The sequence below is a fragment of the Tardiphaga robiniae genome (genome assembly GCF_013359755.1).
In the GTDB taxonomy this organism is placed as follows: domain Bacteria; phylum Pseudomonadota; class Alphaproteobacteria; order Rhizobiales; family Xanthobacteraceae; genus Tardiphaga; species Tardiphaga robiniae.
This window is the reverse complement of the sequence record NZ_JABMCJ010000094.1, coordinates 741,588-798,763: the sequence shown is the minus strand read 5'-3', so window position 1 is coordinate 798,763 and position 57,176 is coordinate 741,588. Positions and strand designations below refer to the sequence as shown.

General features: G+C 62.6%; 48 protein-coding genes (1 of these 48 only partly in view). 23 read left to right on the top strand and 25 right to left on the bottom strand.

What is annotated here, in order from left to right:
- Nucleotides 1–405: 405 nt before the first annotated feature.
- The 3 genes from HP556_RS30025 to HP556_RS30015 form a co-directional block, all read right to left on the bottom strand.
- Entirely contained in the window at nucleotides 406–1,404 is a 999-nt protein-coding gene (locus tag HP556_RS30025) for an Hsp33 family molecular chaperone (RefSeq protein WP_120287920.1), read from the bottom strand.
- A 274-nt stretch (nucleotides 1,405–1,678) separates the two neighbouring features.
- Nucleotides 1,679–2,617, bottom strand: coding sequence for an ornithine carbamoyltransferase (gene argF / locus HP556_RS30020; RefSeq protein WP_068737593.1), 939 nt, complete (start codon nucleotides 2,615–2,617; stop codon nucleotides 1,679–1,681).
- A complete protein-coding gene (locus HP556_RS30015; protein ID WP_175369590.1) occupies nucleotides 2,617–3,855 on the bottom strand; it encodes an aspartate aminotransferase family protein in 1,239 nt (412 codons plus the stop codon). The genes argF and HP556_RS30015 overlap by 1 nt, the downstream gene beginning before the upstream one ends.
- A gap of 446 nt (nucleotides 3,856–4,301) precedes the next feature.
- On the opposite strand from HP556_RS30015, the gene HP556_RS30010 reads away from it, so the two are divergent.
- Nucleotides 4,302–4,811: a GcrA family cell cycle regulator gene (locus HP556_RS30010; protein WP_068737968.1), complete on the top strand. Its 510-nt coding sequence runs from the start codon at nucleotides 4,302–4,304 to the stop codon at nucleotides 4,809–4,811.
- A gap of 102 nt (nucleotides 4,812–4,913) precedes the next feature.
- Here the strand turns inward: HP556_RS30010 and phoB are convergent, their stop codons facing one another.
- The 10 genes from phoB to HP556_RS29960 all read right to left on the bottom strand — a co-directional run bounded on the left by phoB (nucleotide 4,914) and on the right by HP556_RS29960 (nucleotide 15,148).
- Nucleotides 4,914–5,618, bottom strand: a complete 705-nt coding sequence (gene phoB / locus HP556_RS30005) for a phosphate regulon transcriptional regulator PhoB (RefSeq protein ID WP_068737970.1) — start codon at nucleotides 5,616–5,618, stop codon at nucleotides 4,914–4,916.
- A gap of 91 nt (nucleotides 5,619–5,709) precedes the next feature.
- On the bottom strand, nucleotides 5,710–6,423 hold the full coding sequence (phoU, locus tag HP556_RS30000) for a phosphate signaling complex protein PhoU (RefSeq protein WP_089266763.1): 714 nt from the start codon (nucleotides 6,421–6,423) through the stop codon (nucleotides 5,710–5,712).
- 28 nt (nucleotides 6,424–6,451) lie between these two features.
- Nucleotides 6,452–7,279, bottom strand: coding sequence for a phosphate ABC transporter ATP-binding protein PstB (gene pstB, locus HP556_RS29995; protein WP_068737599.1), 828 nt, complete (start codon nucleotides 7,277–7,279; stop codon nucleotides 6,452–6,454).
- A complete protein-coding gene (gene pstA / locus HP556_RS29990) occupies nucleotides 7,276–8,121 on the bottom strand; it encodes a phosphate ABC transporter permease PstA (RefSeq protein WP_120287916.1) in 846 nt (281 codons plus the stop codon). Before pstA ends, pstB begins: the two co-directional genes overlap by 4 nt.
- A 1-nt stretch (nucleotide 8,122) precedes the next feature.
- On the bottom strand, nucleotides 8,123–9,112 hold the full coding sequence (gene pstC / locus HP556_RS29985; RefSeq protein WP_175369635.1) for a phosphate ABC transporter permease subunit PstC: 990 nt from the start codon (nucleotides 9,110–9,112) through the stop codon (nucleotides 8,123–8,125).
- A gap of 153 nt (nucleotides 9,113–9,265) precedes the next feature.
- A complete protein-coding gene (gene pstS / locus HP556_RS29980; RefSeq protein WP_120287914.1) occupies nucleotides 9,266–10,276 on the bottom strand; it encodes a phosphate ABC transporter substrate-binding protein PstS in 1,011 nt (336 codons plus the stop codon).
- Between the two features lie 440 nt (nucleotides 10,277–10,716).
- Nucleotides 10,717–12,033: an ATP-binding protein gene (locus tag HP556_RS29975; protein WP_175369589.1), complete on the bottom strand. Its 1,317-nt coding sequence runs from the start codon at nucleotides 12,031–12,033 to the stop codon at nucleotides 10,717–10,719.
- Nucleotides 12,034–12,072: 39 nt separating this feature from the next.
- On the bottom strand, nucleotides 12,073–13,119 hold the full coding sequence (locus HP556_RS29970; protein ID WP_089266758.1) for a lysylphosphatidylglycerol synthase domain-containing protein: 1,047 nt from the start codon (nucleotides 13,117–13,119) through the stop codon (nucleotides 12,073–12,075).
- Between the two features lie 329 nt (nucleotides 13,120–13,448).
- Entirely contained in the window at nucleotides 13,449–13,748 is a 300-nt protein-coding gene (locus HP556_RS29965) for a hypothetical protein (RefSeq protein WP_175369588.1), read from the bottom strand.
- Complete coding sequence (locus HP556_RS29960) at nucleotides 13,745–15,148, bottom strand: OmpA family protein (protein ID WP_089266757.1); 1,404 nt, start codon at nucleotides 15,146–15,148, stop codon at nucleotides 13,745–13,747. Before HP556_RS29960 ends, HP556_RS29965 begins: the two co-directional genes overlap by 4 nt.
- 162 nt (nucleotides 15,149–15,310) lie before the next feature.
- Here HP556_RS29960 and HP556_RS29955 point away from each other — a divergent pair, with 162 nt between their 5' ends.
- Complete coding sequence (locus HP556_RS29955) at nucleotides 15,311–16,369, top strand: polysaccharide deacetylase family protein (protein WP_175369587.1); 1,059 nt, start codon at nucleotides 15,311–15,313, stop codon at nucleotides 16,367–16,369.
- A 56-nt stretch (nucleotides 16,370–16,425) separates the two neighbouring features.
- Here the strand turns inward: HP556_RS29955 and HP556_RS29950 are convergent, their stop codons facing one another.
- Entirely contained in the window at nucleotides 16,426–17,151 is a 726-nt protein-coding gene (locus HP556_RS29950) for a CBS domain-containing protein (RefSeq protein WP_175369586.1), read from the bottom strand.
- A gap of 182 nt (nucleotides 17,152–17,333) precedes the next feature.
- On the opposite strand from HP556_RS29950, the gene HP556_RS29945 reads away from it, so the two are divergent.
- The 4 genes from HP556_RS29945 (at nucleotide 17,334) to atzF (ending at nucleotide 22,637) form a co-directional block, all read left to right on the top strand.
- Nucleotides 17,334–18,140 (top strand): SDR family oxidoreductase, encoded by an 807-nt coding sequence (locus HP556_RS29945; protein WP_175369585.1) that lies wholly within the window; start codon nucleotides 17,334–17,336, stop codon nucleotides 18,138–18,140.
- Between the two features lie 262 nt (nucleotides 18,141–18,402).
- A complete protein-coding gene (locus HP556_RS29940; protein ID WP_175369584.1) occupies nucleotides 18,403–19,137 on the top strand; it encodes a cysteine hydrolase family protein in 735 nt (244 codons plus the stop codon).
- Nucleotides 19,134–20,777, top strand: a complete 1,644-nt coding sequence (locus HP556_RS29935; protein WP_175369583.1) for a regulator — start codon at nucleotides 19,134–19,136, stop codon at nucleotides 20,775–20,777. Before HP556_RS29940 ends, HP556_RS29935 begins: the two co-directional genes overlap by 4 nt.
- 54 nt (nucleotides 20,778–20,831) lie before the next feature.
- A complete protein-coding gene (atzF, locus tag HP556_RS29930) occupies nucleotides 20,832–22,637 on the top strand; it encodes an allophanate hydrolase (protein ID WP_175369582.1) in 1,806 nt (601 codons plus the stop codon).
- Between the two features lie 139 nt (nucleotides 22,638–22,776).
- On the opposite strand, the gene HP556_RS29925 is transcribed toward atzF, so the two are convergent.
- From HP556_RS29925 to HP556_RS29915, 3 genes are all read right to left on the bottom strand, one after another.
- On the bottom strand, nucleotides 22,777–24,822 hold the full coding sequence (locus HP556_RS29925) for a methyl-accepting chemotaxis protein (protein WP_244628369.1): 2,046 nt from the start codon (nucleotides 24,820–24,822) through the stop codon (nucleotides 22,777–22,779).
- 282 nt (nucleotides 24,823–25,104) lie between these two features.
- Nucleotides 25,105–25,809 carry a 3-oxoacid CoA-transferase subunit B gene (locus HP556_RS29920; protein ID WP_210269364.1) on the bottom strand — a complete coding sequence of 235 codons (705 nt, stop codon included), beginning with the start codon at nucleotides 25,807–25,809 and terminating at the stop codon, nucleotides 25,105–25,107.
- The gene (locus HP556_RS29915) at nucleotides 25,806–26,477 is read right to left on the bottom strand and encodes a 3-oxoacid CoA-transferase subunit A (protein WP_093758046.1); all 672 of its coding nucleotides are present in this window, start codon (nucleotides 26,475–26,477) and stop codon (nucleotides 25,806–25,808) included. The genes HP556_RS29920 and HP556_RS29915 overlap by 4 nt, the downstream gene beginning before the upstream one ends.
- Nucleotides 26,478–26,857: 380 nt before the next feature.
- Here HP556_RS29915 and HP556_RS29910 point away from each other — a divergent pair, with 380 nt between their 5' ends.
- From HP556_RS29910 to HP556_RS29895, 4 genes are all read left to right on the top strand, one after another.
- Nucleotides 26,858–27,343 carry a (2Fe-2S)-binding protein gene (locus HP556_RS29910; RefSeq protein ID WP_068737631.1) on the top strand — a complete coding sequence of 162 codons (486 nt, stop codon included), beginning with the start codon at nucleotides 26,858–26,860 and terminating at the stop codon, nucleotides 27,341–27,343.
- A gap of 88 nt (nucleotides 27,344–27,431) precedes the next feature.
- Nucleotides 27,432–29,786: a xanthine dehydrogenase family protein molybdopterin-binding subunit gene (locus HP556_RS29905; RefSeq protein WP_175369581.1), complete on the top strand. Its 2,355-nt coding sequence runs from the start codon at nucleotides 27,432–27,434 to the stop codon at nucleotides 29,784–29,786.
- A 74-nt stretch (nucleotides 29,787–29,860) separates the two neighbouring features.
- A complete protein-coding gene (locus tag HP556_RS29900) occupies nucleotides 29,861–30,661 on the top strand; it encodes an FAD binding domain-containing protein (RefSeq protein ID WP_175369580.1) in 801 nt (266 codons plus the stop codon).
- Between the two features lie 293 nt (nucleotides 30,662–30,954).
- Nucleotides 30,955–32,064: a CoA transferase gene (locus HP556_RS29895; protein WP_175369579.1), complete on the top strand. Its 1,110-nt coding sequence runs from the start codon at nucleotides 30,955–30,957 to the stop codon at nucleotides 32,062–32,064.
- Nucleotides 32,065–32,241: 177 nt separating this feature from the next.
- Here the strand turns inward: HP556_RS29895 and hppD are convergent, their stop codons facing one another.
- Nucleotides 32,242–33,366, bottom strand: coding sequence for a 4-hydroxyphenylpyruvate dioxygenase (hppD, locus tag HP556_RS29890; RefSeq protein WP_175369578.1), 1,125 nt, complete (start codon nucleotides 33,364–33,366; stop codon nucleotides 32,242–32,244).
- Between the two features lie 133 nt (nucleotides 33,367–33,499).
- On the opposite strand from hppD, the gene HP556_RS29885 reads away from it, so the two are divergent.
- From HP556_RS29885 to HP556_RS29875, 3 genes are all read left to right on the top strand, one after another.
- On the top strand, nucleotides 33,500–33,976 hold the full coding sequence (locus HP556_RS29885) for an Lrp/AsnC family transcriptional regulator (RefSeq protein ID WP_175369577.1): 477 nt from the start codon (nucleotides 33,500–33,502) through the stop codon (nucleotides 33,974–33,976).
- A 142-nt stretch (nucleotides 33,977–34,118) separates the two neighbouring features.
- Nucleotides 34,119–36,551: a spermine/spermidine synthase domain-containing protein gene (locus tag HP556_RS29880; RefSeq protein WP_175369576.1), complete on the top strand. Its 2,433-nt coding sequence runs from the start codon at nucleotides 34,119–34,121 to the stop codon at nucleotides 36,549–36,551.
- A gap of 90 nt (nucleotides 36,552–36,641) precedes the next feature.
- Entirely contained in the window at nucleotides 36,642–36,953 is a 312-nt protein-coding gene (locus HP556_RS29875) for a DUF1272 domain-containing protein (RefSeq protein ID WP_175369575.1), read from the top strand.
- A gap of 9 nt (nucleotides 36,954–36,962) precedes the next feature.
- Here the strand turns inward: HP556_RS29875 and hmgA are convergent, their stop codons facing one another.
- The 4 genes from hmgA to HP556_RS29855 all read right to left on the bottom strand — a co-directional run bounded on the left by hmgA (nucleotide 36,963) and on the right by HP556_RS29855 (nucleotide 41,258).
- On the bottom strand, nucleotides 36,963–38,309 hold the full coding sequence (gene hmgA / locus HP556_RS29870) for a homogentisate 1,2-dioxygenase (protein WP_175369574.1): 1,347 nt from the start codon (nucleotides 38,307–38,309) through the stop codon (nucleotides 36,963–36,965).
- 1 nt (nucleotide 38,310) lies between these two features.
- A complete protein-coding gene (locus tag HP556_RS29865) occupies nucleotides 38,311–39,264 on the bottom strand; it encodes an MBL fold metallo-hydrolase (RefSeq protein ID WP_175369573.1) in 954 nt (317 codons plus the stop codon).
- Between the two features lie 168 nt (nucleotides 39,265–39,432).
- Nucleotides 39,433–39,648, bottom strand: a complete 216-nt coding sequence (locus HP556_RS29860; RefSeq protein WP_089266733.1) for a DUF2783 domain-containing protein — start codon at nucleotides 39,646–39,648, stop codon at nucleotides 39,433–39,435.
- Nucleotides 39,645–41,258: an FAD-dependent oxidoreductase gene (locus tag HP556_RS29855; protein WP_175369572.1), complete on the bottom strand. Its 1,614-nt coding sequence runs from the start codon at nucleotides 41,256–41,258 to the stop codon at nucleotides 39,645–39,647. The genes HP556_RS29860 and HP556_RS29855 overlap by 4 nt, the downstream gene beginning before the upstream one ends.
- 144 nt (nucleotides 41,259–41,402) lie before the next feature.
- On the opposite strand from HP556_RS29855, the gene HP556_RS29850 reads away from it, so the two are divergent.
- Nucleotides 41,403–41,876, top strand: coding sequence for a MarR family winged helix-turn-helix transcriptional regulator (locus HP556_RS29850; protein WP_089266730.1), 474 nt, complete (start codon nucleotides 41,403–41,405; stop codon nucleotides 41,874–41,876).
- A gap of 4 nt (nucleotides 41,877–41,880) precedes the next feature.
- Here HP556_RS29850 and HP556_RS29845 read toward each other — a convergent pair whose 3' ends face one another.
- Entirely contained in the window at nucleotides 41,881–42,693 is an 813-nt protein-coding gene (locus HP556_RS29845; protein ID WP_089266728.1) for an N-acyl homoserine lactonase family protein, read from the bottom strand.
- A gap of 266 nt (nucleotides 42,694–42,959) precedes the next feature.
- On the opposite strand from HP556_RS29845, the gene HP556_RS29840 reads away from it, so the two are divergent.
- From HP556_RS29840 to HP556_RS29820, 5 genes are all read left to right on the top strand, one after another.
- Entirely contained in the window at nucleotides 42,960–44,462 is a 1,503-nt protein-coding gene (locus HP556_RS29840; protein WP_175369571.1) for a caspase family protein, read from the top strand.
- 237 nt (nucleotides 44,463–44,699) lie between these two features.
- Nucleotides 44,700–45,356: an OmpA family protein gene (locus HP556_RS29835; protein WP_089266920.1), complete on the top strand. Its 657-nt coding sequence runs from the start codon at nucleotides 44,700–44,702 to the stop codon at nucleotides 45,354–45,356.
- A gap of 229 nt (nucleotides 45,357–45,585) precedes the next feature.
- Complete coding sequence (locus HP556_RS29830) at nucleotides 45,586–46,449, top strand: efflux RND transporter periplasmic adaptor subunit (protein WP_175369633.1); 864 nt, start codon at nucleotides 45,586–45,588, stop codon at nucleotides 46,447–46,449.
- Nucleotides 46,449–49,559 carry an efflux RND transporter permease subunit gene (locus HP556_RS29825; RefSeq protein WP_089266725.1) on the top strand — a complete coding sequence of 1,037 codons (3,111 nt, stop codon included), beginning with the start codon at nucleotides 46,449–46,451 and terminating at the stop codon, nucleotides 49,557–49,559. Before HP556_RS29830 ends, HP556_RS29825 begins: the two co-directional genes overlap by 1 nt.
- Nucleotides 49,560–49,568: 9 nt before the next feature.
- On the top strand, nucleotides 49,569–50,474 hold the full coding sequence (locus HP556_RS29820) for an efflux RND transporter periplasmic adaptor subunit (RefSeq protein WP_175369570.1): 906 nt from the start codon (nucleotides 49,569–49,571) through the stop codon (nucleotides 50,472–50,474).
- Between the two features lie 15 nt (nucleotides 50,475–50,489).
- On the opposite strand, the gene HP556_RS29815 is transcribed toward HP556_RS29820, so the two are convergent.
- On the bottom strand, nucleotides 50,490–51,356 hold the full coding sequence (locus HP556_RS29815; RefSeq protein ID WP_089266722.1) for a caspase family protein: 867 nt from the start codon (nucleotides 51,354–51,356) through the stop codon (nucleotides 50,490–50,492).
- A 351-nt stretch (nucleotides 51,357–51,707) separates the two neighbouring features.
- Between HP556_RS29815 and HP556_RS29810 the strand changes: the two genes are divergently transcribed.
- From HP556_RS29810 to HP556_RS29795, 4 genes are all read left to right on the top strand, one after another.
- The gene (locus tag HP556_RS29810; RefSeq protein WP_175369569.1) at nucleotides 51,708–53,444 is read left to right on the top strand and encodes a hypothetical protein; all 1,737 of its coding nucleotides are present in this window, start codon (nucleotides 51,708–51,710) and stop codon (nucleotides 53,442–53,444) included.
- 114 nt (nucleotides 53,445–53,558) lie between these two features.
- Nucleotides 53,559–54,284, top strand: a complete 726-nt coding sequence (locus HP556_RS29805) for a thermonuclease family protein (RefSeq protein ID WP_089266918.1) — start codon at nucleotides 53,559–53,561, stop codon at nucleotides 54,282–54,284.
- Between the two features lie 53 nt (nucleotides 54,285–54,337).
- Nucleotides 54,338–55,189, top strand: a complete 852-nt coding sequence (locus tag HP556_RS29800) for an LssY C-terminal domain-containing protein (RefSeq protein WP_089266719.1) — start codon at nucleotides 54,338–54,340, stop codon at nucleotides 55,187–55,189.
- An 86-nt stretch (nucleotides 55,190–55,275) separates the two neighbouring features.
- Nucleotides 55,276–56,454: a pyridoxal-phosphate-dependent aminotransferase family protein gene (locus HP556_RS29795; RefSeq protein ID WP_175369568.1), complete on the top strand. Its 1,179-nt coding sequence runs from the start codon at nucleotides 55,276–55,278 to the stop codon at nucleotides 56,452–56,454.
- Here the strand turns inward: HP556_RS29795 and HP556_RS29790 are convergent.
- A protein-coding gene (locus tag HP556_RS29790) for an MFS transporter (protein WP_338117639.1) crosses the window boundary here: on the bottom strand, nucleotides 56,451–57,176 show its 3' portion. The gene runs 540 nt beyond the window's last position; 726 of the gene's 1,266 nt are visible here — the last part of the coding sequence; the start codon falls outside the window, past its right edge; the stop codon is at nucleotides 56,451–56,453. The two genes, HP556_RS29795 and HP556_RS29790, sit on opposite strands and share 4 nt — an antisense overlap.

The following is a 57,176-nucleotide window of genomic DNA, read 5'->3' as shown; positions in this document are numbered from 1 at the left end:
CAGATCCGTCCTGCCCGAAGACAGACGTCACCCCCAAACCGCGTGACGCCGCATCTCCGGCGTCCACCGCATCCCACCCCGCGAACGTGACGATCGCGATCGCCCCTCTCGGTGGGGCAGGACGGAGGGGAATATAAACCTGATGGAGATGCTGTCAACCGAGGATAGGAAAAAATGTTTGGTGCGGGCTTGTCCCACGTTCGTCATTCCGGGGCGGCTGCGCGCCTTCGCGCAGGCGAACCCGGAATCCCGACCTGTTCACCGCAAAACACTTCGAGATTCCGGGCTCAGTCCGGTCCGCTTCGCGGTCCGTCCTGCCCCGGAATGACGAGTGTGGATTGAGTTTCCTCGCCGCACCAATTGGTGTGCCGGGGAATGACAGCGGGGTGCGACGCGGGCGAATGCCTATTCCACGCCCGCTTCCTGCGGTGTGAACTCGTACACTGACGAACAGAACTCACAGGTCACGACGACCTTGTCGTCCTTGACCATGTCGGCGCGGTCCTGCGGCTCGAAGCTCTTGAGCATGCCGGACACGGCATCGCGCGAGCAGGAACACTCCGCGCGCAGCGGCGATGAGGCGAAGACGCGGACGCCGCGCTCGTGGAACAGGCGATACAGCAGCCGCTCGCCGGACAGATCGGGATCGATCAGCTCCACATCCTCGACGGTGCCAATCAGCGACTGGCCCTCGACCCAGGCGTCATCTTCCGGCACAGCATCCACCTTCGCGCCCTCCGGCGCATCGCCGGCATGGAGGTCGCGCTGCACGCGCTCCGGCGCCTTCGGCAGGAACTGCAGCAGCATGCCACCGGCGCGCCAGCGATGTGTCGGGCCGCCTTCCTCGCCGCTGCGCCATTCCTCGCCGACGGCGAGGCGCACCTTGGTCGGAATCTGTTCGGAGCGCAGGAAGTATTCATGTGCGGCATCTTCCAGCGTACCGCCGTCAAGCGCGACGAGCCCCTGATAGCGGCTCATATCCGCCCCCTGGTCGACGGTCATCGCCAGATGGCCCTTGCCGAGCAGCGCCGCGGTGCCGAGACCGGGCAAAAGGCGCTCGGCATCGAACCGCGCATAGGCGCGCATTTTATCCGGCGCGCGGAAGTCGACGATCATCAGCGACACCGGACCATCGGTCTGGGTCTGCAGGATGAAGCGGCCGTCGAATTTCAGCGAGGAGCCGAGCAGCGTGGTCAGCACGATGGCCTCGCCGAGCAGCTTGGCCACCGGCGCGGGATAATCATGTTTGGCGAGCAGTTCATCGAGTGCCGGGCCAAGTCGCGTCAGCCGCCCGCGTAGGTCGAGCGGCGCCACCTCGAAGGGCAGCACCGCGTCATCGACCGGAACGGAGGACGGCGCGCGGATGGGGGCGTCGGGCTGGAGATTTGGATTTGATGGGGTCATGGCGCTCTATTTGGGGGCGGAGGGCCGCAAGTGAAAGGGGGCGATGGAACCGGGAAAATGGAGCGTAAGCAGCTGCGCTTTTCTTCCCTCTCCCCCGCGCGAAGCGAAGCTTCGCCAGGTGGGAGAGGGTGGATCGAACATGCGAAGCATGTTCGAGACGGGAGAGGGGGCGCCACAAACACCGCGCTTTGCCGCTACCCCTCTCCCGCCCTCGCTTTGCTCAGGCACCCTCTCCCGCAAGGGGAGAGGGGAAGAAAGAAAGCTCCGTGCTGTCTCACGCCACCGCGTTGAGGCACCAGGCCAGAATGCCCTTCTGCGCATGCAGACGGTTTTCGGCCTCGTCGAACACCACCGACTGCGGACCGTCGATGACCTCGTCGGTGACCTCCTCGCCGCGATGCGCCGGCAGGCAGTGCATGAAGAGTGCGTCCGGCTTGGCCAGTGACATCAGGCGCGCATTGACCTGATAGGGTTTGAGCAGGTTGTGGCGGGTCTCGCCGTCCTTGTCGCCCATCGACACCCAGGTGTCGGTGACGACGCAATCGACGCCCTTCACCATCGCATCGGGATCGTCGCTGAAGGTGATCGGCGCGTTTGCCGCCTTGACCCAGTCCTTGAACGGCTTCTTCGGCGACAGCTGCGGCGGCGTCGCGATATTCAGTTTGAACTGGAAGCGTTCGGCCGCATGCGCCCAGGACATCAGCACATTGTTGTCGTCGCCGGTCCAGGCCACGGTGCGGCCCTTGATCGGGCCGCGATGTTCCTCATAGGTCATCACGTCCGCCATGACCTGGCAGGGATGCGAGAAGCGCGTCAGGCCGTTGATGACCGGCACGGTCGCATTTTCCGCGAGCTCCATCAGCGAGTCATGATTGAGGATGCGGATCATGATGATGTCGACGAAGCGCGACAGCACGCGCGCGGTGTCGGCAATGGTCTCGCCGCGACCGAGCTGCATTTCGGCGCCGGTGAGCATTACGACTTCGCCGCCGAGCTGGCGCATGCCGACCTCGAACGACACGCGGGTGCGCGTCGAGGGCTTCTCGAAGATCATCGCCAGCGTCTTGTTCTTGAGCGGACGATCGGGCTCGGCATTCGAGCCATCCCGCCCTTTCAGCTTCGCCTTCATGGCGGCAGCCGCGTTCATGATATTGCGCAACTCGCTGGCCGGCACGGCCGTGAGATCGAGGAAGTGCCGCGGTGACGTGCTCATCACGCGGCTCCCTGCGTCTTTGCAGATGCCTTGGCGGATGAGCCGAGGGCCACGCAGGCCTGTTCCAGCCGCTGCACGGCCTGCTCGATCTCGGCCTCGCTGACGATCAGCGGCGGCAGGAAGCGCACGACATTGTCGCCGGCGCCAACCGTCAGCAGCTTCGCGTCACGCAATGCGGCCACGAGATCGCCGGCCGGCACGACAGCCTTGAGGCCGATCAGCAGACCTTCGCCGCGCACTTCGCTGAGCACATCAGGATGGCCGTCGACCACGCCCGCGAGTTTCTGTTTCAGCAACAGCGACATCTTCTTCACATGGTCGAAGAAGCCTGGCTTCAGCATGATATCGAGCACGGAATTCGCCGCGGCGACCGCCAGCGGATTGCCGCCGAAGGTCGAACCATGGGAGCCGGGCGCCATGCCTTCGGCCGCTTCCGCCGTAACGAGGCACGCACCGATGGGGAAACCGCCGCCGAGCGCCTTGGCCAGCGACATGACATCCGGCGTCACGCCGATGCGCTGATAGGCGAACAACTCGCCGGTGCGGCCCATGCCGGTCTGCACTTCGTCGAAGATCAGCAGGATGCCGTTCTTGTCGCAGAGTTCGCGCAGCGCGCCAAAGAACGCGTTGCTCGGCGCACGCACGCCACCCTCACCCTGCAGCGGCTCGATGAGAATGCCGGCGGTGTTCGGACCGATCGCCTTCTTCACGGCTTCGATATCGCCGAGCGGCAACTGATCGAAGCCGTCGAGCGGCGTGCCGTAGCCTTCGAGATATTTGGCAGCGCCGGTCGCCGCCAGCGTGCCGAGAGTGCGGCCATGGAATGCGCCTTCAAAGGTGATGATGCGCGTGCGCTCGGGGTGGCCCTTGGAGAAATGATAGTGGCGGGTCACCTTGATCGCGCATTCCATCGCTTCCGCACCCGAATTGGCGAAGAACACGAAGTCGGCAAAGCTTTGTTCGCACAACCGCGCGGCGAGGCGCTCGCCGTCCGGGCTCTTGAACAGGTTCGACATGTGCCAGAGCTTGGTGGCCTGCTCCTGCAATGCGGCGACCATATGTGGGTGCGCATGGCCCAGCGCGTTCACGGCAACGCCGCTGGTGAAGTCGAGATAGCGCTCGCCATCGGTTCCAATCAGCCACGCGCCTTCACCGCGCTCGAAAGCGACATCCGCACGCGCGAAAACAGGCAGCAAGTGAGCCTGAGAGAGGGGCGAAGACGTTGCGTTGCTGGTCATAACCGATCCGATCGAAAAGACTGCGGCCGCGTCGATGACAACTGTGCGAAATCGAACAACGGACCCTAGAAACGAAACGTGCCGCCCTTCTCGGGCGGCACGTGGGCATTATTCTATGTGTGCTGTGAAGACTGTCAACCGCGCACTGCGGCTTTCGAGTCACACGGAGTCGCAGAAAAAGCCGATTTTGCAGCTTTATTTGCAGAAGCATGTGGACGCGGCATGCCCGACTCTTGCGCGCGAGTCACGGCATATTGTAGCTTTTGCCTCGTCGGATACGACATCTCGTGCGGCGGTAGATCCTTTTGACACATCCAGTGCGGCGTAACAGCCGGACGCGAAATTCGCGCCCGGTGAGCGCTAAAGGATTCTGACCGCAGGGATTTTTGAAGTCTCAACTCGCAGCGCTGCCCGGTCAGGCCGGCGCTCACGAAGGGAAAACGGCGATGACGGTAATGACATGGACCGACGATCGCGTCGAACAGTTGAAGAAACTCTGGGAAGGCGGCCTTTCCGCCAGCCAGATCGCTGCGGAACTCGGTAACGTGACCCGCAACGCCGTGATCGGCAAGGTTCACCGCCTTGGCCTGTCCGGCCGTGCCAAGAGCCCCTCCTCGGCAGCTCCGCGGCAGCGCAAGGCGCGCCCGGCGCAGCAGATGGTACGTGTCGCCCGCCCGATGGCACGCGGCAACACCGCGCTGGCCCATAACTACGAGATCGAGGCCGAGCCCGATCCGATCGCCTATGACAACATTGTGCCGATCAGCCAGCGCCTGTCGCTGGTCGAACTCAACGAAGCCACCTGCCATTGGCCGATCGGCGATCCGTCGAGCGCGGACTTCTATTTCTGCGGCGGCAAGGCCCTGGCCGGCGCCCCCTATTGCGCACATCACTCGCGCATCGCCTATCAGCCGGCAAGCGACCGCCGCCGCGCGGTGCCGAAGCCGACGCGCTGAGCTGGAAGATATCCAAGCCAAAGAAAATGCCCGGTGATGAGCCGGGCATTTTTTTGTTTGGGGCTTCTAACCTCTCCCCGCTTGCGGGGAGAAGGAAGATACCTACTCCGCCGCCTTGTCGAAGCGGTCATCCAGCGCGTAGCCGGCGCCGCGCACGGTGCGGATCGGATCGGGCTCACCGGCGGGGTTGAGCAGCTTGCGCAGGCGGCCGATATGCACGTCGACGGTGCGCTCGTCGATATAGATGTCGCGGCCCCAGACGCTGTCGAGCAACTGCTCGCGGCTGAACACGCGGCCCGGATGTTCCAGGAAGAACTCAAGCAGGCGATATTCGGTCGGACCGAGATCGATCGGACGGCTTGAGCGCACGACGCGGCGCTTGTCACGGTCGAGTTCGATGTCGCCAAACGCCAAGACGGTGGCGAGACGCTCGGGAGCTGCACGACGGAGCAGGCCCTTCACGCGGGCCAGGAGCTCCGGCACGGAGAACGGCTTGACGATGTAGTCGTCGGCACCGGTGGCGAGACCGCGAACGCGCTCGCTCTCTTCGCCACGCGCCGTCAGCATGATGATCGGCAATGCCTTGGTTTCGGGCCGTGCGCGCAGGCGGCGGCACAGTTCGATGCCGGACAGGCCCGGCAGCATCCAGTCGAGCACCACGAGATCCGGCACCCGCTCCTTCAAGCGGGTGTCGGCATCGTCGCCGCGAGCGACGGTTTCAACATCATAGCCTTCGGCGTCGAGGTTGTAGCGAAGAAGCGTCGTGAGGGCTTCCTCGTCCTCCACCACCAGAATGCGTGCATTCACAGCCATATGGTCAATATCCTCAGTGACGTCCGAAAAGCCTTTAGATCATGATCCTTGCGGAAGACTGGCTCCCACTTTCCCGGATCATGCTTCAGACCGTCGGCGTATTCGCGAATGTGGTCATGTCGCCCTTCGGGCGCTTGTCGAGGATCTGCTGGCCCTCGATCATGTAGAACACGGTTTCCGCAATATTGGTGGCATGGTCACCGATCCGCTCGATATTCTTGGCGCAGAACATCAGGTGGATACAGAACGAAATGTTACGCGGGTCTTCCATCATATAGGTCAGGAGTTCGCGGAACAGCGAGGTGCAGATCGCGTCGATTTCCTCGTCGCCCTTCCACACCGTCATCGCAGCGGGCAGATCGTGTGCGGCATAGGCGTCGAGCACAGCCTTGACCTGGGTGGTCACGAGGTCGGTCATGTGCTCGAGGCCGCGGATCAGCTTCAGCGGATGGAAGTCGCTGTCGAGTGCATTGACGCGCTTGCCGATATTCTTGGAGAGATCGCCGATGCGTTCCAGATCGGTGGCGACGCGCAGCGCGCCGACGATCTCGCGCAAATCGACAGCCATCGGCTGGCGCTTGGCGATGGTCAGCACGGCGCGCTCCTCGATCGTGCGCTGCAACTGGTCGATCTCGGAGTCGGTGGCGACAACGCGCGCACCGAGCGCGACGTCCCGGCGGATCAGCGCATCGACGGATTCGACGATCTGCCGTTCCGCGAGGCCACCCATCTCGGCGACGAGACGGGTCAGCTCCTGCAGATCGTCGTCGAAAGCCTTGGTGGTGTGTTCAAAAGCCATCTCAAATTCCTCCCGCGAATATGTCGCGTCAGCCGAAGCGGCCGGTGATGTAATCCTGGGTGCGGCGATCGGTCGGCGACGTGAAGATCTTGTTGGTCTGATCGAACTCGATCAACTCGCCGAGATACATGAAGGCTGTGCTGTCGGAGACGCGGGCAGCCTGCTGCATGTTATGGGTCACGATCGCGATCGTATATTGATCCTTCAACTCGTCGATCAGCTCCTCGATCTTCGCGGTCGAGATCGGATCCAGCGCCGAGCACGGCTCGTCGAACAGGATCACTTCCGGCCGCACCGCGATGGTGCGCGCGATGCACAGGCGCTGCTGCTGACCGCCCGACAGGCTGAGGCCCGACGCGTTGAGCTTGTCCTTGACCTCGTTCCAGAGTGCACCGCCGCGCAGCGCCCTCTCGACGCGGATGTCCATCTCCGACTTGGAGATCTTTTCATAGAGGCGGATACCGAAGGCGATGTTTTCGTAGATCGTCATCGGGAACGGAGTCGGCTTCTGGAACACCATGCCGACGCGGGCGCGCAGCAGGTTGAGGTCCAGCTTCGGATCCAGAATGTTCTGGTTGTCGAGCATGAGCTGACCTTCGGCGCGCTGGCCGGGATACAGATCATACATGCGGTTGAAGATGCGCAGCAGCGTGGACTTGCCGCAGCCCGACGGGCCGATGAACGCAGTCACGCGGTTCGCCATCAGCGTCAGGTTGATCTTCTTCAGAGCGTGGTGTTCGCCATAGTAGAAGTTCAGGTCGCGCACGGTGACCTTGGGACGGGTCTCGCCCTGCAGGGCCGACGGCGGCGGCATCGAGACGGAAGGAACGCCAGACGACACAGAAAGCTCACTCATTTTGCTGTCCTCTCGGCGCCGAGAATGCGCGCGCCAATGTTAAGGGCAAGTACGGTCAAGGTGATGATCAGGGCACCGCTCCAGGCGAGCTGCTTCCAGTACTCGTAGGGGCTCTGCACGAAGTTGTTGATGGTCACCGGCAGGTTGGCCATCGTCTTGGTGAGATCGAGGCTGAAGAACTGATTGCTCAGCGCGGTGAACAGCAGCGGCGCCGTTTCGCCAGCGACACGTGCGGTCGCCAGCAGCACGCCGGTGATGAGACCGGAACGGGCTGCACGATAGGCAATCCGCTTGATGACCAGGGAGCGCGGCAGGCCAAGCGCCGAGGCCGCTTCACGCAACGGATTGGGCACCAGGCCGAGCATGTCCTCGGTGGTGCGGACGACGACGGGGATCACGATCACGGCGAGCGCGAGCGAGCCGGCGAGAGCCGAGAAGCCGCCCATCGGAATCACCACCGCGCCATAAACGAACAGGCCGATGATGATGGACGGGGCCGACAACAACACGTCGTTGATGAAGCGGATCACCGAGGTGAGTTTGTCGTGCTTGCCGTATTCCGCGAGATAGGTGCCGGCAAACAGGCCGAGCGGCGCGCCGATGCCGACGCCGATGACGGTCATCATGACCGAACCGACGATGGCATTGAGCAGGCCGCCTTCCATGGAGCCGGGCGGCGGCGTGTTCTGGGTGAATATCTGCAGGCTGATGCCCGCGAGACCGTTGTAGAACAGCGTGAACAGGATCAGCGCGAGCCAGGTAACGCCAAAGAGAGCGGCACCGACGCAAAGCAGACGGATGATCGTATCGTGGCGACGGCGGGATGCGTAAATCGGGTTCATGTTAGTTGCCCGCCTTCTTTTCCAGACGCAGCAGCATCAAACGCGCTGCCGAGAGCACGAAGAATGTCAGTACGAACAGCAGGAGACCGAGCAGGATCAGGCCCGATTGATGCAGACCGTCACTCTCCGCGAACTCGCTGGCGATCGCCGCCGAGATCGTTGTGCCCGGGCCAAAGATCGAGCCTGTGATGCGGAACGAGTTGCCGATGATGAAGGTCACCGCCATCGTTTCACCGAGCGCTCGGCCAAGTGCCAGCATGACGCCGCCGATGACACCGACGCGGGTGTAGGGGATGACGACGTTGCGGACGACTTCCCAGGTGGTGCAACCGACGCCGTAAGCGGCTTCCTTGAGCACCGGCGGCACCGTCTTGAACACGTCGACCGAGATCGAGGTAATGAAGGGCAGCACCATGATGGCGAGGATCAGCGACGCGTTGAACAGCGAGAGATAGGACGGCGGGCCGGCGAAAATCACGCCGAGCACCGGCACGCCTTCGAAGGCATTGATCATGAACGGCTGCACGTGATTGGCCAGGAACGGGCCGAGCACGAAGAAGCCCCACATGCCGTAGATGATTGAGGGAATGCCAGCGAGAAGCTCAACCGCCATGCCGATCGGGCGGCGTAGCCAGTTCGGGCACAGTTCGGTGAGGAAGATCGCGATGCCGAGACCGACCGGGATGGCGATAGCCATCGCGATCACCGAGGTGATCAGCGTGCCATAGATCGGACCGACGGCACCGAGCACCGGCGGATCAGCGGATGGCGCCCAGCGCTGCGTCCACAGGAACGCAAAACCGAATTCCTTCATCGCCGGCCAGGCGCCGGCAATCAGGGAGAGAATGATGCCACCGAGGATAAGCAGGACGGACATCGCGCAAATGCGCGTGATCCAGTAGAACGCCTGATCCCCGAACTTGAAGGCGCTCAAAGCCTTTGCGCGGTCATAAGGCCCGGCTGCTTCCATCGATGAGCTCTGTACGGCCATGTCTGCCACGCCAGTCCCCTGTGATTGTTACTATACCTGAAACGCTGCGCCCCGCGCGGGTCGATCAGGGCGTGATGTCTTTAGAGAGCTCAAATCGGACTTGAGAGAATGAAGCGGAGGAGAGATGCCCCTCTCCTCCGCTCCCACACACGATCAGCTCTTGATGTCAGCCGACCAGGTCTTTTCGATCAGCTTGACGACGGGTTCCGGCATCGGAATGTAGTCGAGCTCTTCAGCCATCTTGCCGCCCTTTTCGAACGACCACTTGAAGAACTTCACGGCTTCAGCCGATGCAGCCTTATCGACCGGAGTCTTATGCATCAGGATGAAGGTCGCGGCAGTGATCGGCCAGGACGCGTCGCCCGGCTGGTCGGTGAGGATCACGTAATAGCCGGGAGCCTTGGCCCAATCGGCATTCGACGCAGCGGCCTGGAAGGCAGCGATGGTCGGCTGCACGGTCTTGCCAGCCTTGTTGATCAGACCGGCATAGGTCAGCTTGTTCTGCTTGGCGTAAGCATATTCAACGTAACCGATGGCGTTCTTGGTCTGACCGACATTGCCGGCAACGCCTTCATTGCCCTTGGCGCCGACGCCAACCGGCCACTCGACAGCCGTGCCGGTGCCGACCTTGGTCTTCCAGTCAGCCGAGGCCTTGGACAGATAGTCGGTGAAGTTGAAGGTGGTGCCCGAACCGTCCGAACGGCGAACGACGGTGATCGCGGCCGAGGGCAGCTTCAGCTTCGGGTTCAGCTTGGCGATGGCAGCGTCGTCCCACTTGGTGACCTTGCCGAGATAGATGTCGCCGAGCACTTCGCCGGAGAGAACCAGCTCGCCCGAGGCGATGCCTTCGAGATTCACGACGGGAACGATCGCGCCCATCACCATCGGCCACTGAACCAGGCCGTCCTTTTCGAGCTGCTCAGCCTTGAGCGGCGCGTCGGTGGCGCCGAAGGTCACGGTCTTTGCCTGGATCTGCTTGATGCCGGCGCCCGAACCAATCGACTGGTAGTTCAAACCATTGCCAGTCTCTTTCTTGTAGGCGTCGGCCCACTTCGAATAGACCGGGAACGGGAAGGTTGCGCCGGCACCCGTGATGTCGGCGGCAAATGCCGAGGTCGAGGCGGCAACGAGGCCGGCAGCGACGATCGCTTTGAGGAATTTCATGGGATGTCTCCAATCTCGTGAGCGACCGCGCCGGATGCGCCAGTTGTGCTCACGCCGCCCGTTTAGGGGTGGTCGATTGTGCTTTTATGATAGTTCCGTGACACTTGGATGACGACACCAAGCCTCTGTAAATGCTTTGTTTTTCTGCCTCCACGGATAATTTTACCGTGCAAATGACATCGAAAATGCCCTGCCATAAGGGTCATGCCAAGCCGTCAAAATCCGCCGTCACAGCGGTTAACAATATGTTTCAGCACGCGGAATCCGGCCTCGCGCGCATGCGCGCGTATGACAGCGGCGGGCACGATATTGAGGGCGGATCGGACGCAATGCCGCACCACCCGCCAGGGCTTTTTTTGACTGCCTGAGCGAAGCCAGCGATGCCCGACCGCCCGAGGGCGGTCGCTATGGGCGCAGGAGAACGAAGGGAGTTTAAGGCGTCAGGACGCCGCGGAGGCGGGAGGCGCCGGCGGCGTCTTCACTTGCGGAAAGGCAGCGGTAAAAGTCGCGCCGTTCTTCGGCACGCTTTCGATCAGCAGCCGGCCGCGGTGCCGGTTCAGGATGTGCTTCACCAGCGAGAGGCCGAGGCCCGTACCGCCTTGTGCGCGGCTGTCGCCAACATCGACCCGATAGAAACGTTCGGTCAGACGCGGCAGATGCTCGGGGGCGATGCCCGGGCCATAGTCCCGCACGGCGACGCGGATTTCCGGCACCCCCTCCGAGGTCGACTCCGTGGTCAACGATACGTCCACCTTGCCGCCGGATGCGCCGTATTTCAGCGCGTTCTCGATCAGGTTCTCGAACAGCCTCAGCAATTCCTCGCGATCGCCAGCGATGGACACCGGCGTCTCCGGCAGCGCCATTTCGATCCTGACGTTGCGCTCGTTGGCGAGCGGCTCCAGCCCATCGCCGACCTGACGGATAATGGGGAGAATATCCACCAGCGTATCCGGCCGCACATGCGCCGACAGTTCGACGCGTGACAGCGACAGCAGATCGTCGATCAGCCGTGCCATGCGGGTCGCCTGCGCATGCATGATGCCGAGAAAGCGCTCACGCGCCTTGGCGTCGTCCTTGGCCGGCCCCTGCAACGTGTCGATGAAGCCGGACAGCGCCGCCAGCGGCGTGCGCAGCTCGTGGCTGGCATTGGCGACGAAGTCGGCACGCATTTCCTCGACACGGCGCAGCGGCGTCTGGTCGTGGAACGTCATCAGCATGCAGGTGTCGGTGCCGCCAAAGGCGGTCGGAACCGGCACCGGCGTGATCATCAGTTCCATCCAACGATCGACCGGGACATGATCGAGATAGGTCGCGCGGCGCGGCTCGGTGGTGGCGATGGACTCGCGCAAGGCGGTGATGATTTCCGGCGAACGCAGCGCGAATTGCGCCAGTTCGTTCTTGCGGAGTGCCGGCGCAAGCTGCGCCGCTGCGGCATTGAGATGGATGACGCGGCCGGCACGGTCGAGCAGCACGGCGGGATCGGGAATGCCGGCAATGATGGCGCGCACCGCGGGCGCCTCGACAGGATTGGCGGCCAGCGCCTCGTCGCGCGCCGTCACCACGTCATGCAGCCGCCACGGCACCAGCGCCGCGCCGGCGATGCAGACGAACACGATGCCCGCGCGCAGCGGTGACAGCTCGCCGAAAAACACCAATGCGGCCAAGGCCAGGCCGGCGGCCAGCAGGATGATCGCGGAATGCCGCAGCCGATCTGGCCACGGCGAAAACATGGTCGATGGAGAAGCTTCAATGGCCATCTGAACCGGATCTCTTCCTGCTGCGAATGCGAACGTATATCAGGCGCCGGAGCGACCATGTTCCTTGAGCGGGTGGCCGACGCCGGGCTTGGCGTCCGCCGCGACCGCCTGCAGCTTTTTCGATCGCGAACCGATAATAAGCTCGCGAAGCGTCAGTAACATGACTGATATAAAGAACGGCGCGAGGTAATAAAGCACCCTGAACAGCAGCATGCCAGCCAGCAGCTTTTCCTGATCCATCATTTCGAGGCCAACCAGCATGGCGGCGTCGAACACGCCAAGACCGCCGGGCGAATGGCTGGCGAAACCCAACAAGGTGGCCGAGACGAACACCACCGCCACCACGACGAAACCGACGTCAGGCTCGGCGGGCACCAGCATGTACATCGCCAGCGCGCAGAAACCGAGATCGATGATGCCGATGGTAATCTGCAGCAAGGTGAGCGGGCCACCCGGCAGTACCACCGACCATGGGCCGCGGCCGACGCTGCGCGGCTTCATCCAGACCCAGACCACATAGCCGACGAGGCCGGCGAGGATGATATAGGCCAGGATGCGGTTCATCCATGGCGGCACCTGGTTGATCGCGCTGGCCGCCTCCGGGTGATAGGCGATGCCCATGCCGAGCACCGCGAGATTGCCGAGCCAGAAGGTCAGGCCGGCGAGAAAGACGATCTTGGCGACATCGACCGCGCTGAGGTCCCAGGCCGAATAGATGCGATAGCGCACCGCGCCGCCGGTGAAGACGCTGGCGCCGACATTGTGGCCGATGGAATAGCTGGTGAAGGCCGCCAGCGCGTTGATCCGGTACGGCACGTCGCGGCGACCGATCGTGCGCACGGCGAACCAGTCATAGAATGTCAGCGTGAAATAGCCGGCGGCGACCGACAGCGCCGACAACATGATCAGCCGCGGCTCGGTCTCGGTCATCGCCCGGAAAACGGCAGCAGCGTCGATGTTGCGCAGCTTGTGATACAGCATGTAGCAGGCGATGCCGATCACCGCGACGCTGATCAAGACACCGAGCTTGTGCAGGATTTGCTTCTCGCGCAGAAACGAGATCGCCCTGCGTATTGCTTCCAGCATCTCAACCTCGAATGCGATCCCCTGACCAGAGAGATCTGGACCAGGAAGTCAGACTAGCCTCGGCGGAACCGCCACATCAGTTGTCTCCGGCACAACCGTCGTAGCGCGTTTTGCGGCAAAGTGGAATTCGCCGACTGTGAATAAAAACAAGCCACATCAGTATATTAGGTCAGTCCTAACAAACCACCAGCCTCTCGGGCGCATTCGCTGCGGCAAAATGCCGACGTCGTGACGCGTCTCACGTGACAATGAGGCTTTCGTGACCTCATGCCGCCGATTTGGCGGCGAGACGTTGATAAAAAAGACGGCAGCAACATGCGCCGCAGACCTCAGGTCACGCGGGCCTGCTGCCTGACCACCACGATGTCGCGCAGCCACGACCCAATGGCGCAGCCGACGAGATAGAAGCCGAACAATGCGAGGCCGAGATCGAGCCAGTAGCCGAAGCGGCCGGGCACGACCTTGGCAATCGCGATGCCGACGATGACCGCGGCGAGCACCGACAGGCGCTGGATCCAGACCCGCGACACCGAACGCCCGCGATAGACCACGGCGATCCAGCCCATGCAGAAGCCGATCAGGAACGCCCCGAGCAGCCAGCCCCAGTGAAACATCGCGAGATAGGTCATGGCGCTTGCCTCACGACGAATTCGATCCGGCGATTCTGCAGCTTGCCTTCGTCGGTATCGTTGGTGGCGATGGGTTGGGTGCTGCCGTAGCCGATGGTGGAGAAACGGTCCGCCGGCAGGCCGGCCTTCACGAGATATTCTTCGACGGCGAGCGCACGCTTTTCCGACAGCGACTGATTGAACGCCGCGTCGCCATCGCCGTCAGTGTGACCGGCGATCTCGACCCGGACATTGGGACAGCGCATGGCGATTTCCACGAGGCGATCGAGCAAGCCCGCGGAATCCACATTGATGCTGGCGCTGGAGGGCTCGAACCGGATGCGGCCCTTGGTCAGGTTCTGCGCAAAGAGCTGCTGGCACACGCTGGCATCGACCGGCGCCGCGGCGGGCTTCACCGAGACTTCGGCCTTGGCCTGCCAACCCTGCGGGAGCTCGCGCGCCAGACTTGCGCGGATCTGGTCCGCGGCCACTTCGTAGAGCGCGTCACCTGACAGCTTCACCTCGCGGTCGGACACCACCAGGGTCCCCGTCGACAGCCGCGACAGCGCACCCAGCGCCGTCGTCACCGCTGCGGCAAAACCTCCGGGCGCGCCGATGCTGGCCTTCAGGTTATCGACGATCTTCTCATTGCCGAACTTGCGTCCGGCAGCCGACGCCAGCGCGGCATGGATGGTGTTGTCCGGGACATAGCCGCTCAGCGTCAGCGTATTCGTCACCGGGTCCTTGTTGGCCTGGAACACATAGGGCGGCGCCTTGACGTCATTGGCCGCGACTGTGAAGCCTTCCGGCAGATTCTTCAGCGCGGCCGCAATGGCTTCGCGGCCACCGAGATCGCGCGCCATGCCGGAGAGGCTGATATTAGTATCCGAAATCACCGCCTTGCCCTCTTTCAGCTTGGCGACCTGATCGAGCAACAGCACAGCTGCGGCATCGAACCGCGGCGGCGCGCCGCGCTTCAGACCCATACGGTCGGAGACCTCGGTTCCGCTGAGTGCGGCGCGGGCCGCTTCCACAATTCGCGCCTTGCTGGCCGGCAATGGCGCGGTCCCCCACAGCGTGACGCGGACATTGTCGCGCTCCGCGACCCAGACGAACGGCTTGGCTTCCGCGACGAGACGGGTTTCGTCATTGACCAGGCGAACGCCCGGCGTGGCCTCGACCGACGAGACCGCGCTGCGGCGACCATCTTCGGAAAATGCTTCGGCAGAAAACGAGACGTCACGCCCGGCAACCGTGATCTGGCTCTTGTCGAGGATCGTGTTTTTCAGCGCCGCAGTGCTGTGCGCCGTTAAATCCGTTTCAAGCGGAATCGTGCTAACCCAGGCAGCAACCGCCCAAAGGATGGCAAGCGGGATGAGCCCGGGCCACCATTTGGCACTCCACCTGTAAAATCCGTGCATTCGACGTCCTGCGGGTCTGGAAACAGAGAGAAAACAAACCCTTGCGGGACTGTCAAATTGAAATCAAGGCAAACCTCTGGCGTCGCCGCGGGTATTCGAATAACGCTTTATTCAATCGTTTCTGATCATTTCCGTGGGTAGCATCAATTGCTCGGTCATACGATGAAGCAGATTCGCAACACGATTATTCGTGCCGGCCTGGATGCGCTGTATTTCAGCGGCGCCCACCGCGTGTTGCGACCGATCTTCGGCGGCGTGGGCACCATTTTCATGCTGCACCATGTGCGCCCTGCGCATGCCGGTCCGTTCCAGCCCAACCGTCACCTCGAGATCACGCCGGATTTCCTGCGCGCCACCCTCGCTTATCTGCGCGCAACCGGCGTCGATATCGTGACGCCCGATGAAGTGCAGCGGCGGCTGACGGAACGGGATTTCTCGCGCCGCTTCGCCTGTTTCACCTGCGACGACGGCTATCGCGACAACCGCGACCATGCATTGCCCGCGATGCGGGATTTCGACGCTCCCTTCACAGTCTATGTCACCAGCGACTTCGCCTCCGGCACAGGCCGGCTGTGGTGGGTGGCGCTGGAGCGCGTCGTTGCCAGGGCCGATGTGATCGAGGCCCCGATCGACGGACAGATGGTGCGCCTGGACACATCGACTCTCGCCGGCAAGGACATGGCGTTCGACCGCCTGCATGGCTGGCTGCGCGGATTGCCGGAAGAAGCGGATATCCGCCGCGAGGTCAGCGCACTCTGCGCCGCGCATGGCATCGACGAAGACGCGGTCAGCCGCGAGCTGTGCATGTCGTGGGACGAACTCAAACCTTTCGCCGCCGATCCGCTGGTGACAATCGGCGCGCATACCGTAAGCCACTGCAATCTCGCCAAACAGACCGAAGCGATGGTCGTGCATGAGCTGTCAGCCAGCCGCACCGATATCGAAAACGTTCTGCAGCGCCCGGCCGTGCATCTTGCCTATCCCTATGGCGACCGCTGCGCCGCGGGCACACGGGAATTCGCATTGGCGAAAAGCGCCGGCTTCGAGACAGCCGTGACGACGCGCCCCGGCGTGATCGCCTCGGACAACTCCTCGCAGCTCACAGCGCTGCCGCGGGTCTCGCTGAACGGCAACTATCAGGACACCCGCTATCTGCCGGTGCTGACCTCCGGCGCGGCCACCGCGATGTGGAACGGCTTCCAGCGCGGCGGCGTCGGATAGTCTGGCCCGCTGCAGGCGAACTGCAGCCTTGTTGAAGTCTTGCGTCCCGCGCCGGATCAAACCGACTTTTGCGGCAGATCGGCATCCGGCGGAAAATACACACCCGACATCGGATCGACCCAGCACAGATGCTCGTTGACGCGGGTTACGCCAGTCACATTTTCAGCAGCCACGACAATCGCCCGACGGACATTCTCGTCCGTGATGAAGCCGTCGATGTCCACGACGCCATCCTTCACCCGGACGTCGAGGCCGAATGGTGTCCATTCGTTATGCCTGAGCACAGCGACGATGCGGCGGCGGATCAACGCATCACTCGACCCGACATCGGAGACATCGTGCATGACATCGGCGATGGCTTCGACGAAATTCTGCCGGCTGACGATACCCACGAGCCTGTCGCCCTGCACCACCGGCACGCGCTTGATGTGATACTTCTCCATCACGTCGACGATATCGGCCAGACCAGTCTCCTCGGACACCGTGCGGACCTCGCGGGTCATGATCTCGTGCACCTTGCGGCCGGCTTCGCGGACATAATCGATGGCCTGCAGGCTGGGGCCACGCACGAATTCGAGCCAGCGCGGACGCCTGCGCTGCGTGCCGACCTCGTGCCGACGCAGGAAGTCCCGCTCGGTCACAATGCCGACCAGCTTGCCGGCCGCATCCACCACAGGCAATCCGCTGACGTGATAATCGATCATCAGCCGCGCAGCTTCGCTGATCGACGCGTCCGGCGACACGGTGACGAGCTTGCGGGTCATAATTTGATGGGCTCTCATGACACTCTCCCGTTGGGTTGAGGTCCGTTTGCTGGACGAACCAACGCGAGAAGCCTACGCCGGCCGCCGGTTCCGGCCTTGATCTGGGTCAACTGCAGCAGCGCTTGTTGACTCGCCTTGTTGACTCCCCTTGCCCGCCGCCGCACACAATCGGTCCAACGACAAAACAAGCGGGAGGCGTCATGTTCACCAATCTGTTTTCGCTCGATGGCCGCATTGCACTCGTCACCGGCGGTTCGCGCGGCATCGGCAAGATGATCGCGGCAGGATTTCTCAGCCAGGGCGCGGCGAAGGTCTACATCACCGCGCGCAAGGCCGGGCCGTGCGAAGCCACCGCGAAAGAACTCTCCGCGCAATATGCCGGTGAATGCATCGCACTCCCGATCGACATCTCGACCATGGCCGGCATCGAGATGCTGGCTGCCGAAATCAAGAAGCGCGAACCCAAGCTCGACATTCTCGTCAACAATGCGGGCGCCGCCTGGGGCGCAGACTTCGATGAATTTCCGGAGAGCGGCTGGGACAAGGTGATGACGCTGAACGTCAAGACGCCGTTCTTTCTGACCAAGGCGCTGGCCGGGCCGCTGCGTGCAGCAGCCAGCGCGGACAAGCCCGCCAAGGTCATCAACATCGCTTCCATCGACGGCATCTTCGTCAATCCGATGGAGACCTACTCCTACGCCGCCAGCAAATCCGGCCTGATCCACCTGACGCGCCGCATGGCCGTGAGACTGATCAAGGACCATGTGGTCGTGACGGCCATCGCGCCGGGCCCGTTCCAGTCCGACATGAACAAGGCTGCACGCGACAATGCCGATGAAGTAGCGACCCGCGTGCCCGCCGGCCGGATCGGCACCGACGAGGACATGGCGGGCGCCGCGATCTATCTCGCTTCGCGCGCCGGCGATTACGTGGTCGGCGCGACCATCGCGGTGGACGGTGGCATCGTCTATGCGAATCCAGGCATCAAGGGCGACGGCTGGGATTGAGGTCACGCACGCCACGTCATTGCGGCCCTCGGGCTGCAATGACGCGCGATCGCTGCCGATCTATCAGCCCCGGCTATAAACTAAGCAATTAACCAGCGTCCAGCCTGCGAACGACATTTAGGCCGCAAAGCTATTCTGAAATAACCATCTGATTTATATAAATATAATCTCTTGAACCATTCAACCGTCGCAGTTGTACACAATGGCACGCTGCTTGCTTTGTTAACCTCTGAGACATCCATGCCTCGGGGAGTACACGGCAATGGCGGACTCACTGCATACAACGACGGTCCTTGCTGAACCCGGCCCGATCGCGGTCGAATGGGGCACGACAGCGCTCGTCATCATCGACATGCAGCGCGATTTCATGGAGCCCGGCGGCTTCGGCGAGACGCTCGGCAACGACGTGTCGCAACTCGCCAGCGCCGTCGCCCCGATCGCCGCGGTCCTGAAAGCCGCCCGCGAAACCGGAATGATGGTGGTGCACACCCGTGAGGGGCACCTGCCCGATCTGTCCGACGCGCCGCCCGCCAAGATCGAGCGCGGCGCGCCGAGCCTGCGGATCGGCGATCCCGGTCCGATGGGACGCATCCTCATTCGCGGCGAGGCCGGTCACGACATCATTCCCGCACTCTATCCCGTCGAAGGCGAGATCGTCATCGACAAGCCCGGCAAGGGCGCATTCTACGCCACGACGCTCGGCGCCGATCTCAAGGCGCGCGACATCGACACGCTGCTGGTCTGCGGTGTCACCACGGAGGTCTGCGTCAACACCACCGTGCGCGAAGCCAACGACCGCGGCTATCGCTGCATCGTCATCGCGGATGGCTGCGCATCCTACTTCCCCGAATTCCACGAGATGGGCCTGAAGATGATCAAGGCCCAGGGCGGCATCTTCGGCTGGGTCGCCGACTCCGCCGCCATTCTCGACGCCATCACACGTTCTGAACATGCACCGGAGACTTCCAACAAACTTGCAGCAGGAGCATCACGATGAGCACGACCGCGGGGACGTTTTCTAAAGATTCTGCCGGCAAATCCGACTTCAAGCCCGCTCTATGGACACCGGGCGACTGGAATGCGTTTTTCGGCTTCGGCACCAATATTCTCGTCAACATGCTGGTGCTGACCGGCCTGCTGCGCTTCGTCCTGAAAATGCCTGACAACATCGTGTTCGGCCGCATCCTGCCGGCCATGGGCCTGATGATGTGCTTGTCGACGATGTACTACGCCTGGCTCGCCTACAAACTGGCGCAGAAGACCGGCCGCAGCGATGTCTGCGCGCTGCCCTCGGGCATCAGCGTGCCGCATATGTTCATCGTCACCTTCGTGATCATGCTGCCGATCTCGATCACGACGGGCGATCCCATCAAGGGCTGGGAAGCCGGCCTCGTCTGGGTGTTCTTCCAGAGCTTCATCCTGATGATCGGCGGCTTCCTCGCGCCCTGGATCCGCAAGGTAACACCGCGCGCCGCGCTCTTGGGCACGCTGGCCGGCGTCTCCATCGCTTTCATCGCGATGCGCCCGGCGCTGGAAATGTTCATGACGCCGGTGATCGGCCTCACATGTTTTGCCATCATCATGCTGAGCTGGTTCGGCGGCTATAAATATCCCAAGGGGATTCCGGCAGGCCTCGTCGCGATCGGCGTCGGCATGGTGATCGCATGGGGCTCGAACCTGTTCGGTGTCGGCATCGGCGGCGTCAGCGTCGCCGGGGTGAAAGCAGCCTTCACCAATTTCGGCTTCTCGGTGCCACTGCCGGCCTTCGACCACGTGTTCTCGGGATTCCAGTTCCTCGGCATCATCCTGGTCACCGCCATTCCCTATGGCATCTACGATCTGGTCGAGGCGATGGACAACGTCGAAAGCGCGGAAGCTGCCGGCGACGAATATCCGACCACCCGCGTGCTGACCGCCGACGGCGTCGTCTCGCTGATCGGCTGCCTGATGGGCAACCCGTTCATCAACGCGGTCTATATCGGCCATCCCGGCTGGAAGGCGATGGGCGGCCGGATCGGCTACTCGGCAGCGACCGGCCTGATGGTGATCGTGTTGTCATGGTTCGGCGTCATCTCGCTGATGCTGGCCGTTATCCCTGTGGTCGCGATCTCGCCGATCCTGCTCTATATCGGCATGCTGATCTGTGCGCAGGCGTTCGAGACCACGCCGCGCGAACACGCGCCAGCCATCGCGCTTGCACTCACGCCGCATCTTGCGGCCTGGGCCACGGTGCTGCTGTCTGGCGCACTCGGCGCCGCCGGCATGAATTTCGGCGCGATCCATTCACCCGAATTCATCGCCAAGATGGGCCAGAACGGCGTGCTGTTCCACGGCCTCGAAGTCATGGGCGGCGGCTCGATCCTGGTCGGCCTCGTGCTCGGCGCCATCGCAGTGTTCGTCATCGAACGCAAATTCCTCAACGCATCGGCCTTCGCCCTGGCCGGCGCGGTGCTGACCTATTTCGGCTTCATGCATGGTGAGGCGATCGGGATCGGCGGCGGATTGGGGGTGACGCCCGGCGTCGCTCTCGCTTATGCTCTTGTTGCAGCCGGGCTCTTCGCCGCGGACAAGTTCGGCGCAACCAACCTGTCTTCTGTCCCGCAATCGGAGCCGCCACTTGCCGTGCCTGCTGAATAACATCGTCTCAACCTGCGGGTGGCACACCCGTGCCATCCGCAGCAGGTTCGCATCGTGAGTGAGTCCGTTCCCGAAACGATCGCCGCCATCGTCGCCGCCCATCGCGCCGGCACCGTGACGCCCGCACAGACGGTCGCCCGCAGCTATCAGCGCATCCGCGACCGCGGTGACACGGCGATCTTCATCACGCTCCGCGTTGAGGCCGAAGCGATCGCCGAAGCCGAGGCGCTCGCTGCGAAGGATCCCGCGACGCTCCCACTCTATGGCGTGCCGGTCGGCGTGAAGGACAATATCGACGTCGCCGGTTTGCCGACCACCGCCGCCTGTCCCGCTTTCGCCTATAACGCAACGCGCGATGCCAGCGCCGTGGCGCGGCTGCGCGCGGCGGGTGCGATCATCATCGGCAAGACCAATCTCGACCAGTTCGCGACTGGCCTCGTCGGCGTGCGCTCGCCCTATGGCATTCCCAAGAACGCGATCCGCGACGATCTCGTGCCCGGCGGATCGAGCTCCGGCTCTGCCGTTGCCGTGTCTGCAGGCCTCGTACCGCTGACGCTGGGGACAGACACTGCGGGCTCCGGCCGCGTGCCCGCGATGCTCAACAATATCGTGGGCCTCAAGCCCAGCCTTGGCCTGATACCGACGGCCGGCGTCGTGCCGGCCTGCCGCACGCTGGATTGCGTGTCGATCTTCACACTCACGGTGGACGATGCTGTTGCCGCGCTCGATGTGATGGGCGGCTACGACGCGCATGATCCCTATTCGCGCAAGCGGGTGCCGGGTTCGCTCACCGCGTTTCCGAAGGGCCTCAGGCTCGGCGTGCCGCGCAACGGGCAGCTGATCTTCTTCGGCGACAAGGCCTCGGAGAAAGCCTATGCGGACGCGCTGAAGCGCTGGACGTCATTGGGCGCGACGTTGGTCGAATTCGATCTCGAGCCGTTCTATGAGACCGCGCGGCTGCTTTACGATGGACCATGGGTCGCCGAGCGCCTGCTGGTGATCCGCGACCTGCTGGCGTCTGCGCCGGATGCAATTCATCCGGTGACGCGCGAGATCACCATCGCCGGTGCACGCCAGAGCGCGACCGATACGTTTGCGGCCCTTTACAAGTTGCAGGAGCTGAAGCGTGTCGCCGAACAGGCTTTCACTGCTATCGACGCGCTGGTGCTGCCGACGGCGCCGACCGCCTATACGACGGCGCAGGTGCTCGCCAATCCCATCGAGCTCAATTCGCGGCTCGGCACCTATACCAACTTCGTCAATCTGCTCGACCTCTGCGGCCTCGCCATCCCCGCAGCGATGCGTGCCGACGGCATCCCGTTCGGCATCACTTTGCTGGCGCCGGGCGGCGACGACGCACTGCTCGCCAGCATTGGGCGGGTGTTTCATGCCGATACCAAGCTGCCGGTCGGCGCCAGGGCCCTGCCGCAGCCGGCGCTCGCGCCGCTCTCAACCGAAGTCGCCGCCGGCGAAATCGCGATCGCGGTCGTCGGCGCGCATCTCTCCGGCATGGCGCTGAACGGCGAATTGACGGCGCTGAACGGCCGCCTGCTGAAAGCCACGACGACGGCGCCGGACTATAAGTTCTTTGCACTCAACGGCACGACGCCGGCGAAGCCCGGCCTGCTGCGCGTCGCGGATGGTACGGGCGCGGAAATCGCCGTCGAAGTCTGGGCCTTGTCGGCAGAGGCCTTCGGCAAATTCGTAGCATCGCTTCCGCAGCCGATGTCGATCGGCACGCTGACATTGTGCGACGGATCGAGCGTCAAGGGCTTCCTGGTGGAAGCCAAGGCGACGGAAGGCGCGCGGGACATCTCGTCGTTTGGCGGATGGCGGGCTTATATGGCTGAAAAGAAGTAGCCGCACGCAGCATCGCTACTATTGAAACGCTGTCATGGCCGGGCTTGTCTCGGCCATCCACGTCTTCTCACGCACCGCAAAGACGTGGATGCCCGGGACAAGCCCGGGCATGACGGAGTTATAGGTGCGGGCATCGCGTTTACGCCGCCCGGATATTCCCCATGAACCGGTCCAGCTCGGCCCGCAGCCGCGCGCTCTCGCTCGACAGGGTCTGTGCCGAATTCAGCACCTGAGCCGATGCAGCGCCGGTTTCGGTCGCACCGCGATTCACATCGACGATATCGCCGGCGACCTGCTGGGTGCCGTGGGCAACGCGCTGAACGTTCTGCGCGATTTCGCGCGTGGCAGCGCCCTGTTGCTCGACGGCGCTGGCGATCTCCGAGGCAATGCCGGAAATCTCGCCTATGGTGTTGCCGATCTGCTTGATCGCCGACACCGACTCCTGCGTCGCACTCTGCATACCCGCGATCTGAGTCGAGATTTCCTCGGTCGCCTTGGCGGTCTGGCTGGCCAGCGACTTCACTTCGGACGCCACAACCGCGAAGCCGCGGCCGGCATCTCCGGCACGCGCAGCCTCGATGGTCGCATTGAGCGCCAGAAGGTTGGTCTGTTCGGCAATCGCCGTGATGAGATCGACGACGTCGCCGATGCGCTGCGCTGCGCGCGACAACTCGCCGATGCGGGCATCGGTCTGCTGCGCTTGCACGACCGCACTGTCGGCGATCTTGCTGGAGGTCTGCACCTGGCGGCCGATTTCATTGACCGACAGCGAGAGCTCCTCGGTCGCGGTCGCCACTGACTGCATGTTCGAGGAGGCCTGATCCGATGCGCCTGCGACGCGGCTCGACAATCCCTCGGTGGTCTCGGCGGTGCGCGTCAGCGTGCCCGCTGCGGTTTCCAGCTGCCCGGCCGATGCCGACACGTTCGAGACGATCGCGCCCACGGCGGCCTCGAAATCGTCAGCAAAGCGGATGAGTTCGGCACGGCGCGCCGCACCGGCCTCGCGGCTTTGCTCTTCCTGAGTCGCGGCATCCCGCTCGGCCTTTGCGATGGCCTGTACCTTGAACTCTTCCACGGCGGACGCCATGTCGCCGAGTTCGTCGCGGCGGCCAAGACCCGGCAGCACCACTTCGAAGTCGCCGGCTGCGAGCTTGCGCATCGCTGCGCACATCGCAATCATCGGACCGGCAATGCTACGGCCCAGCAGCAGCGCAAGGATGGCACCGACGATGAAGCCGCCAACGCCCAGCACCATCACCTGGCGCTCGGTGTCGTGGATCGTGGTGTCGGATTCGGTTTCAAGACGCTGCTGATCGGACAGCAGATCCCCCTTCATCGCCGTCGACAGCTTGGTGATCGCTCCCGCCGTCTCCGACATTTCCTGAACGAGACCGTCGACCTTCTTGGTGTTCTCGACGAACTTGACGAAAGCATCGGCGTAGAGCTTCGTCTCCGCGGTGATCTCCTTCACCTTGTTGTTGATCTTGTCGTCATTGGCATAGATCGTCGCAAACGAATTCTGCAGGAACTTGATGCGGGCCGTCGCGGCATTCGAGGTCTTGTCCTCGGCCTTGCCGATATAGGTGTTCACGAGCGAGGTCGCGGTGATGAACTGGGTGGTGATTTCCTTGACCTGATCCTGCACGGAAGCAAGGCCGGCCATGGTCGCGGTGTCGCCGAGATCATCGATCTTGTTACGCAGCATCAGGCTGGTGCGCGACAACTGGGTCGACGCGATGGTGTCGTTTTGTCCCTTGACGGTGAGAATGTCGGCGAACACCTTGGTGAACGTAATGAATTCGCGGGACAGTTTGGTGATCTTGTCGAGCCGCGCGGAGTCCTTGGTCACCTTCATCGACTGGTCGATGGCGTCCTTCAGACTGGTTTCCGCAGCCTTCGCTGCCTTGGCGTCCGCTTCATTGCTGGTGAGGACGTAATAGCGCGTCAGCGCCTGATAGGAGGTCAGTTCGCGGTCGATATTGCGGGCCAGACCGGACTCCGCAACGCTGGTGCGATACGACACGACGCCGGCCGAGATGCGCTCGAAGCCGACATAAGCGAGCACCATGCTGAGCGCGGATATGGCGAGCACGGCCGCAAAGCCCAGCGTCACCTTGGCGCGGAACCTGAGGGCAGGAAACTTAAAAGAAGCCGGCTTCTTCCGGACAAGCGTCGTCGTTGCCACGTGGGGCCCCCGTTCATCACTCCCAACATCCCGGTCATCGCGCGCAAGCGCGCGCAAAGCCGATGCCCAAACCTACGGCACATTGGCTAAGGACGAGTAAACGGATACCGGAACTTCTGGAGGTTGCGCGGCAGGCGAACAGGACTGTCATTCCGGGGCGGGCCGACGCCGTAGGCGGCGGGACCGAACCCGGAATCTCGACATGTTGTGCAAAGCAGCTCAAGATTCCGGGCCCATGCCGGCCCGCTACGCGGTCCGTCCTGTCCCGGAATGACGAGCCAACTACGCCGCCATTGCGGGCGGGGTGAGCGACTGCCAGTTGTTGGCGAGCTGCAGCTTGGGCTCGGTGAGCGCCTGCAACTGCTCCAGCGTCATGCCCTCGACCATCTCGCGCACGAACAGGCCCTGCTCCGTGACGTCAATGACCGCCAGATTGGTGTAGATGCGCTTGACGCAGCCCGGTGCCGTGAGCGGCAGCCGGCACTTCTTGAGGATACGCGGCTTACCGCCCTTGTCGGTATGATCCATGATCACGCGGATTTCCTTGGCGCCGACCGCCAGATCCATCGCGCCGCCGACACCGGGCGGAAAAGACGGATCTTCCGTGGTCCAGTTGGCGAGATCGCCGGCTTCCGAGACTTCAAAGGCGCCGAGCAGGCTGACATCGAGATGCTTGCCGCGGATCATCAGGAACGCGTCGGCGTGGTGCATGAACACGCCGCCCTTGATCAGCGTCGTGTAGTTCTTGCCGGCATCGATCAGGTTCTCGTCTTCGGTGCCCGGCTCCGGCTTCGGCCCGAGACCGAGAATGCCGTTCTCGCTGTGGAAGATCACCTCGCGCCCATCGGGCACGTAGCTCGCCGCCCGCGTCGGCATGCCGATGCCGAGATTGACATAGGCGCCTTCCTGCAGGTCCTGCGCGGCGCGCCAGGCCATCTGGTCGCGATTGAGCGGCTTGTATGTTGCAGTCTTATCAGACGACGTCATGCCTTTGCTCCCACTACCACCACACGATCGATGAAAATGCTCGGCGTCACCACCGCTTCCGGATCGAGACTGCCGAGTTCGACCATTTCATTGACCTGCACGACGCTGAGATCGGCAGCCATGGCCATGATCGGATTGAAGTTACGCGCCGACTGGTCATAGACGAGGTTGCCCCAGCGATCCGCCTTCTTGGCGCGCAGCAGTGCAATGTCGCCCTTCAGCGGCTTCTCGAACACATACAGCACGCCGTCGATCTCGCGGGTCTCCTTGCCCTCGGCAAGTTTCGTATGCGCCGTGACCGGCGAGAAGAAGCCGCCGAGCCCCGCGGCATGCGCATGCATGCGCTCGCTGATGATGCCCTGCGGCACCAGTTCGAGTTCCAGCGTCTTGGCACGATAGGCATTCAGGAAAGCGCTGTAGTCGCCGGAGCGCGGATAGGAGCAAATCACCTTGGCGACGCGACCGGAATTGATCAGCCGGGCCAAACCAGTGTCGCCATTGCCGGCATTGTTGTGGACGATGGTGAGATTGGTCGCACCCTGCTCGTGCAACGCCTCCAGCAGATCATCGGCAATGCCGACAGTACCGAACCCGGCCACCAGGACGACCGCCCCATCCTTCACCCCAGCCACGGCCTCGGCCGCGCTGGCTACGCGCTTGTCGATCACTCCCAAAAACTCCTCGTCGCGGAATTGTTATTGTCCGCAATCGCTTGCGGCATTTATTGCGCCGCGACTAGAGCATCGCAGCCTGCGGATATGAAGGCACAAATTTGCAGGAGGGATACGCGCGTTGCTTACTTCCCCTCTCCCCTTGCGGGAGAGGGTGCCTGAGCGAAGCGAAGGCGGGAGAGGGGTAACAGCAACGCACAGTGCTCCTGGCACCCTCTCCCGTCTCGACCGCTTGCGCGGTCGATCCACCCTCTCCCGCGGCGCGCGGCTTCGCCGCGCTGGGGGAGAGGGGAAGAACCACTCCACCAAATTCCCAGTTGCAAACTTTCCGGACCGCGCTTCTAATTGGAATAATTAAAAAATACCGGGAGGTCTGCGTGTCCACAGTGAAACTGACGGTCAATGGCAAATCTGTCTCTGCCACGGTCGAAGACAGAACCCTTCTCGTCCACCTACTCCGCGAAAATCTCAACCTGACCGGGACCCATGTGGGCTGCGATACCAGCCAGTGCGGCGCCTGCATCGTGCATATCGACGGCAAGGCCGTGAAATCCTGCACCACGCTGGTCGGTCAGATCGACGGTGCCAATGTCACCACCATTGAAGGCATTGCCAAGGGCGACCAGCTGCATCCGATGCAGGCGGCGTTCCGCGACAATCACGGCCTGCAATGCGGCTACTGCACGCCGGGCATGATCATGTCGGCGATCGACATCGTGAATCGCCACGCGGGCGATCTCGATGAAGAGACGGTGCGCCACGAGCTCGAAGGCAATATCTGCCGCTGCACCGGCTACCACAACATCGTCAAATCGGTGCTCGACGCCGCCGGACGCATGAAGGTTGCGCAAGCGGCTGAATGAGCCGCGGCGCATTGATCTGAGCTGAGCCAACCGCGCCTTTCGATGGAAAGCGCGGACAATCAAAAACTCCGGCAGGGAGACCCATGAGATGGGCGTTGAAGGCATCGGCGCACGCGTTGCGCGCAAGGAAGACAAGCGATTCATCACCGGCCGCGGCCGCTATGTCGACGACGTCAAGATCGTCGGCCTCACCCACGCGCATTTCATCCGCAGTCCGCATGCCCATGCGAAAGTGAAGGGCATCGACGCCTCCGCCGCCAAGGATATGCCGGGCGTGGTCGATGTGCTCACTGCACAGCAACTGGTGGACGACAAGATCGGCAATCTGATCTGCGGCTGGGCGGTGTCCTCCAAGGACGGCACACCCATGAAGATGGGCGCATGGCCGGCGATGGCGCCGGACACCGTGCGCTTCGTCGGTCAGGCAGTCGCCGTGGTGATCGCCGAGACCAAGAACCAGGCGAAGGATGCGGCCGAGGCCGTGGTCGTGACTTATGAAGAACTCCCTGCCGTCAGCAGCATGACCGCAGCGCTCGCCTCGGGCGCGCCGCAACTGCATCCGGAAGCGCCGGGCAATGTGGTCTATGACTGGGCGATCGGCGACGAGAAGCTGACCAATGACGCCTTCAGCAAGGCCGCCAATGTCGTTTCGCTGGACCTGACCAATAACCGGCTGGTGCCGAATGCGATGGAGCCGCGCGCAGCCGTCGCGGAATATGACGAAGCTGAAGAGCACTTCACGCTCCATACGACATCGCAAAATCCGCATGTGGCGCGGCTCGTGCTGTCGGCGTTCTATAACGTGGCACAGGAACACAAGCTGCGCGTGATCGCCCCGGACGTCGGCGGCGGCTTCGGGTCGAAGATCTTCATCTATCCCGAAGAAATGGTCGCACTGTGGGCGTCGAAGAAAGTGCGTCGCCCGGTGAAATGGACCGGCGACCGCACCGAGGCGTTTCTCACCGATGCGCATGGCCGCGATCACATCTCCCATGCCGAGATGGCGTTCGATGCCAACAACAAGATCCTGGGCCTGCGGGTGAAGACCCACGCCAATTTTGGCGCCTATATGTCGCTGTTCTCGTCCTCGGTGCCGACCTATCTCTACGCCACGCTGCTGTCGGGCCAGTACAATATCCCGACCATCTATGCCGAAGTGATGGGCGTCTATACCAACACCACGCCGGTCGATGCCTATCGCGGCGCCGGACGCCCGGAAGCGAGCTATCTGGTGGAGCGGCTGATGGAGACATCGGCGCGGCAGTTGAAGGTCGATCCAGCCGAACTGCGCCGCCTCAACTTTGTGACCCAGTTTCCGCATCAGACGCCTGTCATCATGGCCTATGACATCGGCGACTTCGGCGCCTCGCTCGACGCAGCGCTGAAGGCGATCGATTATGCCGGCTTCCCGGCGCGGAAGGCCAAGGCGAAAGCCGCCGGCAAACTGCGCGGGCTTGGCTTCTCCTGCTACATCGAAGCCTGCGGCATCGCGCCGTCCAAGGCGGTCGGCTCGCTCGGCGCCGGCGTCGGCCTGTGGGAATCCGCGGAGGTCCGCGTCAATCCGGTCGGTACCATCGAAGTGCTGACGGGATCGCACAGCCACGGCCAGGGCCACGAGACAACCTTCGCACAGCTCGTTGCTGACAGGCTCGGCATTTCCGTCGATCAGGTCCAGATCGTGCATGGCGACACTGATAAAGTGCAGTTCGGCATGGGCACCTATGGCTCGCGCTCGGCGGCGGTCGGCATGTCCGCGATCTTCAAGGCGATGGAGAAGGTAGAAGCCAAGGCGAAGAAGATCGCCGCGCATCTGCTTGAGGCCTCCGAAGGCGACATCGTCATCGAAAATGGCGAGTTCAAGGTCGCCGGCACCGACAAGGCGATCGCGCTGCCGATGGTGGCACTCGCGGCCTATACCGCACACAATCTGCCTGATGGCATGGAGCCCGGCCTGAAGGAAGGCGCGTTCTACGACCCCACCAACTTCACCTTCCCGGCCGGCGCTTACATCTGCGAAGTCGAGATCGACCCCGGCACCGGCAAGACCGACATTGTCGACTTCGTGGCGGTCGATGACTTCGGCCGGCTAATCAATCCGATGATCGTGGAAGGCCAGGTCCATGGCGGCCTCGCCCAGGGCATCGGGCAGGCGATGCTCGAAAGCGCTATCTATGACGACAACGGCCAGCCGGTGACGGCGTCGTTCATGGATTACGCCATGCCCCGCGCCGACGACGTGCCGTCGTTCCGGGTCTCGCACACCACGACGCTGTGCCCGGGCAATCCGCTCGGCGTGAAAGGCTGCGGCGAGGCCGGCGCGATCGGTTCGTCACCCGCGGTGATCAACGCCATTACGGACGCGCTCGGCCACAACAAGATCGAGATGCCGGCGACGCCGGGCCGTGTCTGGGAAGCGCTGCAATTGCAGCAGGCAGCGGAATAAGCGGCGTGTTTTCAAGCCAAGAGGAAGCCGGTTCGCGTCAAGAAAACACGACCAAAAGATAAGGAAGCAATACGATGTATGAGACCACTTATCACCGCCCTGCCAGCATCGACGAAGCAGCGGCCCTGTTCGCCAAGCATCCCGAAGCTAAATATCTCGCCGGTGGCCACACGCTGATCCCCGTGATGAAGCAGCGTCTTGCGGCACCATCGGATGTCATCGACCTCGCGAAGATCAAGGACTTGATCGGCATCGAGGCAACATCCGACGCGCTGATCATCAAGGCGGCGACGACCTATTACGACATCACGCAGAGTGCCGCCGCGAAGAAGGCGATCCCGGCGATCGTGCATCTGACGTCGGTGCTCGGCGACCCCGCCGTGCGCTATCGCGGCACCGTCGGCGGTTCGATTGCCAATAACGATCCCGCTGCCGATTATCCCGCCGCCGTATTGGCGCTGAATGCCACGATCAAGACCAACAAACGCGAGATCAAAGGCGACGATTTCTTCCAGGGCCTGTTCTCGACCGCGCTGGAAGAGGACGAGATCATCACATCCGTGTCGTTCCCCATTCCGGCCAAGGCCGGCTACGCCAAGATGCGCCACCCGGCGTCGCGTTTCGCACTCACCGCGGTGTTTGTCGCACAGACAAAGTCCGGCGAGGTCCGCGTCGCAGCCACCGGCGCATCGCAGAGCGGCGTGATGCGCGTGCCGGCGATCGAGGCTGCACTGAAAGCCAACTGGTCGGCGGGAGCGCTGGACGGCGTGAAGATCTCAGCGGATGGGTTGATGGGTGACATCCACGGCTCGGCGGAATATCGCGCCAATCTCATCAAGGTCATGGCACAGCGCGCGGTGGACGCGGCGGGGTAAAACTCGAACCTCTCAATTGTCATCCCCGCGAAGGCGGGGATCCATAGCCTCCATCCCGTCGTGGCGGAATGGCGGCAGAGGCCTTTGCAAAACACGAACTCGGTGGTTATGGGTCCCCGCCTTCGCGGGGACGACATCGAGTTTTGGCTTTAGCATTTTTGTGCAGTGCCGCAGCATGGCCGCATGCAGGATTGCGGCCAAAAGCTTCTTGCCCTTGTCACCTCCAGCATAGACAGTTTCCGGCAAATCGGCCCGTCGCCATCGACGGCCAAGATCAAGCATGGGAAACACAAGTGCAGGACACCACCATCGCGTCGTCGCGATCACAAACCAAAGCCACCGGCCCGCTCAAAGGCACACGCATCGTCGAATTCGCGGGCATCGGCCCCGGTCCGTTCGCCTGCATGCTGCTCGCCGATATGGGCGCCGAGGTGATTACGCTGGTGCGGCCGAAGCAGATGCCGAAGGGCGCGGCGTCGCGCGGCCGCAAGGTCATCGAGGTCGATCTCAAGGACAAGGCCGCCATCGCACAGGTGCTGTCGCTGCTGGATAGCGCCGATGCGCTGGTGGAAGGTTATCGGCCCGGCGTGATGGAGCGCCTCGGCCTCGGGCCGGATGTGGTCCTCGGCCGCAACAAGAGACTGGTCTATGGCCGCATGACCGGCTGGGGCCAGCATGGCCCGCTGGCGCAGGCCGCCGGCCATGACATCAATTACATCTCGATCACCGGGGCCCTCGCCGCGATCGGCGGCGCCGACAAGCCCGTGCCACCATTGAATCTCGTGGGCGATTTCGGCGGCGGCTCGATGTATCTCGTCATGGGCATGCTCGCCGCCATGCTGGAAGCCAGCCGCTCCGGCCAGGGGCAGGTGGTGGACGCCGCCATGTGCGACGGCGCGGCATCCTTGATCACCATGTTCTTCGACATGACCGCGGCCGGTCGCTGGAAGGAAAGTCGCGAGAGCAACATGCTCGATGGCGGCGCGCATTTCTACGGCGTCTACGAATGCAGCTGCGGCAACTTCATCTCGATCGGCTCCATCGAGCCGCAATTCTATGCCGAGCTGCGCGAACTCGCCGGGCTTTCGGAGGCTTGCTACGACAATCACATGGACTCGAAGAATTGGGCCGCGGTGAAGGACAAGCTCACCGCGGTGTTCAAGACCAAGAGCCGCGATGAATGGTCAAAAATCATGGAAGGCACCGATGTGTGCTTCGCACCGGTGCTGACCATGTCGGAAGCCACGAAACATCCGCATATGGTGGCACGCGAAGTCTTCATCCAGCACGAAGGCGCGACACAGCCGGCACCCGCACCGCGGTTCTCGCGCACGCCATCAGTAGCACGGCCGGCGGTGAAGGTGGAGCTGGGTGATGCGGTGAGGGAGTGGCAGGGCGCGTAGCGCCTGTTCTTATCCCTCCCCCGCGCTTGCGTGGGGAGGGTGGCCGGCCGAAGGCCGGTCGGGTGGGGGAGCCCCACGTGACGTCGGTGTGTGGGAAACACCCCACCCGTCTCGACCGCTTCGCGGTCGATCCACCCTCCCCACTGCGCAGCTGCGCTGCTTGGGGGAGGGAGAAGATTACGCCGCCGTCTTATCGCCGACGTGCAGCACACCGCGCCTGATCTGATCTTCTTCGATCGACTCGAACAGCGCCTTGAAATTCCCCTCGCCGAATCCGTCATCGCCCTTGCGCTGGATGAATTCGAAGAAAATGGGTCCGATCGCATTGGCCGAGAAGATCTGCAGCAGCACCTTGGTCTCGCCGCCTTCGACCACGCCCTCGCCGTCGATCAGGATGCCGTTCTTCTGCAGGCGCGGCACGTCCTCGCCATGCTTCGGCAGCCGCGCATCGATCTTCTCGAAATAGGTCACAGGCGGCGCCGGCATGAAGGGCAGGCCATCGGCGCGCAGCTTCTCGATGGTCGTGTAGATATCCGTCACACCGCAGGCGATGTGCTGGATGCCCTCGCCGTGATAGGTGTTGAGATATTCCTCGATCTGGCCGGCATCGCCGGCATCCTCGTTGATCGGAATCCGGATCTTGCCGTCAGGGCTGGTCAGCGCACGCGAGAACAGGCCGGAAGCGCGGCCTTCGATGTCGAAGAAGCGAATCTGACGGAAATTGAACAGCTTCTCGTAGAAGCCGGTCCAGACATCCATGCGGCCGCGATGGACGTTGTGGGTGAGGTGATCGAGATAGAACAGGCCGGCGCCCTCAGGACGCGGATTCTTGGCGCCCAGCCATGCGAATTCATGGTCATAGGCCGAGCCCTTGGCGCCATAGCGATCGACGAAGTACAATAGGCTGCCGCCGATGCCCTTGATGGCCGGCACGTCGACCGTCTTCTGCGCTGCGATCACATCCGCCGGCTCGGCACCGAGCAAGATCGCGCGGTCATAGGCCGCCTGCGCATCGACGACTCGGAACGCCATTGACGGCGCGCAGGGGCCGTGCGCGGCGACGAAATTGAAGCCGTGAGTTCCGGGCTCTTCGTTGACGAGATAGTTGATGTCCCCCTGACGATAGACCGTGATCTTCCTGGTCTTGTGCTTCGCGACGGGCACGTAGCCCATCAGCCTGAACAGCGCGTGGAGTTCTTCGGGCCTCGGATGCGCGTATTCGACGAATTCAAAGCCGTCGGTGCCCATCGGATTATGTGCCGAGATGGTGGCAGCCGGCGCGTCGTGCGGAAACGGACCCATGGTGATCTCCCGAAGCTGATTTGCATTATCGCTCGCCTGGAGTGTCGGTCGTTTGCGACGCAAGGTGCATGCAAATTCGGATGGAATATGCGATATTCATGCACGGTTCACGCATGAAAGAGGCTTTTGACGCATGATCCCGGTAGACGCCTTCGATCTCAAGATGCTGACCGCCCTGCAGGAAGATGGCCGGCTGACCAACCAGCAGCTCGCCGATACCGTCGGTCTGTCCGCCTCGCAATGCTCGCGGCGCCGGATGCGGCTCGAAGAGGAGAACGTGATCTCCGGCTATCACGCCGATTTGTCATCGGATGCTCTCGGCTTCAACGTCATCGCCTTCATCCAGGTGCAACTGGCCACCCACTCGCCGGACAATGCCAAGAAGTTCCGCACGCTGGTGCAGCGGGTCGACGAGGTGCAGGAGGCTTACTCGCTAACCGGCGATGCCGACTACGTGCTCAAGGCCGTGCTGCGCGATCTCAAGGGACTGTCCGACCTCGTCAACAATGTGCTGATGCCGCATCAGAGCGTGGCGCATGTGCGCTCGTCGATCGTGCTCGACCGGTTGAAGGAAACATCGAAACTGCCGCTGAAATCGGCCCTCGCCTGAGCGCCAGAGGCCTGCGACACAGCGGAATTTGCAACCGCCGATTGATCAGTTCTTAACTCGAAGCGCCTACAACACCCGTCTGGTTCCGATCCGAATTGATTGGACACTCGATACTGCCAAAGCATTGCTGGAAAGAGCAGAGATGGGTGGACGCGACGCAGGCACGACCGAGAATGCCAATCACCGGCTCGTTCGCTTCTTCTGCATCTGCCTTGGCACCCTCGTCTTCGCCTATTCTCTGCTGGCATTGCGCCTGTTGTTCGAGAGCGACGGCATCACCGCAACCGATGGTCTGCTGACACTGGTGCGCGTGTTGCTCGGCGCAGCGGCGCTGGCCATCATCATTTCTCCGCCCGTGATCGCAAAGCCGCTCGGCCGCCAGATCACGCTGCTCGGCACCGATTTCGAAGCCGGCTATGCGAGCATGAGCACCAAGGAGAAGGTACGGCTGATCGTGCTCGTCACCATGGTGAGCCTGCTGCTCGAACTGGTGATGATCCGCTGGCTGGCGTCAGTCTTCCCAGTGTTTTCGTTCTTCAAGAATTTCACGCTGCTGGCGTGCTTTCTAGGCCTTGGCGCCGGCTATGCCGTGTCCGAGAAACAACCCTGCGCACCGGCGCTGGTGCTGCCGATGCTGGCGCTGTTCGTCAGCGTCATCACGCTATTGCGCTACGATATCGGAGCCGGCAACGGATTCTTCACCGGCCTGCCGATGCATGAACAGACCTCGATCAATATCGATATGGATCGCCTCGACTGGCTGTCGCTGTTTGCCCAGAGCATTCCCGTCTATTTGCTGTTGGCGATGAGCTTCGTGCTATGCGCCTGCATCTGCTATCCGGTCGGCCAGCTCTGCGGCAAGCTGCTGCACGCGACCGGCGCCCTGCAGGCCTACGGCCTCAATCTCGTCGGCAGTATCCTCGGCGTGCTGGTGCTGTTCGTCATGAGCCTGTTCTGGCTACCTCCGGTGATCTGGTTCACCGCGGCCGGCGGCATCCTGCTTGTCTTCGTACTGTCGCGGGATGTCCGCTCGCCGATCGGCATTGCGAGCTTCTGCGTGCTGCTCACGGTGCTAGCCTGGCCGGTGCAGCCGGAGACCCAACGGATCTACTCGCCCTATCAGCTGCTCGAACGCATGGCGAAATCCGACGGATTGATGAATATCCTGTCGGGCGGCTCGTATTATCAAAAGGTGTTTAACCTCGCGGAGAGCCACCGCAGCATTGAATCCGCCGAGGACCGCTATGTGCGGACCTATTACGAGTTCCCGTTCAATTTCAAAACCAAGCCGGAACGCGTGGCCATTGTCGGCGCCGGCAGCGGCAACGACGTTGCGGCGGCGCTGCGCATGGGCGCGTCCCATGTGGACGCCATCGAGATCGATCCCGCCATCATCCATCTCGGCCGCAGCAATCATCCGGAACACCCCTATGACGATCCGCGGGTGACCGTACATATCAACGACGCGCGCAACTTCTTCCGCACGGCGCAGCAAAAATACGACCTGATCATTTATGGCGTGCTCGATTCCCACACGGCGCTCAGCCATGCATCGAACCTGCGCGTCGATTCCTATGTCTATACCCGCGAGGGCATCGACGAGGCCTTCCGCCTGCTCAAGCCTGACGGCGTGATGTCCATTGCTTTCGCGCTGCCGAACGAGTCGCTCGGCTTCAAGCTGTCGCATATCCTGCAGGGTCTGCCGGGCGCCGGCAAGCCGCTGGCCATTCGCGTGCGTTACGATTCGAGCACGACGACGGCCTTCGTCGTGCAGAAAGGTCGCGATGCCGTGCTGCCGAACATGGAGGCCTTCGCGGCCATCGGCTTCACGGACGTGTCGCAGCGCTATGCGCAGCCCTATCCTGAAGCCAGCATCCCGACCGATGACTGGCCGTTCTTCTACATGGTCAGCCGGACCTATCCGACCAGCTACATGATCGCGCTCGGCATGGTCATGTTGCTGAGCACGATGTTCGTGCGCAAGACCATCGGCCTCAATGACCCAATCGAACGCGGCTACCTGCCATTTTTCTTTCTCGGCGCCGGCTTCATGCTGGTCGAGACCAAGGCCATCACCGAACTGGGCCTGCATCTCGGCGGGACCTGGTTCGTGATCGCAGCGACCATCATCATGGTGCTGGTGATGGCCTTCCTGGCCAACCTCATCGTGCAGCGAAACGCATTTCAGCGCACCAATCTCGCTTATGTGGGCCTGATCATCAGCCTGCTCGTTGGCTACTTCTATGCGCGTAACCACACGCTGATCGCCTTTGCATCGCCATGGGCGAATCTCGCGCTCAGCGGCGTGCTGCTGACGATCCCGCTGTTCTTCTCGGGCATTATCTTCTCGAGCCTGATCGGCAGGGCGAGCGTCAATATCTCGACCGCACTGGCCTATAACCTGATGGGCGCGCTGTTCGGCGGCTTGATGGAATACAACTCGATGTATTTCGGCTTTGCGTTTCTGTACCTGCTGGCCATCGGCTTCTACGCGCTCGCCTGGCTGTTCTCACGCAATCCCGGCATCGCCTGGGCGCGACGGCTCAACATCCCGCGCACGGGCGCAGCATCGTAGCACCCGCCTTCCGGCGTCAGGCCGCCTGAGAGTTCACGAACCATCGCGGTTCTGCCAAGATCGGCGCAACAAACCGATTGGGAGAGAACGATGGCACTGGCGCTGCGGCCAAACTGTGAATATTGCGACAAGGATCTGCCGCCCGCGGCACGCGATGCATTCATCTGCACTTTTGAATGCACGTTCTGCGCGGACTGCGTGGAGAGCAAACTCTTCAATGTCTGCCCAAATTGCGGCGGGGGTTTTACGCCGCGACCGATCCGCCCCGCCACCGAATGGCGGTCCGGCCTGTCGGTCGCCAAGCGCCCGGCGTCCGACAGGCGCGTACATCTCTCAAAGAGCCCTGAAGACATCGCAACGCATGTCGCGCGCATCAAGGACGTGCCGCCCTGGGAGCGATAACGTGAGCACCTAGCGCTTGTTCGGATCGAAGCGCTTCTCCAGGCCCTTCCAGCAATCCGCATAATCGCTCTGCAGCGTCGCCGTCGTGGCCGCGTGTTCCGTAACGCGCTGCGGGTAGCGGGTCTCGAACATGAAGGCCATGGTGCCGGTGAGCTTTACGGGCTTCAACTCGCCATTGCTGGCGTGATCGAAGGCCTCGCGATCCGGACCGTGCGGCAGCATCATGTTGTGCAGGCTGATGCCGCCCGGCGTGAAGCCCTGCGGCTTGGCATCATAGACGCCGTAAATCAGGCCCATGAATTCCGACATGATGTTCATGTGATACCACGGCGGCCGGAACGTGTTTTCCGCCACCGCCCATCGCTCCGGGAAAATCACGAAGTCGATGTTTGCCGTGCCTGCGGTTTCCGACGGCGAGGTCAGTACCGTGAAGATCGACGGATCCGGATGATCGAAGCCGATGGCGCCGACCGGCGAGAAGGTCCGCAGATCGTATTTATACGGCGCATAGTTGCCGTGCCACGCGACCACATCGATCGGCGAATGCGGCAGCACCGTCTTGAACAGCGTGCCGCCCCATTTCACATAGAGCTCGGTCGGCGTGTCCTTGTCCTCATAGGCGGCCACCGGCGTCAGGAAGTCGCGCGCATTGGCAAGACAATTGGCGCCGATGGGCCCGCGCTCCGGCAGCGTGAAGGCGCCGCCATAGTTCTCGCAGAGATAGCCGCGCGCGGCGCCGCCGGTGAGTTCGACGCGGAACTTGACGCCGCGCGGGATCACCACGATCTCGCCGGGCTCGGCATCGATGCGGCCGAATTCGGTGACGAACAGGAGATTGCCCTGCTGCAGCACGAACATCATCTCGCCATCGGCATTGTAGAAATGCTGATCAACCATTGACTTGGTGATCAGATAGACATGCGCCGCCATGCCGGCCTGGGTGCCGGCGTCGCCGGCCGTGGTCATGGTCTGCACACCCTGCAGGAAGGTCATGTCCTCCTTCGGGATCGGCGCCGGATCCCAGCGCAATTGCGCGATCGGCAGATCGTTCTCGTGACACGGCGCGGTGCGCCACAGCTTGCTATCTGCCTTCTCGAAGCGGCCGGAATGTTTCACCGACGGGCGAATGCGATATAGCCAGGACCGTTCATTGGTGCCGCGCGGCGCCGTGAAGGGCGAACCGGAGAGCTGCTCGGCATAGAGCCCATAGGCCGCGCGCTGCGGCGAGTTGCGGCCGATGGGCAGCGCGCCGGGCAGCGCCTCGGTTTCGAAGCTGTTCCCAAAGCCGGACATATAGCCCGGCGTGACGTTGACGGTGTTGCGGCTGATTAGATCGGGATTGGTGGTGATGTTCATCTCATCCTCCTTGGAGCGCGGCCCACATTTCGCGGTCGCGCTTGTCGGTCCAGATCACGGGGTCGTCGATCCCCGACGCTTCATCGAAGGCGCGGGATACATTGAACGGCAAGCAGTGCTCGTAGATCGCAAAGCTCGAGAACTTCTTGTCCATGACCTCGCGGGTCGACGCCATGGTCTCCTTCAGGCTGCGTCCCTTGGCGACCGACAGCTCCGCCGCGCCATAGAGCGACATCACGAAGTCACGCGTCATCGCGATCGCCTCGCGGGTCGTTTCCAGTCCCTTCAACGCATCACCGCGACCCGGCGCAATTGCTTTCGGGTTGAACGCGCGGATCTCGTTCAGCGTCGACGGCCATTCGCGCAGCAGCGCATCACCGCAGTAGCAGGCCGAGTGATATTCGATGAGATCGCCTGAGAACATGACTTCGGCATCCGGCACCCAGGCGACGATATCGCCCGACGTATGACCGGCGCCGAGCTGCATCAGGCGCACCTCGCGCTTGCCGAGGAAGATCGACATCTCGCCTTCAAAAGTGAGCGTTGGCCAGGTCAGACCGGGAATGCTCTCGGCATCCTGGAACAGACGCGGGAAACGCCCGAACTCGGAATCCCAGTCCTGCTGGCCGCGTTCTTCCACCAGCCGATAGGTCTCCTGCGACGCGACGACACCCTGCGCCTTGTAGGCAGACGCGCCAAGCACGCGCACCGCATGATAATGCGACAGCACGACATATTTGATCGGCTTGTCGGTGACCGTCCGCACCCGTTCGATGACCTTGTTGGCCATCGCCGGCGTCGCCTGCGCGTCGAACACGATGCAACCGTCATCGCCGACGATGACAGCCGAGTTCGGATCGCCCTCGGCCGTAAAGGCATATAGATCGGTACCGATCTCCGAGAAGGTGACCTTCTTCTCGGTCATGTCGGTCGTGGATGCGAAACCCTTGGTCATTCGTTCTTTTCCTTCTTGAATCTCAAACCGTCATTCCGGGATGCACGTAAGTCGGCAGAGCCGACGTAGTGCAGACCCGGAATCCCGAAATGGTTGCGCGTTGAACATATCGAGATTCCGGGTTCGCGTGCGGCTGACGCCGCCCTCGCCCCGGAATGACGAGTTTTGTCATTTCTCGTCCCTCACATTCGGCAGCCGCCGCTTCGCCAGCGCTATCGCGTCACCGAGCACAGCGGCATCGCCGATATGATTGGCGAGGATCAGCACGAGTGCCGTATCGAGCGCCGCGCTTTGATCGTCGGTCAATCCGCGATGTGCCTCGACAATCGCACGATAGGCGTCGTCGGGGCTGGCGAAATTGGACGTCGTGGATAGTGCTGTCATGACGGCCTCCCGCTGGCACGCGCGACCGCAGCCTTGATCGCCTGCGGCGTCGGATGCCGGAAACGCGCCGCGACATAACCATCGGGCCGCAGCAGATAGGCGGCACCCGGATCGGCGCCGTAGCGTGCCTTGAACAGTCCGGTCTCGTCGCGCAGCGCCGCATCGTCACCGACGACCAGACGGGCCACGCCCTCGGGCAGTTCGATCGCCTGACCATCCGAGTGCAATACGGTGAAACCGCGACCCGCCCCCGCGAAACATTCCGAGAGAAATACATGTGCGCCGTCGTCAGTCGCGAGCGGCGCATCCGGCATATGCGCGCCCGGCTGAGGACCGACCGACCAGTCGTCGCTGTCGACCGTCGAGAGCGGCGTCTGATAGACCGACGGCACGGACAGTCGCCCGCCATTGATCATCCGCTTGGCGAAATCGGCTTCCCTGGCGAGCGACAGTATTGCCTGCCGCATGCGCTGCTCCTGCTTCGAATGCGGCGCGATGAAATCCGTCGCATGGGTCGAGGCCCGGATGTTCTCGTCTGCTGCCGGGCCACGCTCGGCGTCATAACTTGCCAGCAGCGACGTCGGCACATCGTCGGCCAGCACCAGTGCGAGCTTCCAGGCGATATTCTCGGCATCTTCGAGGCCGGAATTGGCGCCCCGCGCGCCGAACGGCGACACTTGATGCGCGGCGTCGCCGGCGAAGATCACGCGCTCATGCAGGAAGCGCTGCATGCGGCGGCACTGGAATTTGTAGACCGATATCCACTCGAAATCGAAATCGTCGTGACCGAGCATGCGCGCGATGCGCGGACGCACCTTCTCCGGCTGCCGCTCCGCGACAGGGTCGGCATCGGGCCCAAGCTGCAGATCGATACGCCAGACATCGTCGGGCTGGCGATGCAGCAGTGCGGACTGGCCGGAATGGAACGGCGGATCGAACCAGAACCAGCGCTCGGTCGGGAATTCCGCGGTCATCTTGACGTCGGCGATCAGGAACTGATCCTCGAACACCTCGCCGGAAAAGTCCGCGCCAACCATGCCGCGCAGCCCGGAGCGCGCACCATCGCAGGCGACGACATAGTCGGCGCGCAGCGTGTATGGCCCATCGGGCGTCTCGATGGTGAGTTCGGCGTGATCGTTGTGCTGCGCCAGCGCGATGACCTTGTTGCGCCAGCGCAGATCGATCTCCGGCAATTGATGCACGCGATCGACGAGGAAGGATTCAGCGTAATATTGCTGCAGATTGATGAAGGCCGGCATCTTGTGGCCGGTCTCGGGCAGCAGATCGAACTGGTAGAGCATGTCCGGTCCGAGAAAGATCTTGCCAACCTTCCACACCACGCCCTTGTCGATCATGCGATGGGCGACGCCCAGGCGATCCCAGTATTCGAGCGAGCGCTTGGAGAAACAGATCGCGCGCGAGCCGTCACCGATCCGATCGGCATCGTCGAGCAACACCACGCGCTGGCCGCGCTGCGCCAGATCGATGGCCAGCGACAGGCCGACAGGGCCAGCACCAACAACCACTACGGGATGATGCGCCGCAGCGGCAGCTGATCGCGCCTGATCGGCATGGCGGCGATAGGCAAACTGGCGGACATGTTGCGCCATGGCTCAGCCCCCGCCCTGCAACCGGATGTATTTTCGGATCAACGCTGGTCTGGCCAACGGATCGCACTCCCTCTAAGATAGTCTCATTTGCAACCATCTAAACGCCGGACCCGTGGCGGCGTCAACAGCAGAATTGGTGGCTCCGTGGCGAAATTCGACCTGTTTCAGTTCGTTCCGTTCCGGCTCAACCGGCTGGCCGCGGAGGTCAGCGCCGCACTGTCCGACGAGTATCAGGTACGCTATGGGCTCGATATTCCGGAATGGCGCGTCATCGCCACGCTGGGCTTTCGCGACGATGCCTGCAGCGCGCAGTTCATTTCGCAATGCACACGCACCCACAAATCCACCATCAGCCGGGCGGTGACGGCCCTGCTGGACCGCGAACTCATCGAACGGGTCGAAAACGAAGACGACCGCCGCGCCTTCGAACTGCGTCTCTCCGCGAAAGGCACAGCGCTCTATGAAGAACTGATCCCGCGCCTGCTCAGCAAAGAGCGCGACATCCTGTCATGCCTGACGGCGCAGGAGCGCAAGGACTTCGCCGCTGCACTCGGCAAGATCGAGCGTAGCCTCGACCTCGTGCAGACCCGGCATGGGCAAAAGGCCGGCGCCTATTGAGAGATTAGTCTTTCACAAAGGAGCGCGATGGCATCTCGTGCAGCGCATAGGCATCGGCCTTGCTGCCCTCGACGCGCGGATAGAGCTCGCGCACCAGCGGATCATGGCCGGGAATGATGCGATCGGGGTGGCCGGCAAGGCGCTCGCAGGTGGTCCAGCCGTCGCACATGTCACCGATATTGTAGACAATCGGAAACGGGCTGCGGCGCTGCATATTGCCGTAATAATGCGAGGCATCCGATGCCAGCACAACGGGGCCCCGCGCGGTCTGCACGCGCACGATCTGCAAACCATCGGAATGGCCACCAACGCGGTGCAGCGTGACGCCCGGAGCAACCTCGCCATCGCCATTGTGGAACGTGACGCGCTCATTGAACACGTGTCGCACCATCAGCGTGACGTCTTCCGCCGAGAACGGATGCCGCAGCAGCCCGTTGCACATGCAGCGGCCCGTCGCGTAGCTCATCTCGCGGTCCTGCAGATGGAACCTGGCATTGGGGAGGCGATCGAGATTGCCGGCATGATCGTAATGCAGATGCGTGACAATGACGTCGCGGATGTCCGCCGCGCGAGCGCCGAAATCGGCCAGCGCGTCGATGGGATTGATCGTGAGCTTGCGGCTGCGCTCCTTCGAGGCGGCTTCGTTGAAGCCGGTATCGACAAGAATGTCGCGGCCACCGCCGCGGATCAGCCAGACGAAATAATCTAGATCGGCCGCTGCGGTCTCATGGGGATCGGGTGCGAGATAATTCATCTGCGGCGTCCGCGGCGTCATCGTGGCATAGCGGATCGCATAGATTTCGTAAGTCACGCTCATTCGTCCCGTCCCATTCCCGATCGTTGTTATGCGCAACAAGCCATTGCTGCCGGGAAAGGTCAAACCGTTCCAGCCACCGGAATGACCGGGAACCAGGACTGTACGACAACGCCAGACGCGTGGTGAATTGATGCGATAGCTGGCGCCCACACAGCACGTTGACAGCCGCGATCACGCCGGTTTGATAATGCGAATGGCGTGGATTAGTGTCGCTGCGGCGCAAGCCGCAGCTTGGACAGCGCCCTCAAGTGTGGACCGGTTTCATTATGAAAATGCGCATTGCTCTGATCGCTCTCCTGACGTTTGCCGCCACGCCCGTCTGGCAGGCCTCCGCCGCGGAAGATCGGACCCACCGGATCGCACTGGTGATCGGCAATGCGAAATATCCGGACGCCGAAGCTCCACTCAAGGAGCCTATCAACGACGCCCGCGACGTCGCCGCCGAATTGAAGCGTGACGGATTTGAGGTCGATACCGGGGAAAATCTCGGCGGCGAAGGTATGCGCCGGGCGCTCGACAAATTTTACGGCAAGGTGAAGCCCGGCTCGGTCGCCCTGGTGTTCTTCAGCGGCTTCGGCATCCAGTCCGCGCGCCAAAGTTACATGATCCCGGTCGATGCCCAGATCTGGACCGAGCCCGACGTGCGCCGCGACGGCTTCAGCCTCGAGACCGTGCTGGGCGAGATCAACGGCCGCGGCGCCGGCGTCAAGATTGCGCTTTTGGACGCATCCCGCCGCAATCCGTTCGAGCGCCGGTTCCGCAGCTTCTCCGCCGGGCTCGCTCCGGTGATCGCACCGAGCGGCACGCTTGTGATGTATTCGGCGGCGCTGAGCTCGGTCGTCAGTGATGGCGGCGGCGATCACGGGTTGTTTGTCAGTGAGCTACTTAAGGAAATCCGGGTTCCAGATCTCACCGCCGAGCAGACGCTGAACCGGACCCGCGTCAACGTCACCCGCGCGTCGCGCAGCGAGCAGGTGCCGTGGATTTCGTCGTCGCTGGCAGAAGACTTCTCTTTCATACAGGGAACGCGCCCGGCATCCGCCGCTGTGGCAGAAGCCAAACCGGCTGATCCGGCGCCGGCTGCGACACCGCGCCCCGCTGCTGTGGCCAAGCCGGAAGTCGTCGCGGCACCTGCAGCACCAGCACCTGCTGCACCCACGCCTGCCGCTCCAGCAGCAGCAGCACCACCTGCGCCGGCCGCGGCACCGACTCCTGCTCCCGCCGTCGCCGCCGAAGTTCCTCGCGACGAAAACAAGATCCTGCTGGCGCTGGCGGAGGATCCGACCGTCAAATCGCTGAACGTCAAGCTGACCGATAATCCGGAAGACGCCGGCGCGCTGTATCGCCGTGGCCAAGTCTATGCCAGCAAGGGCGCCTATTCCGCTGCGATCAAGGATTTCGACGCCACGATCAAACTGAATCCCAAGGATGTCGAGGCCTACAACAATCGTTGCTGGGCGCGCACCGTGACCGGTGACCTCGCCGCCGCGCTCAAGGACTGCAATGAAGCCCTGCGCCTGCGCCCGAATTTTGTCGATGCGCTGGACAGCCGCGGCCTGGTCAACCTCAAGAACGGCCAGAGCAAGAACGCCATTGCGGATTTCGACGCTGCGCTGAAGATCAATCCGCAGCTGACCTCATCGCTCTATGGCCGCGGTCTGGCCAAACATCGCCTTGGCCAGACGGCTGAAGGCGATCTCGACATTACCAATGCCAAAGCCATGGACCCGGACATCGTCAAGGAATTTGCCAGCTACGGCGTTCGATAGAACGGCGTCCGATAGGACAGCGCGATAACACGCCATCCGATGATCCCCAGAGGTCGGCAGGATTTCGCAGGAAAGTCGCAAGAAAATCGTAGGAAAGTCGCAAGCCCGGTTTGAACCTGCGGCGCGCGAGCGGACACTATTGATGGCAAGCCGGAAGCCATCCTGAAGCGATCCGGCACCAGATTTTGTTGGATTTGATTCAAGCGCGTTTTGCGCGCCGAAATGAAGGATGCACCTATGTCAAACACATCCGCACGCCCCGGCTTCAAGGCACTTCGCACGATCGCCATGATCAGCGTCGCCCTGTCGCTGACCGCAGGCATCGCCGCAGCGGCTGAGGAAGTGACCTCCGACCAGATCCTGCGCGCATTGGCGCCGAAGAAGCCACTGACCCGCGGTCTGTCAATGACACCGCCGGCCGAGCCGGCCGTCAATGCCGCCGAAGGCAAGTTCGTCGACTCCCTTCGCAATCGCAGCACACGATCGCTGTCGATCGGCGAGCGCGAGCAGATCGCCGCCGTCGCCCAGACCAAGCCGGCGATCGATCTGGAAATTACCTTCGACTACAATTCGGCGAATATCAGCAAGAAGTCGCTGTCCTCGGTGCAGGCCCTCGGCAAGGCGCTGAGCAGCGAAGACCTCAAAGGCGCGACCTTCGTGGTCGCCGGCCATACAGATGCGGTCGGCGGCGAAGAATACAACCAGGATCTCTCCGAGCGCCGCGCCGATGCCATCAAGCGCTATCTGACGGACAAATACGGCATCGCCGGCGCCGACCTCGTCACCGTTGGGTATGGCAAGGGCAAGCCGAAGGCCGGCGTTGCGCCGACCGATCCGTCCAACCGCCGCGTTCAGGTGGTGAATATGGCGAACAAGACCACCGCATCCCAATAGGCTCGGTGGTACCTCTGAGCTTGCTGCGGATTGCCGCACCACAGCGTTCCGCGCCACGCGGGACGCTGTTTGCTGTGGTGATCGCGGATATCCTGTATAGATTGCCCCGACCTGCCGCCGCACCGATCGAATGCCCCTGGTGCTCCGTAATACCAAGTGGATCGATCTCGCAATGAAGGCTTTTGCCTGCTTCTCCCCCTCTCTCGCATGTCTGTCGCTGGCGGCCACCATGGTCGCAACCACCTCTATCGGCTTCGCCGCTGAACCCGCACCCGCCGGCTCCGCTTCGCCGAATGGCGCCATGGTGATCGTTGCCAAGGCCACCAATGCCTGCTTCTCCGATCTCGTGCGGGTGACCGGCTTCGTGGTTCCGCGCCGCGAGGCCGTGGTCGGCGTCGAGACCGAAGGTTCTAAGGTCTCCGAAGTGCTGGTCCGCGAAGGTGACACCGTCACCGAGAACCAGGAACTGGCGCGGCTGATACCGCCGCCGACGGCAGGCAATGCACGCCCGAATCCTGTGACGCTGCGCGCCCCCGCGGCAGGTCTGGTTACCTCCGTGAACACCATCGTCGGCGCGCCGGCCTCGCCGCAGGCCGGGCCGATGTTCAGGATCGCCATCAACAACGAACTCGAGCTCGATGCAGAAGTGCCGAGCATCCATATCCTTAAGCTCAACCCCGGCGTCACGGCGCGGATCAGCCGCGACGATCAGCCCGATATTTTCGGCAAGGTGCGGCTGGTGTCGCCACAGATCGACCGCGTGACGCAGCTCGGCCATGTCCGGCTGTCGCTGGCCAGCAATCCGTCGCTCAAGGTCGGTGTCTTCGCCCGCGCGAGCATCGACGCCAAGCGCAGCTGCGGCGTCGCGATCCCGCGCTCGGCGATCGAACACTTCATGGTGCAGCTCGTGAAAGGCAACACCATCGAGACCCGACGGGTAAAAGTCGGGCTGGTGTCCGATACGTCGACGGAAATTCTTGAAGGCGTCGAGGTGGGCGACATCGTCGTCGCCGATGCCGGCACATCACTTCATGACGGCGACAAGGTCCAGACCATGTTCGCCGATGACCTCGATCGATCGCGGGTGCGTTAATGGCAATGAATATCTCGGCATGGTCGATCCGCCATCCGCTTCCGTCCATCGTTTTCTCCATCATTCTTCTGGTACTCGGCTGGATCAGCTTCACCAAGCTAGCGATCACGCGGCTACCGAGTGCAGACATTCCGGTGATCTCGGTCGCCGTCTCGCAGTTCGGCGCGGCGCCCGCGGAACTTGAAGCGCAGGTCACCAAGACCATCGAAGACGGCGTCTCCGGCGTCGAAGGCGTGCGACACATCTCGTCGTCGATCACCGATGGCCTGTCTGTCACGACGGTGCAATTCGCACTGGAAACCAATACCGACCGCGCGCTGAACGACGTCAAAGACGCTGTCACGCGCGTGCGCGCCAACCTCCCCCAGAATGTCAATGAACCGCTGATCCAGCGCGTCGACGTAATCGGCCTGCCGATCGTGACCTATGCGGCGATCTCGCCGGGCAAGACGCCGGAGCAACTGTCGTGGTTCGTCGATGACGTGGTCAAGCGCGCGTTGCAGGGCGTGCGCAACGTCGCGCAGGTCGAGCGCATCGGCGGCGTCGAGCGCGAAATCCTCGTCTCGCTCGATCCCGATCGCTTGCAGGCCGCAGGCCTTACCGCCGTCGATGTGTCCAGGCGCCTGCGCGGCACCAATGTGGACCTCGCCGGCGGCCGCGCCGAAATCGGCAAGAACGATCAGGCGATCCGGACGCTGGCGGGCGCGAAGACGCTGAACGAACTCGCCGGCACCATGATCAGCCTGCCCTCTGGCGGCGAGGTGCGGCTCGAAGATCTCGGCACAGTCACCGACACCATTGCCGATCGCCGCACCTTTGCGCGTTTCAACGGCGAGCCCGTGGTGGCCCTGGGCATCAAGCGGTCCAAAGGCGCCAGCGACGTGGTGGTCGCGGCGGCTGTGCAGAAGCGCATCGATGCGCTGAAGGCATCCTATCCCGATGTCGATCTGAAATTGATCGATACGTCGGTCGACTTCACCAAGGGCAATTACGAAGCTGCAATCTCGACACTGTTCGAAGGCGCGGCGCTTGCCGTCATTGTGGTGTTCTTCTTCCTGCGCGATCTGCGCGCCACGGTCATTGCCGCGATCTCGCTGCCGCTATCGATCTTCCCCGCCTTCTGGGCGATGGACCTGCTCGGCTTCTCGCTCAACCTCGTGAGCTTCCTCGCCATCACGCTGTCGACAGGCATTCTCGTCGACGACGCCATCGTCGAGATCGAAAACATCGTGCGGCATATGCGGATGGGCAAATCGCCCTATCGCGCCGCGCTGGAAGCAGCCGACGAAATCGGCCTCGCCGTGATCGCCATCAGCCTCACCATTATCGCGATCTTCGCCCCGGCCAGCTTCATGTCGGGCATCGCCGGACAATTCTTCAAGCAGTTCGGCATCACCGTCTCGGTGCAGGTATTCTTCTCGCTGCTGGCGGCGCGCTTCGTCACACCTGTGCTGGCGGCCTACTTCCTCAAGGATCACAAGCACGACGATCCACCGCCGGGACGCCTGCTGCAAGCCTACAACAAGCTCGTGACCCTGTCGGTGAAGCGCTACTACGTAACGGTTCTGTTCGGTCTCGCCGTCTTCGCATTGTCGATCTGGAGCATCCAGCTGCTGCCGCAGGGCTTCCTGCCGGCCCAGGACACCGCGCGTTCGCTGATGGCGATGGAATTGCCACCGGGATCGCAGCTCGCTTACACCGAGAAAGTCACAGAAGACATCGTCGCACGGCTCCGCAAGCGACCTGAAGTGAAGAGCGTGTTCGTCGATGGCGGTCACGTCCCGCCCGGCACCTATGAAGTGCGGCGCGCAGCTCTGATCATCAACTACACCCCAAAGAGCGAACGCGACAGCGCACATACGCAGCGACTGCTCGAACTCGATATCAGCAAGGAACTCGAAAGCGTTCCGGATATCCGTTACTGGTTCCTCGACGAAAACGGACTACGCGCCATCTCGCTGGTGGTGACTGGCACCGACAGCAATATCGTCGCCAATGTCGCCAGCGAACTGGCGACGCAGATGAAGCGCATTCCACTGATCTCCAACGTGATCTCGGAAACCTCGCTGGATCGTCCTGAGCTGCGCGTGCAGCCGCGTGCCGATCTCGCGGCACGGCTCGGCGTCTCCACCGAGAGCCTGTCGGAAACCATCCGCGTCGCCACCATCGGCGACGTTGGTCCGGCCCTGGCGAAATTCGATGCCGGCGACCGCCTGGTGCCGATCCGCGTGCAGCTGGAAGATACCGCACGCGCCGACTTCCAGATCCTCGAACAATTGCGGGTACCGCTTGGCGGCGGCCGCGGCGGTGTGCCGCTCTCCGTCGTTGCCGACATCAAGCTCGACCAGGGACCGACCAGCATCAACCGCTACGACAGGGAACGGCAGGCCACCGTGGCCGCGGATCTCGTGGGCACCGCCGCACTCGGCGATGCCCTGAAGAAGATCTACGAACTGCCGGTCATGAAGAGCCTGCCGAAGAATGTCAGCGTCAAGCAGTCCGGCGACGCCGAAAGCCTGAACGAACTCGCGGATGGTTTCGCCACCGCGATCTCGGCAGGCCTGATGATGGTCTATGCGGTGCTGGTGCTGCTGTTCGGCACGTTCCTGCAGCCGATCACCATCCTGTTCTCGCTGCCGCTCTCGATCGGCGGCGCGATCCTGGCGCTGCTCCTGACGGGCAAGCAACTGACGACGCCGGTCTGGATCGGCATCCTGATGCTGATGGGCATCGTGACCAAGAACGCCATCATGCTGGTGGAATTTGCAGTGGAAGCCATTCGCGAAGGCAAGCCGCGAGAGGTCGCGATCATCGATGCCGGCATGAAGCGCGCGCGGCCGATCGTGATGACCACCGTTGCCATGGTCGCTGGCATGATGCCGTCCGCACTGGCCTTCGGCGCCGGCGGCGAGTTCCGCTCTCCGATGGCACTTGCTATCATTGGCGGGCTGATCTTCTCGACGGCGCTGTCGCTACTATTCGTGCCGGCGATGTTCATGATGATGGACGATGTCGGACAATTGGCATGGCGCTTCGGGCGCAAGCTGCTGGTGTCGAGCGGCGAGGAAGACCCGCAAAACGGTCAACCCCCCGCCGTCCCGCACAAATAGGCAAATGCAATGACCCTGTCCGTCGCATCTTCCAAGCGAACCACCACATGGGCCAGATTGCTGGTCGCGCTGTCGCTATGCGTGTTCACCCAGCCGACCCTGGCCGCCGACGATCCTGCTGATGCCCCGAAGGGTGCAGCAGTGACCGTGCTGACCGCCGCGAAGTCCTGCTTCTCCGCGACCGTCGAAGTCTCCGGCATCCTGATCCCGCGCGAGGAAGTCTCGATCCGTCCGGATCGCCCGGGCCTCAAGGTCGCAGAGGTCATGGTCGACGCCGGCGAGAACGTCACTGCGGGCCAGATCCTCGCACGCCTGACGCCACCGGAAGGCGGATCACTTCAAGTTCAGGCCACAGTCGCAGGATTGGTCAGCGCCTCTTCCGCCGTTGTCGGATCACTCGCATCGGCCAAGGGCGAGGCTCTTTTCAGCATCATCGCGCGGAGCGAATTCGAATTCATCGGCCAGGTACCGACGCGCGACCTGCCGAAGCTGAAAGTCGATCAGCCGGTCAAGGTCAAGGTGATCGGCGCTGGAGAGCTGGACGGTAAAGTGAAACGCGTCGCCTCTACCGTGGAGCCCAATAGCCAGCTCGGCCAGGTCGTGGTCTCGATCACCTCGGCCCGGCGGCTGATGAGCAATTCCTACGCGCGTGCCATCATCAAGACAGGCGAAAGCTGCGGCGTCGCGGTGCCATTGACCGCCGTTCTCTACAGTGCCGGCGGGACCGTCGTGCAGGTGGTCCGGCGGCAGCGCATCGAGACGCGGCGCGTCGAGATCGGGCTGATGTCAGGCGGACGCGTGGAGGTACGCGAAGGTTTGAGCGATGGCGATGTGATTGTCGCGCGGGCGGGCGCATTGCTGCGCGAAGGCGACCCGGTTCGGCCGGTGATGGCCAGCGCAGACGCTAACAAGTAAACCCGATGGGAAGGCTTAGCTGCCGGCTTTGGCCGTTGCGCTATCGCCGAGCAGGATGTCCTCAACCAGCGACGACGACACGGCAGGAACCTGCTCGCCGGCGGTCGCGCGGGTAACCGCAACGCGGGTGTTGGTGAAGACGGACTCGGCGCTCGCCGGCTTGGCCTTCATGTTCTTCAGCAATTCGGTCGCGAGCAGGCTGTTCTGACCATCCACATCGTCGGCAACCTTGCCCGGCGTCGCCGAGGTCAGGATCAGCGCATTCTCAGGAACATCGATCGGCGCGAGACCACGGGAGTAACCGCGGAAGCGGCGCTCATAGGGATTGCGGCGGGACGCATCCAGCACGACCAGTTTGGCCTGGGCACCCTGCTCTTTCATGATATCGAGAACGGCCTCGACGCTCATGCCATCGCGACGGATGTCACGCTCTTTCCAGATCGCAGCATCCACCGGGATCATGTAGCTCTGGCGGCCAACCTGAACGCCATAGCCGCCGAAATACAGCATCACGACGGTTTCAGGCTTGATCTTGGCCTTCAGGCGCTCGACAGCGCGGGTCATGTCATCGCGGGTCGCGTCTTCCACCACATCGACGTCGAAACCGTCGCGGCGGAGTGCGCTCGTCATGGCACGTGCATCATTGATCGGCTGGCTCAGCGGCGCGCCGGCGTCGGGGTAATGACCGTTGCCGATCACCAGCGCGATGCGCGACGCCTTCGTCACGGGATTGATCGTCCCGGTCACCGTCTCGGCCTGTGCGGCTTCCAGCGAGCGCTTGTTCAGCGCGGCATTGGCGCCAAGCACCAGCGACACCAGGCCGACAAAAGCTGCGGCCACAGTGATCGAGCGACGGGATACGCGAAACTGCCGTACGTTCATAACGTCATTCCTGCTCATCGTTCAGGCGCAACCGTGGGTCGCGCGAACGTCGAAATAGGTTTGAAGGGATGCCAAACCAATGAGTATTAAATGCGCTCAATTTGCGGCATCGCAGCAAACTGGTTGTTAACCCGTCGAGCCCACCCGGGCAACCGGTAAAGGCCGGGATTTAAGACAGGGTTACTGACTGACCAGGCTAAGGTCTTGAACGGGCTTGCGCTTCACGCAATTGTAATTCAGACCGATTCGTGCAATTTTTCAAAGGCTTGCAGGTGTCGGGAAGCGATTGCGCCGCAGCAGCGGCGGGCGGTTTTCGAGGCGTGCGCAGGGGGCGGCACTGAAAGAAACCTCATGGGTGTGACTTATTTTGCCGGCGCCGCATACCGCGCGCTGACAGCGAGCAAGGTCGGCCCGTCGCTTTACGACCTCTGCGACCCCCTATTTCACAAGCACACCGGCGGCGACGCCCATATCGTCAAGTTCTACAAAACTGCGCTCGGCAATCCTGCGCTCCGTCCATTGCTCTGTCGCGCCGGCCTGCCCGAGTTGCGCGACCCTGCCCGGTTCAAAGCCATACAGCAGGCCCTGAGAGCGGCGCGCGACGACGCGAGCCCCGATTGGGAAGCCATCGGCCAGCCCATCGCCGAGCTGCTCGACACGGTCGCATTGAGCCATCCAGAGCCGAAGCCGGTGACGGCATCAGCGCAGGCACCGTCGCTGGGCGAGATCGACAATGTCATCAAGGCCTGCGGCGCGCATCTGTTGCGCTCGTTCGACCGCAACGGCTTCATCCCCACCTACGCGGCATTCAACCTGATCGGCGATCCCGACATGCATGGCCGCGATTTCCTGATGGCCCTGACAGGCCTGAATTCGCGCGGCTACAAGAATTCGACACTGCTGTTCACCCTCGCGCGCATCTTCATCGCACGCTCACCGGCCGGAAAACTCATCAATCCGCCATGGACCGGAATTGCCGAACCCATGTGGGAGCCGGTGCAGATCCGGCATCGCTCGGCCTATTACGACGCGTTCTTCACCGAGGCGCTGCTGAGCTTCGGCGAAACCGGACTGCCATCGCCGGACCAGACGACATCCTCGCGCCGCGCCATCGATGCGATGGTTGAATTCTGCCTGGTCACCAGCCGCGAGGAAGTCCGCTCGCATGACGGAACGAGTGTGAACGTCATCACGGCGCTGGCACCGCCGCCGCATCCGCGCTTCAGCCGGCTGTTCGCACAGATCAAGCAGGACCTCGGCTTCGGCATCTATGTGCCGGACTGTGACACCACCGCCTGCTCGTTCTCCGCCGCCACACAGGCCGGCTCGACCGATCCGATCCTCGATCAACCCCTGCTCGACTTCTATGCCGGTTATCAGGTCGGCAACGGCAGCAACGAACCGATGGTCACCGTGCCGCTCAACGACCATATCGACTATGACGGCGCCATCGTCACCTGGATCGACAATCTCGCGGGCGAGCGGCCCTACGGCAACGATCTCGATCCGACACTTAATCTCGACGTGCTCGAAGTCTCGTTCCGGAATCTCGTCCGCTGGAAGGTGATGGAAACACCGACACGTCTGGAAACGATGCAGCGGATCATCGGCTTCCAGCGCCGCCTTGTGGCATCCGGCGCCTTCGCCGATCCGAAATCGCACATCTACTATCTGCCAGAGCTCTACAGCGCCTATTTCGGCCGCTGCTATGCGGCCTTCCGTGAGCTGCCAGCCGCAACACAACAGGCCATAGACACCGACGGCACGTTCGACTTCATTCGCCTGCGTGTTCTCGCTTATGTGCAGGATGAGTTGATTGCGCGCGAGATGAATACTTTCGATGCGGCACTCGCACTGATCGCGCTCGGACATCTCGGCGGTGAGCTCGCGCATTTCGCACCTGCGCTGCGCTGCATCATCACGGCAACAGGCGAAGGTGGCCGCAAGGGTCCGTTCAAGGCCTATGAATGGAACAAGATGAAAACGCCGACACGGATTCTCGTCGGCGGTCCCGAAGTGACCTCAGCCTTCGTGCTGATGGGTCTCGCGCTGGCGCGGCGGAGAATGATGAATGGCCACGCGGCATAGGTCATCGCGCGAAGTTGAAGGTATGAAGGAGCGACCGCGCTGGCATGGGCGGCGAAATGCCCGCACTGTCTCCGGATTGTCGTCATGATTTTGCAATCAAACGGTTCGAAGCGCATGTTCCGCACCTTCTCACTTTTTATCGCGATGCTTTGCATTCCCGCACTGGCGCAGGCCGCCGACGTGACCGGGGTGCCGAAGATTCGCGATGGCGACCAGATGACCATTGGCGCGACCCGCATCCGGCTCGCCGGCATGGACTCGCCCGGCCTCGATCAGTTGTGCCTGAATGCCGCCGGCGAGCGCTGGACCTGCGGTGTCGCAGCGCATGAAGCGCTTGTTGAACATGTCGGCGACAAGAGCTGGACCTGCCACGTGCTACGGACCGATCGCTTCGGTCGCTCGGTCGCCAAATGCGAGGTGGACGGCGAGGACATCAGCCAATGGATGGTGAAGAGCGGCTGGGCGCTTTCCTATGTGCGCTTCTCGCATGCCTATGATGCCGACGAGAAAGCCGCACGTGAGGCCAAGGCCGGACTTTGGGCCGGCGCGTTCTTTGCGCCCTGGGACTGGCGCGTACGCAACAAGAAAACCACCATTCTTGGCTCGATCAAGCCTCCGGAGGATGCCTTGCCGATCCTGCTGGCCTCGGCATCCGGCCACGTGGCGCCGTCTCCAGCCTGCCGGATCAAGGGCAACGTCAACCGGGCCGGCGTCTGCATCTACCACACGCCCGAAAGCCGCTGGTATGCCAAGATCAGCATGCGGATCAGCAAGGGAACACGCTGGTTTTGCTCTAAAGAAGAGGCCGAAGCCGCCGGCTGCCGCGAGACCCGACGATGACATCGTGGCGCTGACGTGGCAGGTTCCCCGCTCAGATTCGATCGAGCGGAACCGTGGCTGACCTGCAGACGGATGTCATTGCGCAAAAACAACGCCGCAGCCGGACATTCCGGGCGGCGCGGCTGACGCTGCTCGCTTTGGTCATCTATGGCGGCATCGCCTATCTGTTGCTCCCGGAACTCTGGACCCATTACGAGCACCAGAAGAGCCTTGCCGGATTGCCGATGACGACGATGACCGCGCAAGGCATTCCCGGCGATCCCATCAATGTCGGCCTGATCGGCGACAAGAAGGACGTGCTGTGCGCGATGCATGCTGCCGGCTGGTATCCCGCCGATCCCGTAACCTTGCGCTCGTCCCTCGAGATTGTCGGCAGCGTCTTGCTCGACCGACCCTATCGCGAAGCACCGGTGAGCCCGCTGGTTTATCTCGGCCGCCGCGAGGATCTCGCTTTCGAGAAGCCGGTCGGCAACAGCGCTGATCATCGCCACCACATCCGGCTCTGGAAGGTCCTCGACAAGGGACAGGAAGATCGCCCGGTCTGGCTCGGCGACGCGACTTTCGATCGCAGCGTCGGGATCAGCAAATACACCGGCGCGATCACGCATCATATCGCTGCCGATATCGACGCGGAGCGCGCGGTGCTCGCAGGCGACCTCGAAAAGGCCGGCATGGTCGAGGCCAAATATCAGGTCACCGGAATCGGCCCAACCGTCGCCGGTCACAATGGCGGCGGCGACCTGTACTACACCGATGGCGAAGTCTGGATCCTGCGGCTGGTGGTGGCTTGCGCCAAACACGACGGCCCTCCCGAGACGATCCCGAGCCCGGCGGCGACCGAGATCAAGGACCAGATCTTCCAGGCCATCGCGAATGTGATCGGGCGTGATGCGCTGACTCACTAAGCGGTCAAATTCAAACCACCTCACACGCGCTTTGATTTCGCGCTGCGCCATGGCACCATGGCCGAAAATACCAACAAGGATTGAAAATGGTCGTTCGTGCAGGTCGTGAATTTCTCGCCATCCCCGGCCCCACCACGATGCCAGACGAAGTATTGCGGGCGATGCATCGTCCGCCGCTGGATATCTACTCCAAGGAAATGGTGCAGCTCACATTCGGGCTGCTGCGCGATATCGGCACGTTGTTCGCCACCAAGGGCAACACCTATATGTATATCGCCAACGGGCACGGTGCATGGGAAGCGACGCTCACCAATGTGCTGTCGCGCGGCGACAAGATCCTGGTGCTGGAAAGCGGGCGTTTCGCGGTCGGCTGGGGCCATGCTGCGCGCGCCATGGGCGTCGACGTGCAGAGCCTGAAGGGCGACTGGAATCGCGCCATTCGTCCTGCCGAGGTTGAAGCAACGTTGCGACAAGACGCCAAGCACGAGATCAAGGCTGTGCTTGCAGTGCAGATCGACACGGCGTCAGGCGCGTTCAACGACATTGAAGCCATCGGCAAGGCGATCAAGGCCGCCGGTCATCCCGCATTGTTCATGGTCGACACCGTGGCTTCGCTCGGCTGCATGCCGTTCGAGATGGATGCATGGGGCATCGATGTCGCCATGTCCGGCTCGCAGAAAGGCCTGATGACACCGCCCGGCCTCGGCTATGTCGCCGCGAATGACCGCGCGCGCGAAGTGCACAAGACTGCCAATCTGCGCACACCCTATTGGGATTGGACCGAGCGCGACGGCGACGAGCACTACCGGAAACATTCGGGCACCGCGCCGGTGCACCTGATGTTCGCGCAGCGTCAGGCCATCGACATGCTGTTCGACGAGACGCTGGTCAACGTATTCCAACGCCATCGATTGCTGGCGGAAGCCGTGCGCCGCGGCGTTGCCGTATGGGCCGATGGCGGCGTGCTGAGCTTCAATATCATCGAGCCGAAAGAACGCGGCAACACGGTCACGACGGTGCGGATGGACAACCCGACGCCGCTGCTCGATTACTGCCGCGACAAATGCGGCGTCATTCTCGGCGTCGGCATCGGCGACCTGCACGGAAAAGCATTCCGCATCGCTCATATGGGCCATGTCAACGCGCCCATGATTCTCGGAACGCTCGGCGTGATCGAGATGGGATTGCAGGCGCTCGGCATTCCGCACGGCAAGGGTGGTGTCACGGCCGCGGTCAACTTCCTCGGTGAGAGCGTCGCGCCCTAAGGTCCGTTCTCAACCTCGCCGTGGTCGCGGCGAGTTTCCGGCATCACCAGCCAGATCAGCAACAAGCCAAGCCCGGCGACGCAGGCCAGACCGACAAAGGCAACCGGCGCGCCGAGCTTGTCGGCGACGAAGCCGGCGGTCACCGTACTGAGCGACGCACCGATGCCGGTGGCTGTTCCGACAATGCCTTGCGCAAGGCTGAAGCGACCGCTGCCAAAAGCGATGTCGGCGACGATCAGCGGGATCATCACGCTGAACACGGCAGCAGTGACGCCGTCGAAGATCTGCACGGCGACCAGCGCAAACGGGTCGGTGACCACGGCGAATAGCAATCCGCGGATCACGAGCGCGGCGAAGGCGATCAGCAGCAGTGGCCGACGGCCCCATTGCTGCGCCTTTCGGCCGACCGTCGGTGAGGTCGCCGCGACGATGGCCTGCGGGACCACGATGCAGAAGGCGATCAGCGCCGGTGCCCAGTCGGCCGAGCGCGTCGTGACGACGCCCGCCATCAAAGGCAGCATCGCGGCATTGGCGAGTTGCAGTAGCAGCACAGCACAGGCGAAAATCAACAGCGGCTTCTGGCGCACCAGATCGCGAAAACGGATCGGCTTATTGTTCTCGGCTTCTTTGGTGCTGGCGCCATGGGCCTGCGCGGAATTGATCTCCTGAGGCCGAATCCGCGACAGCGCGTAGAGCACCGGCAGCGCCAGCAAGAAGGTGAC

Excerpts from the sequence above, each read along its gene's own strand:
- HP556_RS29830 (WP_175369633.1), top strand. The coding sequence starts at position 45,586 with ATGGTCGCAACCACCTCTATCGGCTTCGCCGCTGAACCCGCACCCGCC.
- hmgA (WP_175369574.1), bottom strand. The coding sequence starts at position 38,309 with ATGAACATCACCACCAATCCCGATCTAATCAGCCGCAACACCGTCAAC.
- HP556_RS30010 (WP_068737968.1), top strand. The coding sequence starts at position 4,302 with ATGACGGTAATGACATGGACCGACGATCGCGTCGAACAGTTGAAGAAA.
- HP556_RS29885 (WP_175369577.1), top strand. The coding sequence starts at position 33,500 with ATGATCCCGGTAGACGCCTTCGATCTCAAGATGCTGACCGCCCTGCAG.
- HP556_RS29860 (WP_089266733.1), bottom strand. The coding sequence starts at position 39,648 with ATGACAGCACTATCCACGACGTCCAATTTCGCCAGCCCCGACGACGCC.
- HP556_RS30025 (WP_120287920.1), bottom strand. The coding sequence starts at position 1,404 with ATGACCCCATCAAATCCAAATCTCCAGCCCGACGCCCCCATCCGCGCG.
- HP556_RS29960 (WP_089266757.1), bottom strand. The coding sequence starts at position 15,148 with ATGCACGGATTTTACAGGTGGAGTGCCAAATGGTGGCCCGGGCTCATC.
- HP556_RS29865 (WP_175369573.1), bottom strand. The coding sequence starts at position 39,264 with ATGACCAAGGGTTTCGCATCCACGACCGACATGACCGAGAAGAAGGTC.
- hppD (WP_175369578.1), bottom strand. The coding sequence starts at position 33,366 with ATGGGTCCGTTTCCGCACGACGCGCCGGCTGCCACCATCTCGGCACAT.
- HP556_RS29810 (WP_175369569.1), top strand. The coding sequence starts at position 51,708 with ATGGGTGTGACTTATTTTGCCGGCGCCGCATACCGCGCGCTGACAGCG.
- HP556_RS29795 (WP_175369568.1), top strand. The coding sequence starts at position 55,276 with ATGGTCGTTCGTGCAGGTCGTGAATTTCTCGCCATCCCCGGCCCCACC.
- argF (WP_068737593.1), bottom strand. The coding sequence starts at position 2,617 with ATGAGCACGTCACCGCGGCACTTCCTCGATCTCACGGCCGTGCCGGCC.
- HP556_RS29940 (WP_175369584.1), top strand. The coding sequence starts at position 18,403 with ATGGCGGACTCACTGCATACAACGACGGTCCTTGCTGAACCCGGCCCG.
- HP556_RS30015 (WP_175369590.1), bottom strand. The coding sequence starts at position 3,855 with ATGACCAGCAACGCAACGTCTTCGCCCCTCTCTCAGGCTCACTTGCTG.
- HP556_RS29880 (WP_175369576.1), top strand. The coding sequence starts at position 34,119 with ATGGGTGGACGCGACGCAGGCACGACCGAGAATGCCAATCACCGGCTC.
- pstC (WP_175369635.1), bottom strand. The coding sequence starts at position 9,112 with ATGGCCGTACAGAGCTCATCGATGGAAGCAGCCGGGCCTTATGACCGC.
- pstA (WP_120287916.1), bottom strand. The coding sequence starts at position 8,121 with ATGAACCCGATTTACGCATCCCGCCGTCGCCACGATACGATCATCCGT.
- HP556_RS29875 (WP_175369575.1), top strand. The coding sequence starts at position 36,642 with ATGGCACTGGCGCTGCGGCCAAACTGTGAATATTGCGACAAGGATCTG.
- HP556_RS29945 (WP_175369585.1), top strand. The coding sequence starts at position 17,334 with ATGTTCACCAATCTGTTTTCGCTCGATGGCCGCATTGCACTCGTCACC.
- HP556_RS29855 (WP_175369572.1), bottom strand. The coding sequence starts at position 41,258 with ATGGCGCAACATGTCCGCCAGTTTGCCTATCGCCGCCATGCCGATCAG.
- HP556_RS29835 (WP_089266920.1), top strand. The coding sequence starts at position 44,700 with ATGTCAAACACATCCGCACGCCCCGGCTTCAAGGCACTTCGCACGATC.
- HP556_RS29950 (WP_175369586.1), bottom strand. The coding sequence starts at position 17,151 with ATGAGAGCCCATCAAATTATGACCCGCAAGCTCGTCACCGTGTCGCCG.
- HP556_RS29825 (WP_089266725.1), top strand. The coding sequence starts at position 46,449 with ATGGCAATGAATATCTCGGCATGGTCGATCCGCCATCCGCTTCCGTCC.
- HP556_RS29970 (WP_089266758.1), bottom strand. The coding sequence starts at position 13,119 with ATGCTGGAAGCAATACGCAGGGCGATCTCGTTTCTGCGCGAGAAGCAA.
- HP556_RS29820 (WP_175369570.1), top strand. The coding sequence starts at position 49,569 with ATGACCCTGTCCGTCGCATCTTCCAAGCGAACCACCACATGGGCCAGA.
- HP556_RS29965 (WP_175369588.1), bottom strand. The coding sequence starts at position 13,748 with ATGACCTATCTCGCGATGTTTCACTGGGGCTGGCTGCTCGGGGCGTTC.
- HP556_RS29805 (WP_089266918.1), top strand. The coding sequence starts at position 53,559 with ATGTTCCGCACCTTCTCACTTTTTATCGCGATGCTTTGCATTCCCGCA.
- HP556_RS29815 (WP_089266722.1), bottom strand. The coding sequence starts at position 51,356 with ATGAACGTACGGCAGTTTCGCGTATCCCGTCGCTCGATCACTGTGGCC.
- HP556_RS29845 (WP_089266728.1), bottom strand. The coding sequence starts at position 42,693 with ATGAGCGTGACTTACGAAATCTATGCGATCCGCTATGCCACGATGACG.
- HP556_RS29840 (WP_175369571.1), top strand. The coding sequence starts at position 42,960 with ATGAAAATGCGCATTGCTCTGATCGCTCTCCTGACGTTTGCCGCCACG.
- phoU (WP_089266763.1), bottom strand. The coding sequence starts at position 6,423 with ATGGCTTTTGAACACACCACCAAGGCTTTCGACGACGATCTGCAGGAG.
- HP556_RS29935 (WP_175369583.1), top strand. The coding sequence starts at position 19,134 with ATGAGCACGACCGCGGGGACGTTTTCTAAAGATTCTGCCGGCAAATCC.
- HP556_RS29975 (WP_175369589.1), bottom strand. The coding sequence starts at position 12,033 with ATGGCCATTGAAGCTTCTCCATCGACCATGTTTTCGCCGTGGCCAGAT.
- HP556_RS29920 (WP_210269364.1), bottom strand. The coding sequence starts at position 25,809 with ATGACGTCGTCTGATAAGACTGCAACATACAAGCCGCTCAATCGCGAC.
- pstB (WP_068737599.1), bottom strand. The coding sequence starts at position 7,279 with ATGAGTGAGCTTTCTGTGTCGTCTGGCGTTCCTTCCGTCTCGATGCCG.
- HP556_RS29905 (WP_175369581.1), top strand. The coding sequence starts at position 27,432 with ATGGGCGTTGAAGGCATCGGCGCACGCGTTGCGCGCAAGGAAGACAAG.
- HP556_RS29900 (WP_175369580.1), top strand. The coding sequence starts at position 29,861 with ATGTATGAGACCACTTATCACCGCCCTGCCAGCATCGACGAAGCAGCG.
- pstS (WP_120287914.1), bottom strand. The coding sequence starts at position 10,276 with ATGAAATTCCTCAAAGCGATCGTCGCTGCCGGCCTCGTTGCCGCCTCG.
- HP556_RS29955 (WP_175369587.1), top strand. The coding sequence starts at position 15,311 with ATGAAGCAGATTCGCAACACGATTATTCGTGCCGGCCTGGATGCGCTG.